58 protein-coding genes, 1 tRNA gene and 1 pseudogene are annotated in these 56453 nt (G+C 63.0%); 53 read left to right on the forward strand and 7 right to left on the reverse strand.

Annotation, left to right across the window (positions count from 1 at the left end):
• Positions 1-139 precede the first annotated feature (139 nt).
• Entirely contained in the window at positions 140-1243 is a 1104-nt protein-coding gene (locus tag UP09_RS12610) for an IS4 family transposase (protein ID WP_044535962.1), read from the reverse strand.
• 215 nt (positions 1244-1458) lie between these two features.
• Positions 1459-2244 carry an SDR family NAD(P)-dependent oxidoreductase gene (locus UP09_RS12615; RefSeq protein ID WP_044538520.1) on the reverse strand — a complete coding sequence of 262 codons (786 nt, stop codon included), beginning with the start codon at positions 2242-2244 and terminating at the stop codon, positions 1459-1461.
• Positions 2245-2381: 137 nt separating this feature from the next.
• On the opposite strand from UP09_RS12615, the gene UP09_RS12620 reads away from it, so the two are divergent.
• Together UP09_RS12620 and UP09_RS12625 are read left to right on the forward strand one after the other, a co-directional pair.
• Complete coding sequence (locus UP09_RS12620; RefSeq protein ID WP_044538521.1) at positions 2382-3077, forward strand: histidine phosphatase family protein; 696 nt, start codon at positions 2382-2384, stop codon at positions 3075-3077.
• Positions 3078-3159: 82 nt separating this feature from the next.
• Positions 3160-3927 carry an SDR family NAD(P)-dependent oxidoreductase gene (locus UP09_RS12625; RefSeq protein WP_044538522.1) on the forward strand — a complete coding sequence of 256 codons (768 nt, stop codon included), beginning with the start codon at positions 3160-3162 and terminating at the stop codon, positions 3925-3927.
• Between the two features lie 92 nt (positions 3928-4019).
• Here UP09_RS12625 and UP09_RS12630 read toward each other — a convergent pair whose 3' ends face one another.
• On the reverse strand, positions 4020-5243 hold the full coding sequence (locus tag UP09_RS12630) for a serine hydrolase domain-containing protein (RefSeq protein ID WP_044538523.1): 1224 nt from the start codon (positions 5241-5243) through the stop codon (positions 4020-4022).
• A gap of 214 nt (positions 5244-5457) precedes the next feature.
• Here UP09_RS12630 and UP09_RS12635 point away from each other — a divergent pair, with 214 nt between their 5' ends.
• The 14 genes from UP09_RS12635 (at position 5458) to UP09_RS12705 (ending at position 26248) form a co-directional block, all read left to right on the forward strand.
• A complete protein-coding gene (locus UP09_RS12635) occupies positions 5458-6078 on the forward strand; it encodes a DUF6778 family protein (protein ID WP_245301920.1) in 621 nt (206 codons plus the stop codon).
• Between the two features lie 93 nt (positions 6079-6171).
• Positions 6172-6247 (forward strand) — tRNA-Trp (locus UP09_RS12640).
• Positions 6248-6401: 154 nt separating this feature from the next.
• A complete protein-coding gene (locus tag UP09_RS12645; RefSeq protein WP_044538525.1) occupies positions 6402-8015 on the forward strand; it encodes an acyl-CoA synthetase in 1614 nt (537 codons plus the stop codon).
• Between the two features lie 308 nt (positions 8016-8323).
• Complete coding sequence (gene secE / locus UP09_RS12650; protein ID WP_044538526.1) at positions 8324-8515, forward strand: preprotein translocase subunit SecE; 192 nt, start codon at positions 8324-8326, stop codon at positions 8513-8515.
• Between the two features lie 20 nt (positions 8516-8535).
• Positions 8536-9069 (forward strand): transcription termination/antitermination protein NusG, encoded by a 534-nt coding sequence (gene nusG, locus UP09_RS12655; RefSeq protein WP_044538613.1) that lies wholly within the window; start codon positions 8536-8538, stop codon positions 9067-9069.
• A 128-nt stretch (positions 9070-9197) separates the two neighbouring features.
• Entirely contained in the window at positions 9198-9626 is a 429-nt protein-coding gene (rplK, locus tag UP09_RS12660) for a 50S ribosomal protein L11 (protein ID WP_007602986.1), read from the forward strand.
• Between the two features lie 6 nt (positions 9627-9632).
• Positions 9633-10325: a 50S ribosomal protein L1 gene (gene rplA / locus UP09_RS12665; protein WP_044538527.1), complete on the forward strand. Its 693-nt coding sequence runs from the start codon at positions 9633-9635 to the stop codon at positions 10323-10325.
• A gap of 92 nt (positions 10326-10417) precedes the next feature.
• A complete protein-coding gene (locus UP09_RS12670) occupies positions 10418-11365 on the forward strand; it encodes a 2-hydroxyacid dehydrogenase (protein WP_044538528.1) in 948 nt (315 codons plus the stop codon).
• A gap of 576 nt (positions 11366-11941) precedes the next feature.
• Positions 11942-12460, forward strand: coding sequence for a 50S ribosomal protein L10 (rplJ, locus tag UP09_RS12680; RefSeq protein ID WP_044538530.1), 519 nt, complete (start codon positions 11942-11944; stop codon positions 12458-12460).
• Positions 12461-12513: 53 nt separating this feature from the next.
• Positions 12514-12885 carry a 50S ribosomal protein L7/L12 gene (gene rplL / locus UP09_RS12685; protein WP_044538531.1) on the forward strand — a complete coding sequence of 124 codons (372 nt, stop codon included), beginning with the start codon at positions 12514-12516 and terminating at the stop codon, positions 12883-12885.
• A gap of 444 nt (positions 12886-13329) precedes the next feature.
• Positions 13330-17448: a DNA-directed RNA polymerase subunit beta gene (gene rpoB, locus UP09_RS12690; protein ID WP_044538532.1), complete on the forward strand. Its 4119-nt coding sequence runs from the start codon at positions 13330-13332 to the stop codon at positions 17446-17448.
• 131 nt (positions 17449-17579) lie between these two features.
• On the forward strand, positions 17580-21782 hold the full coding sequence (rpoC, locus tag UP09_RS12695; RefSeq protein WP_044538533.1) for a DNA-directed RNA polymerase subunit beta': 4203 nt from the start codon (positions 17580-17582) through the stop codon (positions 21780-21782).
• Positions 21783-21961: 179 nt separating this feature from the next.
• Positions 21962-24019 carry an FAD-dependent oxidoreductase gene (locus tag UP09_RS12700; protein WP_044538534.1) on the forward strand — a complete coding sequence of 686 codons (2058 nt, stop codon included), beginning with the start codon at positions 21962-21964 and terminating at the stop codon, positions 24017-24019.
• Between the two features lie 180 nt (positions 24020-24199).
• Positions 24200-26248 (forward strand): ABC transporter ATP-binding protein, encoded by a 2049-nt coding sequence (locus UP09_RS12705; RefSeq protein ID WP_044538535.1) that lies wholly within the window; start codon positions 24200-24202, stop codon positions 26246-26248.
• A 34-nt stretch (positions 26249-26282) separates the two neighbouring features.
• On the opposite strand, the gene UP09_RS12710 is transcribed toward UP09_RS12705, so the two are convergent.
• On the reverse strand, positions 26283-27491 hold the full coding sequence (locus UP09_RS12710; RefSeq protein WP_044538536.1) for an FAD-dependent oxidoreductase: 1209 nt from the start codon (positions 27489-27491) through the stop codon (positions 26283-26285).
• A gap of 541 nt (positions 27492-28032) precedes the next feature.
• Here UP09_RS12710 and UP09_RS38830 point away from each other — a divergent pair.
• Positions 28033-28548, forward strand: a pseudogene (locus UP09_RS38830) (GNAT family N-acetyltransferase); the annotation flags it as partial.
• A 171-nt stretch (positions 28549-28719) separates the two neighbouring features.
• Here the strand turns inward: UP09_RS38830 and UP09_RS12715 are convergent.
• The gene (locus UP09_RS12715) at positions 28720-29904 is read right to left on the reverse strand and encodes an FAD-dependent oxidoreductase (RefSeq protein WP_044538614.1); all 1185 of its coding nucleotides are present in this window, start codon (positions 29902-29904) and stop codon (positions 28720-28722) included.
• A 676-nt stretch (positions 29905-30580) separates the two neighbouring features.
• On the opposite strand from UP09_RS12715, the gene rpsL reads away from it, so the two are divergent.
• From rpsL to UP09_RS12890, 35 genes are all read left to right on the forward strand, one after another.
• Positions 30581-30952: a 30S ribosomal protein S12 gene (gene rpsL / locus UP09_RS12720; RefSeq protein WP_044538537.1), complete on the forward strand. Its 372-nt coding sequence runs from the start codon at positions 30581-30583 to the stop codon at positions 30950-30952.
• A 13-nt stretch (positions 30953-30965) separates the two neighbouring features.
• Entirely contained in the window at positions 30966-31436 is a 471-nt protein-coding gene (gene rpsG / locus UP09_RS12725) for a 30S ribosomal protein S7 (protein ID WP_044538538.1), read from the forward strand.
• Positions 31437-31465: 29 nt separating this feature from the next.
• On the forward strand, positions 31466-33538 hold the full coding sequence (fusA, locus tag UP09_RS12730) for an elongation factor G (RefSeq protein ID WP_044538539.1): 2073 nt from the start codon (positions 31466-31468) through the stop codon (positions 33536-33538).
• Positions 33539-33577: 39 nt separating this feature from the next.
• Positions 33578-34768, forward strand: a complete 1191-nt coding sequence (gene tuf, locus UP09_RS12735) for an elongation factor Tu (RefSeq protein WP_044538540.1) — start codon at positions 33578-33580, stop codon at positions 34766-34768.
• Positions 34769-34854: 86 nt separating this feature from the next.
• A complete protein-coding gene (rpsJ, locus tag UP09_RS12740) occupies positions 34855-35163 on the forward strand; it encodes a 30S ribosomal protein S10 (protein ID WP_002712302.1) in 309 nt (102 codons plus the stop codon).
• A 54-nt stretch (positions 35164-35217) separates the two neighbouring features.
• Positions 35218-35937 carry a 50S ribosomal protein L3 gene (rplC, locus tag UP09_RS12745; RefSeq protein WP_044538541.1) on the forward strand — a complete coding sequence of 240 codons (720 nt, stop codon included), beginning with the start codon at positions 35218-35220 and terminating at the stop codon, positions 35935-35937.
• Position 35938: 1 nt separating this feature from the next.
• On the forward strand, positions 35939-36559 hold the full coding sequence (rplD, locus tag UP09_RS12750; RefSeq protein ID WP_044538542.1) for a 50S ribosomal protein L4: 621 nt from the start codon (positions 35939-35941) through the stop codon (positions 36557-36559).
• Positions 36556-36855: a 50S ribosomal protein L23 gene (locus UP09_RS12755; RefSeq protein WP_044538543.1), complete on the forward strand. Its 300-nt coding sequence runs from the start codon at positions 36556-36558 to the stop codon at positions 36853-36855. Before rplD ends, UP09_RS12755 begins: the two co-directional genes overlap by 4 nt.
• Before the next feature lie 12 nt (positions 36856-36867).
• Positions 36868-37701, forward strand: a complete 834-nt coding sequence (gene rplB / locus UP09_RS12760; RefSeq protein ID WP_044538544.1) for a 50S ribosomal protein L2 — start codon at positions 36868-36870, stop codon at positions 37699-37701.
• A gap of 12 nt (positions 37702-37713) precedes the next feature.
• Positions 37714-37992 (forward strand): 30S ribosomal protein S19, encoded by a 279-nt coding sequence (rpsS, locus tag UP09_RS12765; protein WP_018272137.1) that lies wholly within the window; start codon positions 37714-37716, stop codon positions 37990-37992.
• Between the two features lie 10 nt (positions 37993-38002).
• Positions 38003-38389 (forward strand): 50S ribosomal protein L22, encoded by a 387-nt coding sequence (gene rplV, locus UP09_RS12770; RefSeq protein ID WP_044538545.1) that lies wholly within the window; start codon positions 38003-38005, stop codon positions 38387-38389.
• Between the two features lie 17 nt (positions 38390-38406).
• Entirely contained in the window at positions 38407-39111 is a 705-nt protein-coding gene (gene rpsC / locus UP09_RS12775) for a 30S ribosomal protein S3 (RefSeq protein ID WP_044538546.1), read from the forward strand.
• A gap of 30 nt (positions 39112-39141) precedes the next feature.
• The gene (gene rplP, locus UP09_RS12780) at positions 39142-39555 is read left to right on the forward strand and encodes a 50S ribosomal protein L16 (RefSeq protein WP_044538547.1); all 414 of its coding nucleotides are present in this window, start codon (positions 39142-39144) and stop codon (positions 39553-39555) included.
• 5 nt (positions 39556-39560) lie between these two features.
• Positions 39561-39767, forward strand: a complete 207-nt coding sequence (rpmC, locus tag UP09_RS12785; RefSeq protein WP_044538548.1) for a 50S ribosomal protein L29 — start codon at positions 39561-39563, stop codon at positions 39765-39767.
• A gap of 10 nt (positions 39768-39777) precedes the next feature.
• Positions 39778-40026, forward strand: coding sequence for a 30S ribosomal protein S17 (gene rpsQ / locus UP09_RS12790; protein WP_029081765.1), 249 nt, complete (start codon positions 39778-39780; stop codon positions 40024-40026).
• A gap of 75 nt (positions 40027-40101) precedes the next feature.
• Positions 40102-40470, forward strand: coding sequence for a 50S ribosomal protein L14 (gene rplN / locus UP09_RS12795; protein WP_011473865.1), 369 nt, complete (start codon positions 40102-40104; stop codon positions 40468-40470).
• The gene (rplX, locus tag UP09_RS12800; protein ID WP_044538549.1) at positions 40470-40784 is read left to right on the forward strand and encodes a 50S ribosomal protein L24; all 315 of its coding nucleotides are present in this window, start codon (positions 40470-40472) and stop codon (positions 40782-40784) included. The genes rplN and rplX overlap by 1 nt, the downstream gene beginning before the upstream one ends.
• Positions 40777-41334 carry a 50S ribosomal protein L5 gene (rplE, locus tag UP09_RS12805; protein WP_044538550.1) on the forward strand — a complete coding sequence of 186 codons (558 nt, stop codon included), beginning with the start codon at positions 40777-40779 and terminating at the stop codon, positions 41332-41334. The genes rplX and rplE overlap by 8 nt, the downstream gene beginning before the upstream one ends.
• A gap of 46 nt (positions 41335-41380) precedes the next feature.
• Positions 41381-41686 carry a 30S ribosomal protein S14 gene (gene rpsN, locus UP09_RS12810; RefSeq protein ID WP_044538551.1) on the forward strand — a complete coding sequence of 102 codons (306 nt, stop codon included), beginning with the start codon at positions 41381-41383 and terminating at the stop codon, positions 41684-41686.
• Between the two features lie 14 nt (positions 41687-41700).
• On the forward strand, positions 41701-42099 hold the full coding sequence (gene rpsH, locus UP09_RS12815; protein WP_044538552.1) for a 30S ribosomal protein S8: 399 nt from the start codon (positions 41701-41703) through the stop codon (positions 42097-42099).
• Between the two features lie 15 nt (positions 42100-42114).
• Complete coding sequence (rplF, locus tag UP09_RS12820) at positions 42115-42648, forward strand: 50S ribosomal protein L6 (RefSeq protein WP_044538553.1); 534 nt, start codon at positions 42115-42117, stop codon at positions 42646-42648.
• Between the two features lie 11 nt (positions 42649-42659).
• On the forward strand, positions 42660-43019 hold the full coding sequence (gene rplR / locus UP09_RS12825; RefSeq protein WP_044538554.1) for a 50S ribosomal protein L18: 360 nt from the start codon (positions 42660-42662) through the stop codon (positions 43017-43019).
• A 57-nt stretch (positions 43020-43076) separates the two neighbouring features.
• The gene (gene rpsE, locus UP09_RS12830) at positions 43077-43649 is read left to right on the forward strand and encodes a 30S ribosomal protein S5 (RefSeq protein WP_044538555.1); all 573 of its coding nucleotides are present in this window, start codon (positions 43077-43079) and stop codon (positions 43647-43649) included.
• Positions 43650-43689: 40 nt separating this feature from the next.
• Positions 43690-43884 carry a 50S ribosomal protein L30 gene (rpmD, locus tag UP09_RS12835; protein WP_044538556.1) on the forward strand — a complete coding sequence of 65 codons (195 nt, stop codon included), beginning with the start codon at positions 43690-43692 and terminating at the stop codon, positions 43882-43884.
• Positions 43885-43896: 12 nt separating this feature from the next.
• Positions 43897-44385: a 50S ribosomal protein L15 gene (gene rplO, locus UP09_RS12840; protein ID WP_044538557.1), complete on the forward strand. Its 489-nt coding sequence runs from the start codon at positions 43897-43899 to the stop codon at positions 44383-44385.
• A gap of 144 nt (positions 44386-44529) precedes the next feature.
• Positions 44530-45861: a preprotein translocase subunit SecY gene (gene secY, locus UP09_RS12845; protein ID WP_044538558.1), complete on the forward strand. Its 1332-nt coding sequence runs from the start codon at positions 44530-44532 to the stop codon at positions 45859-45861.
• Between the two features lie 12 nt (positions 45862-45873).
• Complete coding sequence (locus tag UP09_RS12850) at positions 45874-47076, forward strand: preprotein translocase subunit SecY (RefSeq protein ID WP_044538559.1); 1203 nt, start codon at positions 45874-45876, stop codon at positions 47074-47076.
• Complete coding sequence (locus UP09_RS12855; protein WP_044538560.1) at positions 47073-47936, forward strand: adenylate kinase; 864 nt, start codon at positions 47073-47075, stop codon at positions 47934-47936. The genes UP09_RS12850 and UP09_RS12855 overlap by 4 nt, the downstream gene beginning before the upstream one ends.
• A gap of 182 nt (positions 47937-48118) precedes the next feature.
• Entirely contained in the window at positions 48119-48487 is a 369-nt protein-coding gene (rpsM, locus tag UP09_RS12860) for a 30S ribosomal protein S13 (RefSeq protein ID WP_044538561.1), read from the forward strand.
• Positions 48488-48602: 115 nt separating this feature from the next.
• Complete coding sequence (gene rpsK / locus UP09_RS12865) at positions 48603-48992, forward strand: 30S ribosomal protein S11 (RefSeq protein WP_027536798.1); 390 nt, start codon at positions 48603-48605, stop codon at positions 48990-48992.
• A gap of 119 nt (positions 48993-49111) precedes the next feature.
• Positions 49112-50149, forward strand: a complete 1038-nt coding sequence (locus UP09_RS12870) for a DNA-directed RNA polymerase subunit alpha (protein ID WP_197082664.1) — start codon at positions 49112-49114, stop codon at positions 50147-50149.
• 158 nt (positions 50150-50307) lie between these two features.
• The gene (rplQ, locus tag UP09_RS12875) at positions 50308-50724 is read left to right on the forward strand and encodes a 50S ribosomal protein L17 (RefSeq protein WP_044538563.1); all 417 of its coding nucleotides are present in this window, start codon (positions 50308-50310) and stop codon (positions 50722-50724) included.
• A 132-nt stretch (positions 50725-50856) separates the two neighbouring features.
• A complete protein-coding gene (locus UP09_RS12880) occupies positions 50857-51693 on the forward strand; it encodes a c-type cytochrome (RefSeq protein ID WP_044538564.1) in 837 nt (278 codons plus the stop codon).
• A gap of 122 nt (positions 51694-51815) precedes the next feature.
• On the forward strand, positions 51816-52610 hold the full coding sequence (locus UP09_RS12885; protein WP_044538565.1) for an SDR family NAD(P)-dependent oxidoreductase: 795 nt from the start codon (positions 51816-51818) through the stop codon (positions 52608-52610).
• A gap of 8 nt (positions 52611-52618) precedes the next feature.
• Entirely contained in the window at positions 52619-52915 is a 297-nt protein-coding gene (locus UP09_RS12890) for a DUF1330 domain-containing protein (protein WP_044538566.1), read from the forward strand.
• 94 nt (positions 52916-53009) lie between these two features.
• Here UP09_RS12890 and UP09_RS12895 read toward each other — a convergent pair whose 3' ends face one another.
• Positions 53010-54023 (reverse strand): zinc-binding alcohol dehydrogenase family protein, encoded by a 1014-nt coding sequence (locus UP09_RS12895; RefSeq protein WP_044538567.1) that lies wholly within the window; start codon positions 54021-54023, stop codon positions 53010-53012.
• 119 nt (positions 54024-54142) lie between these two features.
• Here UP09_RS12895 and UP09_RS12900 point away from each other — a divergent pair, with 119 nt between their 5' ends.
• The gene (locus UP09_RS12900) at positions 54143-54520 is read left to right on the forward strand and encodes a winged helix-turn-helix transcriptional regulator (protein WP_044538568.1); all 378 of its coding nucleotides are present in this window, start codon (positions 54143-54145) and stop codon (positions 54518-54520) included.
• A 75-nt stretch (positions 54521-54595) separates the two neighbouring features.
• Here UP09_RS12900 and UP09_RS12905 read toward each other — a convergent pair whose 3' ends face one another.
• On the reverse strand, positions 54596-56206 hold the full coding sequence (locus UP09_RS12905; RefSeq protein WP_044538569.1) for an OprO/OprP family phosphate-selective porin: 1611 nt from the start codon (positions 56204-56206) through the stop codon (positions 54596-54598).
• Positions 56207-56453 lie beyond the last annotated feature (247 nt).

Genomic DNA, 56453 nt, shown 5'->3' on the forward strand with positions numbered 1-56453 from the left:
TTACGTCTGGGAGGCTCGCGCAGATGTCGTTGGAGAGCGAGGCTGGCTCTGCGCAGACGCGCGATTGTGGGCTGGGGAATGATGGCTTGGAGCAGGGAGGCGATGAGCTGACGGAGCAGGCGCCATGCTGCAGGTCTGGTTAGGCGGCTTCGGCCAAGCGGGGAGAGTCCTCGAGTTCGTCGACAAGCGGCTCGAGCAGAAGAATGATCAGCAGGTGAGCGAGGATATGGGGTCTGGCAGACCGCTCGTCAGTTCCTGGAGGTCCTTTCAAGCCAATCAGGCTCTTCAGCCGCTTGAAGCCGAGTTCGATCCGCCATCGCAGCCGGTAAAGGGCAAGCAGATCAGCGGTTGTGAAGTCCTCGGGCTTGAGCGAGGTCACCAGGATCACCCAATCCGCAGCATCAAGCGTTTGCCTGGAGAGACGATGGCCTCCCTTCTGAGCCGTCCTGCGTGCCTTGCGCCGTGCAGCCTGAGCCGCATCTGCAGGTTTCTTGACGGCAACCAAACGCACAGCAAGCGGTGCTCCACCAGACTTGCGTTTTACCCAGATCGGCCGGTCGATGATGCCGCGTGCCGCGGCCTTGCGCAGTTCGGCGACGAGATCGATCAGATTGCCTTTGCGATCCAGCCAACAAGCGCTCTTCCAGCCCGAGCGGATCACGAAGTCCGCACCGGCCTCGACCAGATACGCCATGCGCTCCGGCTGCAGATAGGCGCGGTCGGCAAGACGGATCTCGCCGGCAATCAGCGGGATCCGGTCCAGCGTCTCGCCCGCGCGTTCGTCGGTCAGCTCGAAGTGACCAAAACGTTCTTGCGGAAGATCGAACGCACTGTGGATGCGCCACACCGCATTCTTCTGCCTGCCGCCGGTTCCAGCTTTTGGGACCGTCGTGGCGTCAACGATGCGGATCAGTCGACCGCGGCTTGCCTTCGGCGCACCGCTCGCAAGTGCCCGGCCTATCAGCTGTGCAAGCCAATCCCCGGACTGACGCAGCCGGTATAACAGAGCCACGTTGGAGATATCGACAAGGCCCACCGAAGTCGCCCATGCCGCCGTCAACCGCAGACCTCTCGTGCCCAGGCAATACGCAAGGATCAGCCGCAGCAGATCGACTGCATTGCTGATCTCGCGCGGGCGAACAAACGCCTTCGTCTCCCGCGCGCCAGCCTCCAGAGCCTCAGCTCCGCCCAGCCGCGAAACAACACGCGCCCAGTCTTCGTTCACAAGCGATTCGTTTCTCATCTCTTCTTGGAATCACACGTAAATCCAACGCGCAAATCCTATTTTAGCGCCTATGGGCGAAGGCCGGGACCCATAACCACGAATGCTGATTGTTGCGCGACATCGGAACGACGAATCCCGGTCACAACACCCGCCGCGGAGTATGGGTCCCGGCCTTCGCCGGGACGACGGTGGTGTGCGGCGCCGTTACGTATAACGAGGGACGAAAGTCCCTGCTAAATCGGCTTCCCCGCATACGGCATCGACGCCGTCAGGCCGCCGTCGACCGGGATCGCCTGGCCGTTGACGTAGGAGGCGTCGTCGCTCGCCAGAAACAATCCCATCGCCGCGAGTTCATGCGGCTGGCCGGCGCGCTTCAAGGGATTGAGCTGGCCGATCTTGTCGGCGGTGCCGCGCTCCTTGGCGCGGTCGAACACCGGCTTGGTCATTCCGGTTTCGATCAGGCCCGGACAGACCGCGTTGATGCGCACGCCGGTGCCGGACAGCGAATAAGCGGTGGTCTGCACCAGGCTGATGACGCCGGCCTTGCTGGCGCCGTAAGGATGTCCGCTGGCGCCGGACTTCAAGCCGGCGACCGAGGCGGTGCAGACGATCGAACCGAAACCCTGCTTGGTCATGTGCGGGATCGAATGCTTGATGGCGAGGAACGGACCGATCAGATTGACGCGCAGCACCTCCTGCCAGTGCTCCACGGTCTGGTCGGCGATCGGCACCAGGCCGCCGCTGACGCCGGCATTGGCCCAGATCGCATCGAGCTTGCCGTATTTGGTAACAGCTTTTTCGATGAAGGCCTTCACGTCGCTCTCGGAGCCCGCGTCGGCCGTGACGGCTTCGACCGTGCCGCCGGCGTCACGCACCAGCTTTGCCGTCTCGTTGACGCCGTCGGTGCGATCGACCGCGATCAGTTTCGCGCCTTCCCTGGTGAACAGCAGCGAGGCCGCGCGGCCGATGCCGCTTCCGGCGCCAGTGATGATGACGGATTTGCCTTCGAGGCGGCCCATGAGTTTCTCCCTGGTGACGTGTGCCTTCGCGCTTGCCGCGCGACGGAATTCAAACAAGATTTCAAACGTCCGAAGCACTTGAGACGATGTGCAGCGTGACGTACAGCGACAGGGGACAGTATTGAAGGGTCTTCGCCATGTCCAATCCAGACAAGCCAAAGGTGACGGTGACGCGGTGGTGGTGGGTGCGTCACGCGCCGGTGCGCAGCGATGGCGGCAACATCTACGGCCAGGCGGACATCGAATGCGATACCGGTGACACCGAAGTGTTCGAGGCCGTCGCAAAAATCCTGCCACGCAACGCGGTGTGGTATGCGAGCAATCTGAAGCGCACGCATCAGACCGCGGACGCGATCTGGGCCGCCGGCTTTCCGAAGCCAGCTGAGATGACCAAGGACGCGGCCTTCGCCGAACAGAATCTCGGGCAATGGCAGGGCATGAACCGTGCTGCGTTTCTGGCGAACCAGCCCCCTGGCCGCGCCTGGTTTGCCGACGTCAACGAGCCCGCGCCCGGCGGCGAAAGTTTCATGGATCTCTACACCCGGGTCTGCCGCGCGATCGTGCGGATCACTGCCGCGGAAGCGGGCAAGGATATCATCGCTGTCGGCCATGGCGGCGTGATCAGGTCTGCGGTCGGCCTCGCGCTCGGCGGGCAGCCGGACCGGGGTCTGTCGTTCGACATCGACAACGTCTCGGTGACGCGGCTCGATCACATCGCGGGTCCCGGCCTGTCGACGTGGCGCTTGCCGATGGTGAACCAGCAGCCCTCGATCGCCGATCCCAGGCACGCCGCGATGCATCAGCCGGCCGGGCCGGAGGTCAAGCTCGCGTGATGCATCATGTGCGTGTTGTCGCCGTATCAGAACGCTGCTTAGTTCAACACAGAATTCAACATTTCATAACTGGGAGAGAAACATGACCTTGTTCGACATGAAGGGAAAAGTCGCCGTCATCACCGGCTCGACGCGCGGCATCGGACGCGCCGTTGCGGAACGCATGGCTGAGCACGGCGCCAAGGTGGTGATCTCCTCGCGCAAGGCCGATGTCTGCGAAGAGGTCGCGACCGACATCAACGCGACCTACGGCAAGGGAACGGCCGTGGCGATCGCGGCGAATATTTCCTCGAAGGAAAACCTGCAGAACCTCGTCGACGAGAGCAACCGCGCCTTTGGCAAGATCGACGTGCTGGTCTGCAACGCGGCGTCGAACCCGTATTACGGTCCGCTCGCTGGCATCTCCGACGACCAGTTCCGCAAAATCCTCGACAACAACATCGTCGCCAACAACTGGCTGATCTCGATGGTGGTGCCGCAGATGATCGAGCGCAAGGACGGCTCCATCATCATCGTGTCCTCGATCGGCGGCCTGAAGGGCTCGACCGTGTTAGGTGCCTACGCGATTTCGAAGGCCGCCGACATGCAGCTCGCGCGCAACCTCGCCTGCGAATACGGCAAGCACAACATCCGCGTGAACTGCATCGCGCCGGGCCTGATCAAGACCGACTTTGCCAAGGCGCTGTGGGACAATCCGGACACGCTGAAGGCCTCGACCGCCCGCTCGCCGCTTTTGCGCATCGGCATTCCCGATGAAATCGCGGGCGCGGCCGTACTGATGGGCTCGAAGGCCGGCGACTTCCTGACCGGTCAGACCCTCGTGATCGACGGCGGCGCGACGATTAGTTGATGGTTAGACGTCGTTCCGGGGCAGCCCGCAGGGCTGAACCCGGAACCTCGAGATTCCGGGTTCGATGCTTCGAATCGCCCCGGAATGACCGATCACTCCACCGCCGCGTACACGCCATTCCGGACCAGCGAACGGAAATATTCGCGCTGGCCGGGGCCCTGCATCATGAAGACCGCGATCAGGTCTTCGCTCGGGTCGATCCAGAAGAACGTGCCGGCCATGCCGCTCCAGAAGAACTGGCCGACCGAGCCGGAGAACGGCGCGATGCCCTGCTGCATCCGCACGGAGAAGCCGAGGCCAAAGCTGTGGCCGGGCGACACCAGCGTGCCCTGGATCTTGACGTCGGACCCGAGATGATCCGCCGCCATCAGCTGCAATGTCTTGCGGCCGATGATCCTGGTGCCATCGAGCGAGCCGCCGTTGAGCAGCATCTGCGAGAACCGCGCGTAATCCATCGTGGTCGAAACCAGGCCGCCGCCGCCGGATTCCATCGCCGGCTTCTCCAGCATGTTGAACAGCTGGACCTTCTCCCGGCTCCACGGATCCATCGCAAACGCCTCGGCGAGGCGGCCGGCATTTTCCTCGCCGGTGTGGAACGCGGTCTCCGCCATCTGCAGCGGGTTGAGGATGCGCTCGGCGAGGAACGCGCTGAGCGTCTTGCCGCTCACGACTTCGATGATGCGGCCGAGGACGTCGGTGGAGCGGCTGTAATTCCATTCGGCGCCGGGCTGGCAGATCAGCGGCATGCTGGCCAGCATTGTGGCGTGCTCGGCATTGGTGATCTTGCGGCTGCGCAGCCGCGACTGCTGGTAGAGCCGCTGCACCAGGCCGCTGCCGGTGTGGTCGTAAGTCAGGCCGGAGGTGTGGCGGAGCAGGTCCTGGATCGTCATCTGCCGCTTGGCGGGAACCAGTTCGAGCTCGCCATTGTATTCGACGCCGACCTTGGTCTCGGAAAATTCCGGAATGAATTTCGCGACGGGATCGTTGAGCAGGAAGTGGCCGTCCTCGAGCAGCATCATGATGCCGATGGAGACGATCGGCTTGGTCATCGAGAAGATGCGGAAGATCGAGTCGTGCGCCATCGGCGCAGGGGCAAGCGGGTTCTGCCGGCCGATCGCGTCGAACCAGCCGATCTGGCCGCGCCGCGCCACCAGCACCGTCACGCCGGGCGTGGTTCCCTTGTCGACCTCGCGCTTGAAGGTGTCGCTCATCGCCTGCAGCCGCGCACTCGACAGCCCGATCGCTTCGGGCTTGGCGAGGGGGAGGGACGGGGTTTTCGGGCTGCTTGCGTGCTTGGTGGCGGTTTGAGCGTTCATGATCTCTCCCTTTGCTCTTGTCATTGGCCGATGGGGCAGAGTGTGGCGCAGAAGTTTTGGAATGAACAGGTGCTGAGGTGCAATGCAGCACCGGCATCAATAGCGGCTCTCGGGCCGCCGGCAGGGGTAATGCAATTAAAGGTAGACAGTCGCCTTGGCGACCTCTTAATTTCATGCGGGCTGCACGATTTTGGCAAAGGGGCAGCGGCGTTCATTGGGAATTTTGCAAGGGCTGGCGCGGATTGCCGCGCTTGGGGCGATGCTCGCGTTTGCGGGCTGCGTGACCACAGAGAATTCACTGTCGCAAAACGATCTCGCGAGCTTCAAGTTGACGGCGGTGGCCGTCAGCTTTGCGCCGGGCGCGTGGATCACATGGGAGGACGGCATCCGAGCCTATGCGAACGCGAAGACGATCAGCGACGATCAGATCACGGCCGCAGCCAACACGCCGGACGGCAAGGCCTATGTGCAGGGCCTGCTGGCGCAGCGTATCAAGGCTGGCGTCGAGCAGGAGATGGCCGGCCAGCTTGCGGGCACGCGGCCGGTGCGGCTCGATATCGTGGTCAAACGTTTCGACTTGCCCTCGGCGGTGCAGCGGGTGCTGATCGGCGGACAGCGCGGCATGACCGCGGACGCGAATTTGGTCGATGCGCGGACCGGCGCGGTGATCATCGCCTATCCCAATCTGAACGCGTTCCTTTTCACCGGGCAGGGCATCACCGGCACGATCGTGCAGGCGGCGATCGACAACTCCGACAAGCAGGGCCCGGCCGACAAGGTGATCGCCCGCTACGGCGAAACCTATCGCGTCTGGCTGCTCAACAGCAAAGTCTAGTCCAGACCGCGCCGGCGGTTCGCTTCGCTCTTGCAAATCGGCCACGCCCTGTGCTTGAAACGGCGCGAACCGGTGGCGACGCCGGTTCCCTGCAGGAGTGTAGCTCAATTGGTAGAGCACCGGTCTCCAAAACCGGGGGTCGCAGGTTCGAGCCCTGCCACTCCTGCCAGATTTTATCAAACAATTTGAAGCGGTTGGCTGAGGCTTTGAGCCCCGGCTATGATCGTTTTCGCTCACTTGATGAGCCGGCAGCCGCTGTCCCGCCGGGACGGCCGGTGACCCAGGCTAAAATAACAATAACGAGCACATTCGGGAGGGACACCATGAGCGGAGATATCGCAGCGACCATCCAGCGCGCACGGGAGCACAGCATCGGCGATCTGCTGCGCCGGTCGGCAAGGCGCTATCCCGACAAGACCGCGCTGATCTGCGGCGAGGTTAAGTGGACCTTTGCGGAGATGGACGCGATCTGCAATCGGCTTGCGCACGGCCTGCTCGGGCTTGGCATCGGGAAGGGCGACCGCGTTGCCGTGCTGTCGCGCAATTCGCACGCCTTCGCGGGCCTGCGCTTCGCGGTGGCGCGGATCGGCGCCATCCTGGTGCCGATCAACTTCATGCTGAATCCGGACGAGATCAATTTCATCCTCGCCAACTCAGGCGCGAAGCTGCTCGCGGTCGGGCCGGATTTTGTCGAGACGGCGCGCGCCGCCGCGGCCAAGGGCTCGGCGGTCGAAACGCTGGTGTGGTTGCCGGGCGAGGATCCGGCCACAGCGCCTGACGGCATCAAGACCTTCGACGGGTTGCTGCACGGCGAGGCCTCGGCGCCGGACGTCTCGGTCGACAGCCGAGATCCCGCCCAGATCATCTACACCAGCGGCACGGAATCGCTGCCCAAGGGTGCGATCCTGACCCATGACGCTGTGATGTGGCAGTATGTCAGCTGCATCATCGATGGCGGCATGGCCGTTGACGACAACGTGCTGCACGCGCTGCCGCTCTATCACTGCGCGCAACTCGACGTCTTCCTGGGGCCTGCGATCTATCTTGGTGCCACCAGCCTGATCACCGGCAAGCCGGTGGCCGACAACATCCTGTCGCTGATCGCAACTCACAAGATCAACGCGTTCTTCGCACCGCCAACGATCTGGATCGCGATGCTGCGCTCGCCGGCCTTCGACCGCGCCGATCTGTCGACGCTGCGCAAGGGCTATTACGGCGCCTCGATCATGCCGGTCGAGGTGCTGTTGGAATTGCAGCGCCGGCTGCCGAACGTGAAGTTCTGGAATTTCTATGGCCAGACCGAGATCGCGCCGCTCGCGACCGTGCTGACCCCGGAGGATCAATTGCCGAAGGCCGGCTCGGCCGGCAAGCCCGCGATCAATGTCGAGACGCGGGTGGTCAATCCAGATATGACCGACGTCGAGGTCGGCGACGTCGGCGAGATCGTGCACCGCTCGCCGCATCTGTTGTCCGGCTATTACAATGATCCGGTGAAGACCGCAGCCGCCTTCGCCGGCGGCTGGTTCCACTCCGGCGATCTCGCGACTGTCGATGCCGACGGCTACATCAGCGTCGTCGACCGCGTGAAGGACATGATCAAGAGCGGCGGCGAGAATGTTGCGAGCCGCGAGGTCGAGGAGACGATCTATCGGCTGCCGTCGGTGTCTGAGGTGGCGGTGGTCGGGCTGCCCGATCCGCGCTGGATCGAGGCGGTGACCGCGATCGTCGTGGTCAAGGCCGGCGAGAGCCTCGATGCCGACGCCGTCATCAAGCACTGCGCGGCCGCGATGGCCCATTTCAAGGTGCCGAAGCGGGTCATCTTCGTCGACAGCCTGCCGAAGAACCCAAGCGGCAAGCTGCTCAAGCGCGAGCTGCGGCAGCGCTATCTCGGCGGCGCCACGCTCGACCAGGCGGTGCAGAAGAGCTTTGCCGGGTAGGGGGCCGGACGAATGGCGTGGTTTCCCGGATACCATCGGCCTAAGCCCTTGATTCGAGAGACCCTGTTCTGTCCAGTCGGAGCCGGGTGCGGCGGCGCCGACCTTGACCTTTGGCCGCCGCCGCAGTACATACCCGCCACTCGCTGCCGGCCCGCTTTGATGGTGGATATCCGGCGCGGCGCAAAATCCCCCGAACAATCGAGCTCGTTCACCGGCTCAACCTTCCAACGAGGGCTGGGTCCTAAACGTCGGCTGTCCGGATTCCTTGAAACGTTGCAAATCGTCCGGCGACGGACGCGGATCTCACGATGGCTTTCAGCCCGTTCAAATTCCTGCAGGAAGTGCGCTCGGAGACCAACAAGGTCACCTGGCCGACACGCCGCGAGACGACCATCACCACCATCATGGTGTTCGTGATGGTGGCGCTGGCCTCAATCTTCTTTTTCGCCGCGGATCAGGTCATCCGCTATTTGATCACCCTGGTACTGGGCATCCACTGATGAGCACCGGAACCCTATTGATGGACAAGCGCTGGTACATCGTTCACGCCTACTCGAACTTCGAGAAGAAGGTCGCGGAATCGATCCGTGAGCAGGCCAAGCAGCGCGGGCTCGAAGAGCTGTTCGAGCAGGTGCTGGTGCCGACCGAAAAGGTCACCGAGGTGCGCCGCGGCCGCAAGATCGATGCCGAGCGCAAGTTCTTCCCGGGCTACGTGCTGGTGAAGATGAAGCTGACCGACGAGGCGTTTCATCTGATCAAGAACACCCCGAAGGTGACCGGCTTCCTCGGCGCGGAAAACAAGCCGATGCCGATCTCGGAATCCGAGGCAATGCGCATCCTGCACCAGGTGCAGGAGGGCGTGGAACGGCCGAAGGCGTCGGTGTCGTTCGAAATCGGCGAGAATGTCCGCGTGGCCGATGGCCCGTTCGCGTCGTTCTCGGGCGTGGTGGAAGAAATCGACGAGGCGCGCTCGCGCGTGAAGGTCGCGGTGTCGATCTTCGGCCGTGCCACCCCGGTGGAACTCGAATTCGGTCAGGTCGAAAAGGTGGTCTGACCGGACGGCGTGGGGTATATGCCTCGCGTCACATAAGGCCGTGGGAGGGAGGAGGCGGTCGCCAGCCCCTTCGACCGAACCACGGAACCTGAAACCGCCGGCATTGTCCGGCCCAACAGGAGTACTCAATGGCAAAGAAAGTGACCGGATACCTGAAGCTTCAGGTCCCGGCCGGTGCGGCGAATCCTTCGCCCCCGATCGGCCCCGCGCTTGGTCAGCGCGGTCTCAACATCATGGAATTCTGCAAGGCGTTCAACGCCCAGACGCAGAAGGAAGAAAAGAACACCCCGATTCCGGTGGTGATCACGATCTACGCCGATCGTTCGTTCACCTTCGAGATGAAGACCCCTCCGATGTCCTTCTTCCTCAAGCAGGCCGCCAAGATCCAGTCCGGGTCGAAAGCCCCGGGCCGTGACAAGGCCGGCGCGGTGACCAAAGCGCAGGTGCGCGAGATCGCCGAGAAGAAGATGAAGGATCTCAATTGCGATTCAATCGAATCGGCCATGAAGATGGTCGAGGGCTCTGCCCGTTCGATGGGTCTGGAAGTGGCGGGGTAACGGGTCATGGCAATCGGAAAACGTTTGAGCAAGGCCCGCGAGGGTGTCGACCGCGAGAAGCTCTATCCGCTCGTGGATGCCATCAAGATGGTCAAGGAGCGCGCCAAGTCGAAGTTCGACGAGACGATCGAGATCGCGATCAACCTCGGCGTCGACCCCCGTCACGCCGACCAGATGGTCCGCGGCGTGGTCAACCTCCCGAACGGAACCGGCCGCACGCTGCGCGTCGGCGTGTTCGCGCGTGGCGCCAAGGCTGATGAAGCCAGGGCTGCGGGTGCCGACGTCGTCGGTGCCGAAGACCTGGTCGAGAAGGTGCAGGGCGGCGTGATCGATTTCGACCGCTGTATCGCCACCCCCGACATGATGCCGCTGGTCGGCCGCCTCGGTAAGGTGCTCGGCCCGCGCGGCATGATGCCGAACCCGAAGATCGGCACCGTGACCATGGACGTCACCACCGCCGTGAAGGGCGCCAAGGGCGGCTCGGTCGAGTTTCGCGTCGAAAAAGCGGGAATCGTCCAGGCCGGCATCGGCAAGGCCTCGTTCTCCGAAGAGAAGCTGGTGCAGAACGTCAAGGCGCTCGCGGATGCGGTCTCCAAGGCGAAGCCGGCGGGTTCCAAGGGCACCTACATCCAGCGCGTGGCGGTCTCCTCCACCATGGGCCCCGGCGTGAAGGTCGAGCCGGGCACGCTGCTCGGCTAAGGTCTGTCGCGGTGATGAGATAAAGGGGCGGGATCGGGCAACCGGTTCCGCCCTTTGTTTTGGCGTGAAGCCTCTCGCAGGAAACAACAAGAATGCCCGACAAGGTCCTGATCTATTCACGCTTTCCCAAGGCCCAGCTCACCCGCTTCGGCGAGCGCTATGAACTCCTGAATGCCGCCGGCAAAACCGAGATGTTCTCGGCGGGCGAGCTTGCGGACGTCCGGGCGATGATCACCGCTGGTGGGACGCCGCTTGGTGGCGAGGCGATGGACCTGCTGCCGACGCTGGGGGCGATCGTCTGCTACGGCACAGGGTATGAAGGGATCGATCTCGCCGCTGCCGCAAAGCGTGGCATCGCCGTCGGTCACAGCCCCGGCGCCAATGCCGCTTCGGTCGCCGACATCGCTGTGATGCTGATGCTGGCGGCGGTTCGCCGGCTGCCGGTCGCCGATAGCTATATCCGCAGCGGCGATTGGGCCGGGAGGAAGCCGTCGCCGATGATGCGGCCGCAGGCCGGGATGCGCGGCCGCAAGGTCGGCGTCTACGGGATGGGGGAGATCGGCCGCAAGATCGCCGCCCGCGTCGCAGCCTTCGAGACCGAGGTCGGCTATTTCAGCCGCTCGAAGCACGACGTGCCCTATCATTATCTCCCGAGCCTGGAAGCGCTCGCCGACTGGTGCAGCGTGCTTGTTGTGGCGGTCCGAGCCGGCGCCGAGACCAACCATGCGGTCAACGCCGACATCCTGCGCCGGCTCGGCAGCGACGGCTTCGTCGTCAACATCTCGCGCGGTTCCGTCATCGACGAAAAGGCGCTGGTCGCAGCCCTGACAGATCAAGCCATCGCTGGCGCGGGCCTCGATGTGTTCGCCAAGGAGCCGCACGCCCCCGATGCGCTGACCGCGCTTCCGAACGTGGTGCTGTCGCCGCATCTCGGCGGCCACACCCTCGAATCGCACGTGGCGATGCAGGATTGCGTGCTGGCCAATCTCGAGGCATTCTTCGCCGGCAAGCCGCTGCCTTACGAGATCAGGGGCTCCTGAATCGGGCTTATTTGCCCCCTGGAGCGGGTTCCCGGGGATAGTCTGAATTGGTCTGAAATTTGCTCTTGGCAAGTCGAGTAGGACTCGCTAGATAGCGCCTTCCGGGCGTGCTGGCCGTTGCTGGCATGTCCGTGCTCGCATTCCGAAAACCCGATACGATAGGAGATCATTCCTTTCTGCATGCCCGCAAGGATGCTCGAAAGGAAGGAAACCCGTCGCTTCAAACGGAATGAGAGCAGGGGTCTTCGGCTGAGCCGAATGGCCTCGATCCTGTCCGAGACTGCAGGCGCCCGCGAGAACATCACGTTTTCAACGGCTTAATCGCATGGCCTGCATAGACGGGTGAAGACCGGATTTTCGCATTCACGCAGCGATCGCATCGCGGCTGGATGCTGATTTGGTTCGAACCTCGACAACCCAGAGCCGCAAGGTTTTGGGAGGGCAGGCTTCTAGATGTCGTCTTGCCCGGCATGTCCCGGGGACTTCGGTCCCTGAGATCAGGTTTTGGGCGGGACGATGGGTGCAACCCGGCGGTCCTGCCTTCGCGGAAAGGCCGCCAACCGGAAAGAGCTTGCTGTGGAACGAGCGGCAAAAAAAGAGGCGGTCGAACAGCTCAACGAGGCCTTCAAGGCCACGAGCGTTGCGGTCGTCGCTCACTATTCCGGCCTCACCGTGGCCCAGATGCAGAAGCTGCGCATGCAGATGAAGCAGGCGGGTGCGTCGGTGAAGGTCTCGAAGAACCGTCTTGCCAAAATTGCTCTTGAGGGCACTGACGTCGCTGCCATCGGCTCCCTGCTGAAGGGGCCGACTGTGATCGCTACTTCAAATGATCCGGTCGCGGCGCCAAAGGTTGCCGTCGAATTCGCCAAGGCGAACGAAAAGTTCGTCATCCTTGGCGGCTCGATGGGTAAAACCGTCCTGAATGTCGACAGCGTGAAGGCGCTTGCCTCACTGCCGTCGCTCGACGAACTGCGCGGCAAGATCGTGGGCCTCCTCGTGGCGCCGGCGACCAAGCTCGCTCAGCTGTCCAACGCGCCCGCGGCCAAGCTCGCACGCGTCATTCAGGCTTATGCCTCAAAGAGCGAAGCGGCCTGACCCTTCGCTAATCTCAAACCTGGTTCGAACCATACGTTTAAGGAAACAGATCAATGGCTGACTTGCAGAAAATCGTCGACGACCTCTCGGGCCTCACCGTGCTCGAAGCCGCCGAACTCGCGAAGCTCCTCGAAGAAAAGTGGGGCGTCTCCGCCGCTGCCGCCGTTGCGGTAGCCGGCCCGGCTGCTGCCGCGGCTGCTCCCGCTGAAGAGAAGACCGAGTTCACGGTCATGCTCACCGCCGCCGGCGACAAGAAGATCGAAGTCATCAAGGAAGTCCGCGCCATCACGGGCCTCGGCCTGAAGGAAGCCAAGGACCTCGTCGAAGGCGCGCCCAAGGCCGTCAAGGAAGGCGTCAACAAGGACGAAGCCGAGAAGGTCAAGGCCCAGCTCGAGAAGGCTGGCGCGAAGGTTGAACTCAAGTAATGCGCGATCCGGGAGCGTCGCAGGGCGCTCCCGGACCATGCAAATGGCGTGCGACGGGTTGTCGCGTCTTGCGCCGGACACAAAAAAGTGTGGGGATTTCGTGGACTTAACCCTCGAATCTCCTTTATTGCCTTCCCATATCGGGATGGCAGCGGAAAAACACGGTCGGTGGCGGGAACGGCAGGGTTCTCGGCGTGCGCCGTTGGGAGACAGTCAAATTTCGGGCTTTTTCAGTCCGTGAAGCGGAAGGTTTAGACGGGCGGGTGCAGGCATGCGCCCCGCGCGTCGTTTTGCGTTTTGGAGGCTGCAGGACCGTGTTGGGGATTTAATTCCTGAGCCCGGGCTTCGTTCCCTTCGAGACGGTTCGAAAATTCAACCCGGGGCCGATGGCAGTCGAGTCCCGGAAGGTTCGCCAGACAAAGGCGACGAAAATGAGAGGCCACGATGGCGCAGCAGACATTCACCGGTCGCAAACGCGTACGCAAGTTTTTCGGTCACATCAAGGAAGTCGCCGAGATGCCGAACCTCATCGAGGTTCAGAAGGCGTCCTATGACCAGTTCCTGATGGTTGACGAGCCGGTTGGCGGGCGCCTCGACGAGGGCCTGCAGGCGGTGTTCCGCTCGGTGTTTCCGATCTCGGATTTCTCCGGCACCTCGATGCTCGAATTCGTCCGCTACGAATTCGAGCCGCCGAAATATGACGTCGACGAGTGCCGCCAACGCGGCATGACCTTCGCGGCACCCCTCAAGGTGACGCTGCGCCTGATCGTGTTCGATATCGATGAGGAAACCGGCGCCAAGTCGGTCAAGGACATTAAGGAGCAGGACGTCTACATGGGCGACATTCCGCTCATGACGATGAACGGCACTTTCGTGGTCAACGGCACCGAGCGCGTCATCGTCTCGCAGATGCACCGTTCGCCCGGCGTGTTCTTCGACCACGACAAGGGCAAGACCCATTCGTCCGGCAAGCTGCTGTTTGCCGCGCGCGTGATTCCGTATCGCGGTTCGTGGCTCGACATCGAGTTCGACGCCAAGGACATCGTGTTCGCGCGCATCGACCGCCGCCGCAAGATCCCCGTGACCTCGCTGATGTACGCGCTCGGTCTCGACGGCGAGCAGATCCTGTCGACCTTCTACAAGAAGATCGCTTACAAGCGGACCAAGGAAGGCTGGCGCGTCCCGTTCGACGCCAACCGCTTCCGCGGCTACAGCACCATCAACGATCTGATCGACGCCGACACCGGCAAGGTCGTGCTCGAGGCCGGCAAGAAGCTGACCGTGCGCAGCGCGCGCCAGATGCAGGAGAAGGGCCTCAAGGCGCTGCGTCTGTCGGACGAAGAGCTGGTCGGCAATTATCTCGCCGAGGACCTCGTCAATCCGAAGACCGGCGAGATCTATGCCGAAGCCGGCGAGGAAATCACCGAGAAGTCGCTCAAGGCGCTGAACGAGCAGGGCTACAAGGAACTGCCGCTGCTCGACATCGACCACGTCAATGTCGGCGCCTACATCCGCAACACGCTGCATGCCGACAAGAACATGACGCGTGAGGACGCGCTGTTCGACATCTACCGCGTGATGCGTCCGGGCGAGCCGCCGACGCTGGATTCGGCGCAGGCCATGTTCCAGTCGCTGTTCTTCGATTCCGAGCGCTACGACCTGTCCGCGGTCGGCCGCGTCAAGATGAACATGCGCCTCGAGCTCGATGCGCCCGACACCCATCGCACGCTGCGCAAGGAAGACATCCTGGCCGTCATCAAGACGCTGGTCGACCTGCGCGACGGCAAGGGCGAGATCGACGACATCGACCACCTCGGCAACCGCCGGGTGCGCTCGGTCGGCGAGCTCATGGAGAACCAGTACCGCATCGGTCTGCTCCGCATGGAGCGTGCGATCAAGGAGCGCATGTCGAGCGTCGATATCGACACCGTCATGCCGCAGGACCTGATCAACGCCAAGCCGGCGGCCGCCGCGGTGCGCGAGTTCTTCGGCTCCTCGCAGCTCTCGCAGTTCATGGACCAGACCAACCCGCTGTCGGAGATCACCCACAAGCGCCGTCTTTCGGCGCTTGGCCCGGGTGGTCTGACCCGCGAGCGCGCCGGCTTCGAGGTGCGCGACGTGCATCCGACGCATTACGGCCGTATCTGCCCGATCGAGACGCCGGAAGGCCCGAACATCGGTCTGATCAACTCACTGGCGACGTTTGCGCGCGTCAACAAGTACGGCTTCGTCGAGACGCCCTATCGCAAGATCAAGGACGGCCGCGTCACCGAGGAGGTCGTGTATCTCTCGGCGATGGAAGAGGGCCGTTATCGCGTGGCGCAGGCCAACGTGCCGCTCGACGCCAAGGGCCGCTTCACCGAGGACCTGATCATCTGCCGTCACGCTGGCGAAGTGCTCCCCATTACGCCGGACAAGGTCGACTACATGGACGTGTCGCCGAAGCAGCTCGTTTCGGTGGCCGCGGCGCTGATCCCGTTCCTCGAGAACGACGACGCCAACCGCGCGCTGATGGGCTCGAACATGCAGCGCCAGGCGGTGCCGCTGGTTCGTGCCGAGGCGCCGTTCGTCGGCACCGGCATGGAAGGCGTGGTGGCCCGTGACTCGGGTGCGGCGATCGCCGCGCGCCGCTCGGGCGTGATCGACCAGATCGACGCCACCCGCATCGTGATCCGCGCCACCGAAGATCTCGATCCGACCAAGTCGGGCGTCGATATCTACCGGCTGATGAAGTACCAGCGCTCCAACCAGTCGACCTGCATCAACCAGCGTCCGCTGGTGAAGGTCGGCGACATCGTCAAGAAGGGCGACATCATCGCCGACGGTCCGTCGACCGATCTCGGCGAGCTCGCGCTCGGCCGCAACGTGCTGGTCGCGTTCATGCCGTGGAATGGCTACAACTTCGAAGACTCGATCCTGCTCTCCGAGCGGATCGTGAAGGACGACGTCTTCACCTCGATTCACATCGAGGAGTTCGAGGTGATGGCCCGCGACACCAAGCTCGGTCCTGAGGAAATCACCCGCGACATTCCGAACGTTTCGGAAGAAGCGCTGAAGAACCTCGACGAAGCCGGTATCGTCTACATCGGTGCGGAAGTGCGCGCCGGCGACATCCTGGTCGGCAAGATCACGCCGAAGGGCGAAAGCCCGATGACGCCGGAAGAGAAGCTGCTCCGCGCTATCTTCGGCGAGAAGGCTTCCGACGTCCGCGACACCTCGCTGCGCGTGCCTCCGGGCGTGCAGGGCACCATCGTGGAAGTTCGCGTTTTCAACCGGCACGGCGTCGACAAGGACGAGCGTGCGCTGGCGATCGAGCGGGAAGAGATCGAGCGTCTGGCCAAGGACCGCGACGACGAGCAGGCGATTCTGGACCGCAACGTCTACAACCGCCTCGCCGAACTGCTGGAGAACCGCCAGGGCATTTCCGGCCCGAAGGGCTTCAAGAAGGATACCAAGATCACCCGCGCGGTGCTCGACGAGTATCCGAAGTCGCAGTGGTGGCTGTTTGCCTCGCCGAACGACAAGCTGATGGCCGAGATCGAGGCCATGCGGAAGCAGTACGACGAGTCGAAGAAGGGCCTCGAGCAGCGCTTCCTCGACAAGGTCGAGAAGCTGCAGCGCGGTGACGAATTGCCGCCCGGCGTGATGAAGATGGTCAAGGTCTTCGTCGCGGTGAAGCGCAAGATCCAGCCCGGCGACAAGATGGCCGGCCGTCACGGCAACAAGGGCGTGGTGTCGAAGATCGTTCCGATCGAAGACATGCCGTTCCTTGAGGACGGTACGCATGCCGACATCGTGCTCAATCCGCTCGGTGTGCCCTCGCGCATGAACGTCGGTCAGATTCTGGAGACGCATCTGGGCTGGGCCTGCGCCGGCCTCGGCAAGCGCATCGGCCAGACCATCGACGCCTACTATCAGAGGCAGGATCTCAAGCCGTTGCGCGAGACCCTGAAGAAGATCTATGGCGAGGATGAAACCATCAAGTCGCTGAACGACAATGAGCTGCTCGAGCTCGGACACAATCTGCGCCACGGCGTGCCGATTGCCACCCCGGTGTTCGACGGCGCCAAGGAAGCCGATATCGAGGAGATGCTGAAGCTTGCGGGCTTCGACGCCTCCGGCCAGTCGACCGTCTATGACGGTCGTACCGGCGATCAGTTCGATCGCAAGGTGACGATGGGCTACATCTACATGCTCAAGCTGCACCATCTCGTGGACGACAAGATCCACGCGCGTTCGATCGGTCCGTACTCGCTCGTCACCCAGCAGCCGCTGGGCGGCAAGGCGCAGTTCGGCGGCCAGCGTTTCGGCGAAATGGAGGTCTGGGCACTCGAGGCCTACGGTGCCGCCTACACGCTGCAGGAAATGCTGACGGTGAAGTCGGACGACGTCGCCGGCCGTACCAAGGTGTACGAGGCGATCGTGCGCGGCGACGACACGTTCGAGGCCGGTATCCCGGAATCGTTCAACGTGCTGGTCAAGGAAATGCGCTCGCTCGGCCTCAACGTCGACCTGCACAATTCCAAGGTGGCACCGGGGTCGACGTCGGAAGCGGCCGAGTAACGCTTAAGAATTTCATGTCCGGCGCTCAAATGCGCCGGGCATTCGTGCTCCGTTCGGACGCTGAGCGGGCGCGGGCTGAATAGAAGTTTCGAATTTGCTGCCGGTGACGATCGGCACGCGAGGAGAAGACCATGAACCAAGAAATTATGAATCTCTTCAATCCGACGACGCCGGCTCAGGTCTTCGACCAGATCCGGATTTCGATCGCGTCTCCGGAGAAGATTCTGTCCTGGTCCTACGGCGAGATCAAGAAGCCGGAGACCATCAACTACCGTACCTTCAAGCCGGAGCGTGACGGCCTGTTCTGCGCCCGCATCTTCGGGCCGATCAAGGATTACGAGTGCTTGTGCGGCAAGTACAAGCGGATGAAGTACAAGGGCATCATCTGCGAAAAGTGCTCGGTCGAGGTGACGCTGTCGCGCGTCCGGCGCGAGCGCATGGGCCATATCGAACTGGCAGCACCGGTTGCGCATATCTGGTTCCTGAAGTCGCTGCCGAGCCGCATCGGCCAGCTGCTCGACATGACGCTGAAGGATCTCGAGCGGATCCTGTACTTCGAATATTACGTCGTGCTGGAGCCGGGTCTGACCGCGCTCAAGGACCGTCAGTTGCTGTCGGAAGACGAATACCTGAAGGCGCAGGACGAATACGGCCAGGACAGCTTCACCGCCATGATCGGCGCCGAAGCGATCCGTGAACTGCTGAAGGGGTTGGAGCTCGAAAAGCTCGATGCGCAGCTGCGCGCTGACATGGCGGAGACCGACTCCGAAATCAAGCACAAGAAGCTCGCCAAGCGCCTGAAGATCGTCGAGGCCTTCCGCTACTCCGGCAACAAGCCGGAGTGGATGATCATGACGGTCGTGCCGGTGATCCCGCCGGATCTGCGCCCGCTGGTGCCGCTCGACGGCGGCCGCTTTGCGACCTCCGACCTCAACGACCTCTACCGCCGCGTCATCAACCGCAACAACCGCCTGAAGCGGCTGATGGAGCTGCGTGCGCCCGACATCATCATCCGCAACGAAAAGCGCATGCTGCAGGAGGCCGTCGACGCGCTGTTCGACAACGGCCGCCGCGGCCGTGTCATCACCGGCGCCAACAAGCGACCGTTGAAGTCGCTCGCCGACATGCTGAAGGGCAAGCAGGGCCGGTTCCGTCAGAACCTGCTCGGCAAGCGCGTCGACTATTCGGGCCGTTCGGTGATCGTGGTCGGTCCCGAGCTGCGCCTGCATCAGTGCGGCCTGCCGAAGAAGATGGCGCTCGAGCTGTTCAAGCCGTTCATCTATTCGCGGCTCGACGCCAAGGGCCTGTCCACCACGGTGAAGCAGGCCAAGAAGCTGGTCGAGAAGGAGCGTCCGGAGGTCTGGGATATCCTCGATGAGGTGATCCGCGAGCATCCGGTGCTGCTGAACCGCGCGCCGACGCTGCATCGCTTGGGCATCCAGGCGTTCGAGCCGGTGCTGATCGAGGGCAAGGCGATCCAGCTGCATCCGCTGGTCTGCGCCGCCTTCAACGCCGACTTCGACGGCGACCAGATGGCCGTGCACGTTCCGCTGTCGCTCGAAGCGCAGCTGGAAGCACGCGTCCTGATGATGTCGACCAACAACATCCTGCACCCTGCGAACGGCCAGCCGATCATCGTGCCGTCGCAGGACATCGTGCTCGGTCTCTACTACGTCTCGATCATGCGCGAAGGCCTGCCCGGCGAGGGCAAGACCTTCGGCGACATGGCCCAGCTCGAGCACGCGTTGCACTCGAAGGTCATCCACCTCCACACCAAGATCAAGTACCGGTGGGACGGCATCGGCGAGGACGGCAAGCAGTCGCGTCGCTGGATCGAGACCACCGCCGGCCGCGTCATGCTGGGCACCCTGCTGCCGAGGAGCCCGAGGGTCCCGTACGAGATCATCAACAAGCTGATGACCAAGCGCGAGATCTCCGGCGTCATCGACCAGGTCTATCGTCACTGCGGCCAGAAGGAGACGGTGATCTTCTGCGACCGCATCATGGCGCTCGGCTTCTACAACGCGTTCAAGGCCGGCATCTCGTTCGGCAAGGACGACATGGTCGTGCCGCACAGCAAGTGGAAGATCGTCGAAAACACCCGTACGCTGGCGAAGGATTTCGAGCAGCAGTACAATGACGGTCTGATCACCCACGGCGAGAAGTACAACAAGGTCGTCGACGCCTGGTCGAAGGCGACGGAAGAAATCGCCAAGGCGATGATGAAGGAAATTTCCGCCACCAAGCGGACGGCAAGCGGAGCGGAAGCCGAAGTCAACTCGATCTACATGATGGCGCACTCCGGTGCGCGTGGTTCGCCGGCGCAGATGCGCCAGCTCGCCGGCATGCGCGGCCTGATGGCCAAGCCGTCGGGCGAGATCATCGAGACACCGATCATTTCCAACTTCAAGGAAGGTCTGTCGGTGCTCGAGTACTTCAACTCGACCCACGGCGCCCGCAAGGGCCTCGCGGATACCGCGTTGAAGACCGCGAACTCGGGTTACCTGACCCGCCGTCTGGTCGACGTCGCGCAGGACTGCATCATCACGCAGTCCGATTGCGGCACCAAGCTCGGCATCAAGATGCGCGCCATCATCGATGCCGGCACCGTGGTTGCCTCGCTCAGCTCGCGCATCCTGGGCCGCACGGCCTGCGATGACGTGCGCGATCCCCTCACCAACAACGTTGTCGTCAAGCGCGACACGTTGATGGAGGAGAGCCACGTCGACGCGATCCAGCAGGCCGGCATCCAGGAAGTGAAGATCCGCTCGGCGCTGACCTGTGAGCTCGTCAACGGCATCTGCGGCATGTGCTACGGCCGCGATCTCGCGCGCGGTACTCCGGTCAACCACGGTGAGGCCGTCGGCGTCATCGCGGCGCAGTCGATCGGTGAACCCGGCACGCAGCTGACGATGCGCACGTTCCACATCGGCGGCGCGGCGCAGCTCAACGAGCAGTCATTCGTCGAATCGAACTTCGACGGCAAGATCGTGATCAGGAACAAGGCGATCTTGCGTAACAGCGAAGGCCAGCTGGTCGCGATGGTGCGCAACATGGTGGTTGCGATCGTTGACGCCGACGGCACCGAGCGTGCGACGCATCGTATTCAGTACGGTTCGCGCATGCACGTCGACGAGGGCGACACGGTCAAGCGCGGCCAGCGCATCGCGGAGTGGGATCCCTATTCCCGCCCGGTGCTCACCGAGGTCGAGGGTACGATCGGGTTCGAGGATCTGGTCGAGGGCCAGTCGATCTCGGAAACGCTCGACGAGTCCACCGGTATCGCCAAGCGCGTCGTCATCGACTGGCGCTCGACGCGCGGCGGTGCGGACCTGCGTCCGGCCATCGTGGTCAAGGGCAAGGACGGCAAGGTGCTGAAGCTCGCGCGCGGCGGCGACGCCCGTTACATGCTGTCGGTCGACGGCATTCTGTCGGTCGACACCGGCGCGAAGGTGAAGGGTGGCGACATCCTGGCGCGTATCTCGACCGAGAGCGCCAAGACACGCGACATCACCGGCGGTCTGCCGCGGGTGGCTGAGTTGTTCGAGGCTCGCAAGCCGAAGGACGCGGCGATCATCGCGGAAATCGCGGGCACGATCCGCTTTGGCCGTGACTACAAGAACAAGCGCCGCATCTCGATCGAGCCGATGGACAAGACCGAGGAGCCGCGCGAGTACCTGATCCCGAAGGGCAAGCACATCCACTTGCAGGACGGCGATATCGTCGAAAAGGGCGACTTCATCGTCGAAGGCAATCCGGCACCGCACGACATTCTGGCGATCAAGGGCATCGAGGAACTCGCTGCCTATCTGGTCAACGAAATCCAGGAGGTCTACCGGTTGCAGGGCGTGCTCATCAACGACAAGCACATCGAGGTGATTGTTCGTCAGATGCTGCAGAAGGTCGAGGTCACCGATCAGGGCGACACCGACATGATCTCGGGCGAGCAGGTCGACAAGATCGAGTTCGACGCGCTCAACGTCAAGGCAAAGGAAGAAGGCAAGAAGATCGCCACGGGAACGCCGGTTCTGCTCGGCATCACCAAGGCGAGCCTGCAGACCCGCTCCTTCTTCTCGGCGGCGTCGTTCCAGGAGACCACGCGCGTGCTCACCGAAGCGGCCGTCAACGGCAAGGTGGACCCGCTCGAAGGCCTCAAGGAGAACGTCATCGTCGGCCGTCTGATCCCGGCCGGCACCGGCGCCTCGATGGCGCGGCTCCGCGAAGTTGCGGTGAAGCGCGACAAGCTGATCATCGACGAGCGCGAGAAGCAGCAGGCGGCGATCGTGCCGACGGCACCGGAAGCGGAGCCGCTGGCCCTGCCGCCGGCGGAATAGGCGCCCGTGAGACTACGGTATTGACGAAAAGGCCGGCTTCGCGCCGGCCTTTTTGCTGCTTTCTTTGCCTGCTGCGGTGCAGGGACGCGCTTTGTTCATCTTTCCTTCAGGGTGAAAAGCGCTTTTGCTAGGGTGACTTAGACCGGCTGCTTGGCAGTTCCGGAGACGACGGAATTCAAATGCTTGACTTGGCTATCGTAGGCGGCGGCCCGGGGGGGCTGATGAGCGCTTGGTATTTGAAGCGCAAGCTCGGCGACCTCTGCCGCATCACCATTTTCGAAGCGTCGGGCCGGCTCGGCGGCAAGGTTCTCACGCGCAAATTCGAAACCGCGCCCGCGATGTACGAGGCCGGCGTCGCAGAGATCTACGACTACTCGATGACCGGGCCCGACCCGCTGCGCGAGCTGATCCAGCATTTCGGGCTGCAGACGATTCCGATGGATGCCGAGCAGGTGCAGCTCGACGGCGAACTGCTCGCCGATGTCCCGGGCATGCGCCGCAAATACGGGCCCAAGACCGCTTCTGCGATCGAGTCGTTCCGCAAGCGCTGCGCCGATCTGGTTTCGCCGATCGAATATTATGAGGGCGTCGGCGCCCACGACAACGAGCACCCCTGGGCCTACAAGACAGCCGAGCAGGTGCTCGACGAAGAGGTCGATGATCCCATCGCCAAGCGCTTCTTCAAGGTGATGGCGCGCTCCGATATCGCGACCGAGAGCCACAACACCAACGGCCTCAACGCCCTGAAGAACTACGTGATGGACGTCGACGGCTATATCGGCCTGTACTCGATCCAGAACGGCAATGAACAGTTGATCGAGTGCCTGCGCTCGGAAGTCGACGCCGACATCCAGCTCAACCATCGCGTCCTCAAGGTCGGCAAGGTGGCCAGTGGCCGCTACCAGCTCAACATGATGAACGGCAAGGGGCCGGAGACGCGCGACTTCGATCTCGTGCTGGTCTGCCTGCCGCATTCCTGGCTCGCCACCGTGCGCTGGGACGGCGAGGCGCTGCGCCAGTCGATGGTCAAGCACGTCGCCTATTTCGACCGGCCGGCGCACTATCTGCGCGTCTCGATCCTGTTCGACGAGCCGTTCTGGGGCGAGAAGATCCCGGGCGCCTGGTTCATGTCGGAAGCGTTCGGTGGCTGCTGCGTCTACAATGAAGGCGCGCGCCACGATGTCGGCAAGCACGGCGTGCTGAACTGGCTGATCGCGGGCTCCGACGCGCTGGCGTTCGCCAACCTCAGCGACCAGGAGCTGTTCGAGGCCGCGCTGAAGTCGCTGCCGGCCTCGCTCGGCAACGCGCGCGAGCATTTCCTGGAAGGCAAGATCCATCGCTGGCTGTCGTCGGTCAACGCGCTGCCGGGCGGCCTGCCGGCGCGCGACGTCATGACCAATCATCGCCCCGAGCCCAAGCAGCATCCGGGCATCGTGGTGGTCGGCGACTATCTGTTCGACTCGACGCTGAACGGACTGCTCGACTCCTCCGACGCGGCGACCGACATCATCCTCACCGAGTGGATGCGGCTGCGCCGCGCCCGCTCGCAGGAAGCGGCGAGGGTGTCCGACAAGATCGACCGCGGTTACTTCGAGAATTACCGCGGGCAGGGTCCGTACAGCGAAGCCTGGCACAACTTCACCGACCCGGCCTATCTGATGGACCTGATCAAGACGGTCTGGGGCAGGGCGAAGGGCTACAAGCTGCTGGTCGCCGGCTCCGCCAGCGGCGAACTCGTCGGCGCGCTGCGCGAACGCGGCGTCGATGCCTGGGGCATCGAGAACAACCGCACGATCCACAGCAAGACGCCGAAGGCGCTCAAGAAGTACAATAAGCTCGGCTCGGTCGTCGACATGCCGTTCAAGGCCAATGAATTCGACTTCGTGTTCGAGACCTCACTGTGCCATCTCGGCGAAAAGCAGGTCGCGCGTGCGGTGCGCGAGTTCAACCGCGTGGTCAAGACCGGCCTGGTGTTCGGTTCGGTGACCTCGGACATGGCGCCGGCGCTGATCGATCGCTACGACCTGCTGCGCGGCGTGAAGAAGCTCGGCACCTGGTGGGAATGGTCGGAGTTGTTCTTCGGCAACGGATTCGATCTGTCGATGCACCGCCGCGACTGCACCGACGCGCTGTGGGCTCTGACGCTTGCAGCAGGCAAGGGGCCGGGTCAGTGGTACGCCGACTCCGACAGCCTGCGCTATTCCTTCTTCGACAAGGTCGAAGCCGACGACGACTAGAGCCGTTTTCGTTCCGACGGAATCGGAAACGATTCGGTCCTCACTTGGCTTGGTGCGGCGCGTCCGCCGCGCCAAACGCTTTGCCGAATTGATCCTGATCGCATAGGATCGCGGCCGCAGCGCTTGTCGCCTGCGATTTCGATTTGCGGTCATGCCGGCCGTGGAGCATCGGTTGGTTTCATGGCGCCAAAGCCTCCCGCATCTGACGATCTGAAACCGGCCGTTGCCGATGATCCCGAGCTGAAGAAGAAGGTCGCGGCGGCGTCCGGCGCGCCTGTGTCGGCTGCTTCGGCGAAGGCGTCCGCTGCGCCGGCGGACGACGACGATGATGAGGATGACGACGAGCTTGAGCTCGACGACGATGAAGACGACGAGGACCTCGTCGTCTTCACGGCCAAGGAAGCCGCCGGCGCGCTCTCCACGATCTTCGCTTTCGTCAAGCCGTTTCTGGCCAGCTACAGGAGGCTGTTTGTCTTCGTCGGCTTCGGCCTGGTGGTCGAGACGTTGTTCAACGTCATCATGCCGCTCAGCCTGAAATTCCTGATCGACGACGCGCTCGGCGAGGAAGACTTCCAGGCGCTCTACAAGATCCTCGGCGTGCTCGCGGTCGCGGGCATCGTCACCTCGATCATCGCGGTCTGGTATGAGCGCTGGGATGCGCGGCTTGCCGCCGGCATCATCTCCGACGTCCGGACGCGGTTGTTCGACCATCTCCAGAACCTGCCGTCGTCCTATTTCGCCCGTACCAAGCGCGGCGAAATCCTGTCGCGCTTCTCGATCGATCTCGCGGCGTTCGAGGGCTCGGTCAAGAGCTTCGCCAACAGCGCGGCGTTGCCGGTCCTGGAGTTGGTCGCGGGCATCATCCTGATGCTGTTCCTGAACTGGCAGCTCGCGGTGGTCGCGTTGCTGGTGTTTCCGATCACGCTGATCGGCCCACGCATCCTGACCCCGAAGGCCGTGCACGCCAACTACGAACAGAAGCTCCAGGAGTCGGCGCTGTTGGGGATGGTGCAGGAGAACGTGGCGGCGCAGGCGGTGGTGAAGGCGTTCAACCTGCAGCGCCGCGCGCTCGGCTGGTTCACCATGCGCAATCGCGATGTGCGGGCGAGGGCGGCCTCCGCCATGTTCCTGTCGACCATGGTGGAACGTACCGTCACCATTTCGGTGCTGTTGCTGCACCTCGTGGTGCTGGCGATCGGAGCGTATCTGGCGACCAAGGGGCAGATCACCGTCGGCACCTTCGTGACCTTCGAGAGCGCGTTCTGGGAGGTGTCGTACAACATCGCCCATATCATGCATTTCATCCCGGTCTCGATCCAGTCGGCGGCGGCGGTGCGGCATATCCAGGAGATGCTCGACGAGCCGACCCGCGGCGCCGACCGTCCCGGCGCGCCCGATCTGCCGCGCATCACCCACGACATCACCTTCGAGCACGTCACTTTCCAGTACGAGAACGCGCAGACCCCGGTGCTCGACAATCTCAGCCTCAAGCTCAATGCCGGCAAGAGCATCGCGATCGTGGGCCCCAGCGGCTCCGGCAAGAGCACGCTGCTCAACCTGATCCTGCGCCTCTACGTGCCCGACGAGGGCCGCGTCACCATCGACGGCGTCGACATCCGCCGCGTGACGCGGGAATCGCTGCGGTCGAGCATGGCGGTGGTCTTCCAGGAGAACATGCTCTTCAACATGTCGATCCGCGAGAACATCCGGCTCGGCAAGGAAGGCGCGACCGACGCCGATGTCGTGGACGCAGCCAAAAAAGCGGAGATCCACCGCTTCATCATGAGCCTGCCGCAGAAATACGACACGTCGGTCGGCGAACGCGGCGACACGCTGTCAGGCGGCCAGCGCCAGCGCATCGCGATCGCGCGCGCGATCATCCGCAATCCGTCGGTGCTGCTGCTGGACGAGGCGACCTCGGCGCTCGACCAGACCACGGAAGCCGCGATCAATCGCACGCTGCTAAAGGTCTCCAAGGACCGCACCATGATCTGGTCGACGCACCGCCTGACCTCGGTGGTCGAGATGGACGAGATCATCGTGATCTCGGGCGGCAGGGCGATCGAGCGCGGCTCGCACGCCGAACTGCTCGCCGTGAACGGCGTCTATCGCAAGCTCTGGGACGATCAGGGGCAGGCGCTGCACAGCGCGGCCGATCCGGCCGACGACGATGAAGACGAAGATGATGACGACGATGACGATGACGATGAGGGGGATGACGAAGAATAATTCCTCGTATTCGCTTTGCTGTCGATCGCTCGGCTCAGGCGAGCCGCCCGCGCTGCGATTGTCCGCTGATCACGCGATGTTCGGGGGGCGCGGCCCGTGCGGGCAGCCGCTTGCGGATCGCATAGCGGACGCCCTGCGCGGAGCGAACCGCGAAACGGCCCCAGCGCGCGGCCCGCCATGCAAGTCCACGATCGATCGAGAGCGATCGGAGATGATAGGCCTTGGCGAGCGATTGCGCCTCGCACGCGACCTTGGCGGGGTCCTCGTAGAATTGCCTGATCTTGTCGACATCCATGCCGTCGGTCGCAAGCCAGGCCGGTATATGGACGTTGCAGAGGCGCTCGACGTCGGTGAACACTTTGGTCGTACCGGTGCCTGCAGCCGGACAGGACGTCGAGAAGGCGTCGCCGGCCAGGACGACACCTGGCTGAAGATAATCTTCCGTCGCGCAGAGGTCAGCGGGCCTGATCCGAACCGTGCCGCCGACGCTGAAGTCGCCCATCATGCGATGCAGGCCCGGCATCATCGCGATCAGGACCGCTTCGGGAGCCTGCCGGAAGTCGCGCAGCCATGGATCGGTCATGTCGCGGTAGACCATCAGGTTGGCGCGCATCCGGTCGCCGATCGGGAAGATCGAGAGATAAGCCATCCGTGCAGCCGGCCGTCCAGGCCAGTAGGTCAACGCCGGAAATTCGAAGCAGGCGCGGCCGACCGGCGCGACGTCGAACCCCAGCGTGATCGAATGACACGCGCTGATGACGCGACGTTCCATGCCGAGCATCTGGCGAAGGCCGATGTTCAATCCGTTGGCGAGCACGACGAGGCGCGCCGAGAGCACTTCGTCGTTCGCGAGCGTGACCTGCTGGCGCTCGTCGCTGGTGGCGACCGCGTAGGCCTTGCCGTGGATGATCTCGACACTTGAAGGGATCTGCGCCCGCACGGCGTTGACCAGCGTGTCATACATGATGCCGTGCTGGTCGCTCGGTTTCTTCGCGACCACAAGTCCAAAGCGCGCTTCCCAGACCTCGCCGTCGAGCGTGGCGGAGCGCAGCGTTTGTTCGGCGAGTCCGGTCCTGCGCAACAGCTCGAGCTGATCGCCGCCCAGCTTCTCGCAACGCAGCTCGGGCGGATAGCTGGCATGCGGATCGATCAGGCAGGCCGACACGCCCGCGCGCCCCAGCATGGCGGCGGCAGTCGCTCCGGCAAGACCACCGCCCACGATCGCAACGTCGGTATATCGCATGGGTCACCGCATTGGGTTTTTGCGCCCCGATGTGAAGCGGCAATCATGGGCCGGAATGGCAAAGAAACGCTGAAGCGCCGATCACGATCTGGTCAACCCGGTTGCGTTTAATTGAATGACAATCTCCGACGCGCACGATGTTGCATCGAAGCGGTCGGGCGGGCCAATTGCGATGATCTCGGTAACGATTGATTCACCAAGCCTGGACCTCGGCGTGCAGTGGGACGATCTTGTCCTGCGGGCGTCTCCGAACGTTTTCATGCATCCTGCGGCGCTGCAGGCGGCCAACGACACCAATTTCGCCCGGACCGAGATGCTGCTGGCATGGCATGTAAGCGCCGGCCCGCGCCGGCTCGTCGGCGTTTGGGCGATGCAACGGCGCAGGCCGGTTCCGTACTGGCCAGAGGTGCTGGAGACGCTGCCCTACAACTATGCCTTCCTGTCCAATCCGGTCGTCGATCCCGCCCATGTCGACGAGGTGATTCCGGCGCTGCTGGCCGCGATCGAGACGAGCCCGCGGCTGCCGAAAACGATGAACCTGATGTCGTTCGATGCGGACACGCCGAGCCACGCGGCAGTGCTCAACACGCTGTCCGCGCGCGGCATCGCCCCGCTGGTGTTGTCGACGGGTGCGAGGCCGTTCGTGACCAGGGAGTTCGGCGTCAAGCGGTCCGGCTCGACGCGCAAGAAGCTGCGCCAGGACTGGAACAGACTGTCGGCGCTGGGCGTCGTCGACATCATTAACGACAGATCTCCGGCTGCGGTGCGCGTGGCGTTCGAGACGTTCCTGGCGATGGAGCAGGGGAGCTGGAAAGGCACGCGAGGCACCGCGTTGCTGTCGCACGATCATGATGCTGTGTTTGCGCGGACGCTCGTGCAAAACCTCGCAGCCCGCCAGTGCGCTTCGGTTGCGCTGTTGCGCGCCGGCGGAGAGGCGATCGCGGCGCAGGTCCTGATGTACTGCGGAACGACGGCCTACACCTGGAAGACGGCGTTCGATGCCAGGTTCGGCAAATATTCGCCCGGTGCGCTGCTGGTCGACAAGATCACCGACCAATTGCTCACGGACAGCGATATTTCGGCGATCAACTCCTGCGCCGCCGAAGATAGTTTCATGGGGCAGCTATGGGCCGGTCGCCGTCCCATGGTGGACATGATGATCGACGTTCGCGCCGGTCATTCGCTCGGTTACCGGATGGAAGCCAGCCGACAGCTCGGCTACCAGCTGCTACGGCGTCTGCGCCATCGCATGCGTCACCGCCGCCTGGCGCCGCCCGCTGCGCAGCCGGCGAAGGCGGCCTTCGCCGAAATAGACCAGAAAGCGCGCCCAGCGCTGGGCTTGCCAGTAAGCTCCGCTATCGATCGACACCGAGCGGAAGTTGAACGCCTTGGCGTTTGACCAGGCGTCGCAGGCGATCTTGAGCGGATCGTCGTAGTACGCTGCGATTTTTTCTGCGCCCATGCCGTCGGTCGCAAGCCAGGCCGGGACGTGGACGTTGCAGAGTTGAGCCACGTCGGTGAACACCTTGTCGGTCCCGGTGCCGGTGACGGGGCAGGTGGTCGCGAAGGCGTCGCCGACCAGCACGATGCCCGGCTGCTGATAGCCGGTGCTGACATAGAGGTCGGCGGGCCTGATCTTGATGTCGCCGGCAACATCGAAGTCGCCGGTGATGCGGCGCAGCCGCGGCAGCGCCGCGTTCAGCGTCTCGACTGGATTGTGCCGCATCGCGCGCAGCCAGGGATCGTCGGCCTGGCGGTAGGTAAAGAGGTTGGCGCGGATCCGGCTTCCGACCGGAAACAGCGTGATATAGGGGATCCGGTCGCTCGGCCGTTCCGAGAAATAGGTCATGGCCGGGAACGGGAAGGCCGGGCGCCCCACCGGTACGAAATCGAATCCGATCGAGATCGAGTGGCAGACGCTGGTGATCTGGCGCTCGATGCCGAGCATCCGGCGCAGCCCGACGTTCAATCCGTTGGCGAGCACCACCAGTCGCGCCGAGATCGTCTCGCCACTGGCGAGCACCAGCGTCTGCCGCTCGGCGCTGGTCGTGACCTCGACGACCTTGTCGCAGATGAATTCTGCCGGTCCCGATATCTCGGATCGGATCGCGCTGATCAGCGCGTCATACATGATGCCGAATTGCTGGCTCGGCGCCTTGTCGAGCAGCCGGCCGAATCGCGCAATCCAGTTCTCGCCGTCCGACGTGCTCGACCGCAGCACGGATTCGGCAAGGCCGGTCCTCGCGAATCGCTCGAGCTGCACGGCTCCGCCGAGCTTCTCGACCCGGAAATCGAACGGATAGACTTGGTGCGGGTCGATCAGGACGCTCGGGACTCCGGCGCGTCCGAGCATCGCGGCGGCGGTCGAGCCTGCAAGACCTCCGCCGATGATCGCGATGTCGGTGTACCGCATGAAGGGCTTCTGGCTCATAGAACCCGCTTTTTGCGCCGCAAATGGCAAATAAAGGCTTAGTTTTGGGCTTGGCCTTGAATGCAAAGCTGAAGAGAGTTGTTTCTAATCTTATTTTACCCGGATACAATATGTCTCCGAATCCGCGTGGCGAGGAGGGTGGATGTCACAAATCGTCGCGGATTGAGCGTCGGCGAAATGCAAAATCCGCAGGCGCCAGAGGCGTTTCTTTGCTTGTCGTTTTGCTTGACTTCACTATCTCTCGCTTATACAACCCGGCCACTTAACGACAGGCGGTGAGCAACGCCAGCGTCGGAACGGAACACCCGGAAGGCTTTTTTCAGGCCGGGACGGGCACCAACCTCGACGAATGCCGCTCAAACGCTGTCGATGATAGCTAGGCAATGCCAGGACGATTTAGTTCTCTTGAGGGAATCCTCTTGAGAGTGAATTCGGATGCATGACCTCGGTGGCGGACTGACCAGCCAGTGCTGATCGGTCCGGGATCGCGGTCCTCTGTGGCGTCGATGCGCTTTCCGCCCAGTGATGGGTGGTTGGCGCGATTTCGCTTTGCGTGGATGTTTGATCCGCGTCGGGCGAGCCGTACGGGACGGTTGTTCCCGAGAAGAATTTGCGGAGCCACTCAAGGTTTCGCGCGAATTAAAAGGGTGAAGGCTGCATGCCGACGATCAACCAGCTGATCGCAAGTCCACGTGAAGTGCAGAAGTCGCGCAAGAAAGTGCCGGCGCTGCAGCAGTCGCCGCAGAAGCGCGGCGTTTGCACGCGCGTCTACACCACGACCCCGAAGAAGCCGAACTCGGCGCTTCGTAAGGTCGCCAAGGTGCGCCTGACGAACGGCTTCGAGGTGATCGGCTACATCCCGGGTGAAGGCCATAACCTGCAAGAGCACTCGGTGGTCATGATCCGCGGCGGTCGCGTCAAGGACTTGCCCGGCGTGCGCTACCACATCCTCCGCGGCGTGCTGGATACCCAGGGCGTCAAGAACCGTAAGCAGCGCCGTTCGAAGTACGGCGCCAAGCGTCCGAAGTAAGCGGGAAGATCAGATGTCTCGTCGCCATTCTGCTGAAAAGCGTGAAGTGAACCCGGATCCGAAGTTCGGGAACATTGTCATTACGAAATTCATGAATTCGATCATGTACGACGGCAAGAAGTCTGCCGCCGAAAGCATCGTCTATGGCGCGCTCGCCATGATCGAGAGCAAGACCAAGCAAGGTCCGCTGCCGGTGTTCGAGCAGGCGCTGGAAAACGTGATGCCGACCATCGAAGTGCGCTCGCGCCGCGTCGGTGGTGCCACCTACCAGGTGCCGGTTGAAGTGCGCACGGTCCGCCGTCAGGCGCTGGGCATTCGCTGGATCATCACGGCTGCGCGTGATCGTAACGAGAAGACCATGACGGAGCGGCTCTCGGCGGAGCTGCTCGATGCATCGAACAACCGGGGCAACGCCGTCAAGAAGCGTGAAGACGTGCATCGGATGGCGGAAGCCAACCGTGCCTTCTCGCACTATCGCTGGTAACGGCGACTAACGGATCCAAGGAACAGCCCATGCCCCGCGTTCATGCCATAGAGAACTACCGTAACTTCGGTATCATGGCGCATATCGATGCCGGCAAGACCACGACCACCGAGCGCATCCTCTATTACACCGGCAAGAGCCACAAGATCGGCGAAGTGCACGAAGGTGCCGCGACGATGGATTGGATGGAGCAGGAGCAGGAGCGTGGCATCACGATCACCTCGGCTGCGACCACCGCGTTCTGGAACGGCAAGCGCCTGAACATCATCGACACCCCCGGCCACGTCGACTTCACCATCGAAGTCGAGCGTTCGCTGCGCGTGCTCGACGGCGCCGTGTGCGTGCTCGATTCGAACCAGGGCGTTGAGCCGCAGACCGAAACCGTCTGGCGCCAGGGCGACAAGTACCGCGTTCCGCGCATCGTCTTCGCCAACAAGATGGATAAGACCGGCGCCGACTTCTACAAATGCATGCAGGATATCGTCGATCGCCTCGGCGCCAAGCCGATTGCGATCCAGCTTCCGATCGGCTCCGAGAATAATTTCAAGGGCCTGGTCGATCTCGTCCGCATGAAGGCCGTGATCTGGGAAGAAGAGAAGCTCGACGCCAAGTTCTCAGACGTCGATATTCCCGAGGACCTGATCGAGAAGGCGAAGGAATATCGCGAGAAGCTGCTGGAAGCCGCCGTCGAACTCGACGATGAGGTTCTCGCCGCTTACCTCGACGGCAACGAGCCCGATGAGGCGACGTTGAAGCGCATGATCCGCAAGGCCGTGCTGACCGGCGCGTTCTTCCCGGTGCTGTGCGGCTCGGCGTTCAAGAACAAGGGCGTCCAGCCGCTGCTCGACGCGGTGGTGGATTATCTGCCGTCGCCGGTCGACGTGCCCGCTATCAAGGGCCTCGATGAAGACGGCAACGAAATCGTTCGTCTTCCGAACGACAGCGAGCCGCTGGCTCTGTTGGCGTTCAAGATCATGGACGATCCGTTCGTCGGCACCATCACCTTCTGCCGTATTTATTCCGGCACGCTCATGTCGGGCACCGGCGTCATCAATTCGACGCGCGACCGCAAGGAGCGCATCGGCCGCATGCTGCTGATGCATGCGAACAACCGCGAAGACATCAAGGAAGCCTATGCCGGCGACATCGTGGCGCTGGCGGGCCTGAAGGAAGCGCGCACCGGTGACACGCTGTGCGATCCCGACAAGCCGGTGATCCTCGAAAAGATGGAATTCCCAGAGCCGGTGATCGAAATCGCGATCGAGCCGAAGTCGAAGGCCGACCAGGAAAAGCTTGGCGTCGCGCTTGCAAAACTTGCCGCGGAAGATCCGTCGTTCCGGGTGTCGACCGACCAGGAATCCGGCCAGACCATTCTCAAGGGCATGGGCGAACTCCATCTCGACATCAAGGTCGACATCCTGCGCCGTACCTACAAGGTCGACGCCAACATCGGTGCGCCGCAGGTGGCGTTCCGTGAGCGCGTCACCAAGAAGGCCGAAGTCAAGTACACGCACAAGAAGCAGACCGGTGGTACCGGTCAGTTCGCTGAAGTATCGATCGTGGTCGAGCCGAACGAGCCAGGTGCGGGTTACGTGTTCGAGTCCAAGGTTGTTGGTGGCTCGGTGCCGAAGGAATACATCCCCGGCGTCGAAAAGGGCCTCAACAGCGTCATGGGCTCCGGTGTCGTCGCCGGCTTCCCGGTGGTCGACGTCAAGGTGACGCTGGTCGACGGCAAGTATCACGACGTTGACTCGTCGGCGCTGGCCTTCGAGATCGCATCGCGCGCGGCATTCCGCGAAGCGCTGCAGAAGGGCAAGTCTGTTCTGCTCGAGCCGATCATGAAGGTCGAAGTGGTGACCCCGGAAGACTACACCGGTTCGGTCATCGGCGACCTGAATTCGCGGCGCGGCCAGATCCAGGGTCAAGACATGCGCGGCAATGCCAACGTGATCAACGCGATGGTGCCGCTCATGAACATGTTCGGTTACGTGAACAACCTGCGCTCGATGAGCCAGGGTCGCGCGACCTTCACCATGCAGTTCGATCACTACGCCGAAGCTCCGGCGAACGTGTCGGCTGAAGTCCAGAAGAAGTTTGCCTGATTGTCGTTGATGGCAGTCAACGATTGAACGGAGAGTCAAATGGCCAAAGCTAAATTCGAGCGTAACAAGCCCCACTGCAACATCGGCACCATCGGTCACGTCGACCATGGCAAGACCTCGCTGACCGCAGCGATCACCAAGGTGCTCGCAGAAACCGGCGGCGCGACGTTCACCGCCTACGACCAGATCGACAAGGCGCCGGAAGAGAAGGCGCGCGGCATCACGATCTCGACCGCTCACGTCGAGTACGAGACCGCCAACCGTCACTATGCTCACGTCGACTGCCCCGGCCATGCCGACTACGTGAAGAACATGATCACCGGCGCTGCCCAGATGGACGGTGGCATCCTGGTGGTGTCGGCCGCCGACGGCCCGATGCCGCAGACCCGCGAGCACATCCTGCTCGCCCGCCAGGTCGGCGTTCCCGCGCTCGTCGTGTTCCTGAACAAGTGCGACATGGTCGACGATCCGGAACTGCTCGAGCTCGTCGAGATGGAAGTCCGCGAATTGCTGTCGAAGTACGACTTCCCGGGCGACACCATTCCGATCATCAAGGGTTCGGCTCTCGCCGCCCTCGAGGACAAGGACAAGACGCTCGGCCACGATTCGATCATCGCATTGATGAAGGCCGTCGACGAAAGCATTCCGCAGCCGGCGCGTCCGATCGACCAACCGTTCCTGATGCCGGTCGAAGACGTGTTCTCGATCTCGGGTCGCGGCACCGTTGTGACCGGCCGTGTCGAGCGCGGTATCGTCAAGGTCGGCGAGGAAATCGAAATCGTCGGTCTGCGCGATACCCAGAAGACCATCGTCACCGGCGTCGAAATGTTCCGCAAGCTGCTCGATCAGGGCCAGGCCGGCGACAACATCGGTGCGCTGCTGCGCGGTACCAAGCGCGAGGAAGTCGAGCGTGGCCAGGTGCTGTGCAAGCCGGGTTCGGTCAAGCCGCACACCAAGTTCAAGGCTGAGGCCTACATCCTGACCAAGGAAGAGGGCGGTCGTCACACCCCGTTCTTCACCAACTACCGGCCCCAGTTCTACTTCCGCACCACCGACGTGACCGGCGTCGTGCATCTGCCCGAAGGCACCGAGATGGTGATGCCGGGCGACAACATCGCGATGGAAGTGCACCTGATCGTGCCGATCGCGATGGAAGAGAAGCTGCGCTTCGCTATCCGCGAAGGCGGCCGCACGGTCGGTTCGGGCGTCGTTTCTTCCATTATTGAGTAAGCGAATATTGCGAGTAGCGGGCGGCTTTGAGCCGTTCGCTATTCGCCACTACTCGCCACAAGCGACGACAGAAAGAGACAACGGCAATGAACGGCCAGAATATCCGCATCCGACTCAAGGCGTTCGACCATCGAATCCTCGATACGTCGACCCGCGAGATCGTGAACACGGCGAAACGTACTGGTGCCCAGGTTCGCGGACCCATTCCGCTACCGACCCGCATCGAGAAGTTCACCGTCAACCGTTCACCGCACGTTGACAAGAAGAGCCGCGAGCAATTCGAGATGCGCACCCACAAGCGCCTCCTCGACATTGTCGACCCGACCCCACAGACCGTCGATGCGCTGATGAAGCTCGACCTGGCCGCCGGTGTCGACGTCGAGATCAAGCTCTAAGGTTTTTGGATTTTTACGTTCGCAACTGCGGACAGAAAGACAGGAAGCACGCCGATGCGCTCCGGAGTGATCGCACAAAAGGTCGGGATGACGCGGGTCTTTACAGAGGCCGGCGAGCATATCCCTGTGACCGTGCTGAAGTTGGGCAACTGCCAGGTGCTGGGCCACCGCACGACCGAGAAGAACGGCTATGTCGCCCTTCAGCTTGGCTCGGGTGCCCGCAAGACAGTTTACCTGCCCAAGGCCGAACGCGGCCAGTTCGCGGTCGCCAAGGTCGAGCCGAAGCGCAAGGTCGCTGAGTTCCGCGTGTCGGAAGACGCGCTGATCCCCGTCGGCGCCGAGATCCAGGCCGACCATTTCGTCGTCGGGCAGTTCGTCGACGTGACCGGTACCTCGGTCGGTAAGGGTTTTGCCGGCGGCATGAAGCGCTGGAATTTCGGCGGTCTGCGCGCCACCCACGGTGTGTCGGTCTCGCATCGTTCGATCGGTTCGACCGGCGGTCGTCAGGACCCCGGCAAGACCTTCAAGAACAAGAAGATGCCCGGTCACATGGGCGTCGATCGCATCACCACGCTCAATCTGCGCGTGGTGCAGACCGACGTTGAGCGCGGCCTGATCCTGGTCGAAGGCGCCGTTCCCGGCTCCAAGGGCGGATGGATCTCGGTGCGCGATGCGGTGAAGAAGCCGCTGCCGAAGGAAGCTCCGAAGCCCGGCAAGTTCAAGGTTGTCGGCGGCGAGGCTGTTGAGGCCGTGGCCGAGAAGGAGGGTGTGTGAGATGGAACTGAAAGTCACCACCCTTGAAGGCAAGGAAGCTGGTTCGGTCCAGCTGTCGGACGAGATTTTCGGTCTCGAGCCGCGCAAGGATATCATCCAGCGTTGCGTGCAGTGGCAGCTGAACAAGCGGCAGGCCGGCACCCACAAGGCAAAGGGTCGCGCCGAGATCTGGCGCACCGGCAAGAAGATGTACAAGCAGAAGGGCACCGGTGGTGCTCGTCACGGCTCGGCCCGCGTGCCGCAGTTCCGCGGCGGTGGCCGTGCGTTCGGTCCGGTGGTTCGCTCGCATGAGACCGGCCTGCCGAAGAAGGTTCGCGTGCTGGCGCTCAAGCATGCGCTGTCCGCCAAGGCGAAGGACGGCGGCCTGATCGTAATCGACAATGCGCAGCTCGAGGCTGCCAAGACCAAGGCCCTGATCGGGCACTTCTCTGGTCTCGGCCTGACCAATGCGCTGATCATCGACGGCGCCGAGCTGCACAACGGTTTCGCAATCGCGGCCCGCAACATTCCGAACATCGACGTGCTGCCGATCCAGGGCATCAACGTTTACGACATTCTCCGCCGCCACAAGCTCGTGCTGACCAAGGCTGCGGTTGATGCGCTGGAGGCGCGCTTCAAATGAAGAATATCGACCCGCGCCATTACGACGTGATCGTCGCCCCTGTCGTGACCGAAAAGGCGACGCTCGCCTCCGAGCACAACAAGGTGCTGTTCAAGGTCTCCGGCAAGGCCACCAAGCCGCAGATCAAGGAAGCGATCGAGAAGCTGTTCGACGTCAAGGTGAAGAGCGTCAACACGCTCGTTCGCAAGGGCAAGACCAAGGTGTTCCGCGGCAATCTCGGCTCGCAGTCGGACACCAAGCGCGCGATCGTGACCCTTGAAGAGGGCCACCGCATCGACGTGACGACCGGACTATAAGGCGCAACCACGATGGCATTGAAAACCTACAATCCCACGACGCCGGGCCAGCGCCAGCTGGTCATGGTCGATCGTTCGGCGCTCTACAAGGGCAAGCCGGTGAAGGCGCTGACCGAGGGCAAGCTCGGCAATGGCGGCCGTAACAACACCGGACGGATCACCGTGCGTTTCCGCGGCGGCGGCCACAAGAAGGCCTACCGCATCGTCGACTTCCGCCGCGACAAGGTGGACGTGCCGGCGGTCGTGGAGCGGCTGGAGTATGATCCGAACCGCACCGCGTTCATCGCGCTGATCAAGTATCAGGACGGCGAGCTGGCCTATATCCTGGCGCCGCAGCGGCTGGCTGCGGGCGACACGGTCGTCGCCGGCAACTATGTCGACGTCAAGCCCGGCAATGTCATGCCGCTCGGCAACATGCCGGTCGGCACGATCATTCACAACATCGAGCTGAAGATCGGCAAGGGCGGGCAGCTCGCACGTTCGGCCGGTACCTACGCCCAGATCGTCGGCCGCGACCAGGACTACGTGATCGTCCGCCTGAATTCGGGCGAGCAGCGTCTCGTGCACGGCCGTTGCCGCGGCACGATCGGCGCGGTTTCGAATCCCGATCACATGAACATCTCGATCGGCAAGGCCGGTCGTACCCGCTGGCTCGGCTGGCGCCCGCATAACCGCGGCGTCGTCATGAACCCGATCGACCATCCGCACGGCGGTGGTGAAGGTCGGACCTCGGGCGGTCGCCACCCGGTTACTCCGTGGGGCAAGCCGACCAAGGGCAAGAAGACCCGCACCAACAAGTCGACCACCAAATTCATTCTCCTCAGCCGCCACAAGCGGAAGAAGTAAGGAACGCCGGACATGGTTCGTTCAGTCTGGAAAGGCCCGTTCGTCGAAGGCTCTCTGCTCAAGAAGGCAGATGCCGCGCGTGCGTCCGGCCGTCATGACGTCATCAAGATCTGGAGCCGTCGCTCGACCATCCTGCCGCAGTTCGTCGGCCTGACGTTCGGCGTCTACAACGGCCAGAAGCACGTGCCGGTCGCGATCAACGAGGAAATGGTGGGTCACAAGTTCGGCGAGTTCTCGCCGACCCGTACCTTCCACGGCCACTCGGGCGACAAGAAAGCCAAGAAGGCTTGAGGATAGAGCGATGAGCAAACCTAAGCGCGAACGTGTCCTCGCGGACAATGAGGCCAAGGCCGTCGCCCGCATGCTGCGCGTCAGCCCGCAGAAGCTCAACCTAGTGGCGCAGCTGATCCGCGGCCGCAAGGCTTCGGCTGCGCTCGCCGACCTGCAGTTCTCGCGCAAGCGGATCGCGGTCGATGTCAAGAAGTGCCTGGAATCGGCGATCGCGAATGCCGAGAACAACCATGACCTCGAAGTCGACGACCTGGTCGTCGCCGAGGCGCATGTCGGCAACGGCATCGTGATGAAGCGTTTTGCACCGCGCGGCCGTGGCCGTTCGGGCCGTGTGTACAAACCATTCGCGCACCTGACCATCGTGGTTCGTCAGGTCGCGGCCGAGGCAAGCGCTTAAGAGCGCAGGAGAAGACGATGGGTCAAAAGATCAATCCAATCGGGCTGCGTCTCGGCATCAACCGGACCTGGGACTCCCGTTGGTTCGCCGGCAAGCAGGAATACGGCAAGCTGCTGCACGAAGACGTCAAGATCCGCGAGATCCTGCACAAGGAGCTCAAGCAGGCGGCCGTGGCGCGCATCGTGATCGAGCGCCCGCACAAGAAGTGCCGCGTGACGATCCACTCGGCGCGTCCGGGCGTGGTGATCGGCAAGAAGGGCGCCGACATCGACAAGCTGCGCAAGAAGGTCGCCGACATCACCTCGTCGGACGTCGTGATCAACATCGTCGAAATCCGCAAGCCGGAGCTCGACGCGACCTTGGTCGCCGAATCGATCGCCCAGCAGCTCGAGCGCCGCGTCGCGTTCCGCCGCGCCATGAAGCGCGCCGTGCAGTCGGCGATGCGCCTCGGTGCCGAAGGCATCCGTATCAACTGCTCGGGCCGTCTCGGTGGCGCCGAAATCGCGCGCATGGAGTGGTACCGCGAAGGTCGCGTGCCGCTGCACACGCTGCGCGCCGACATCGACTACGGCGTTGCGACCGCGTTCACGACCTTCGGCACCTGCGGCGTCAAGGTCTGGATCTTCAAGGGCGAGATCCTCGAACACGATCCGATGGCCCAGGACAAGAAGATGGCCGAAGGCGACAACACCCCGCGTTCGTCGCGCCGCGACGCCGCTTAAGGCAAAGCAGGAATTTGAGGGCCTAAAGCCATGATGCAACCTAAGAAAACGAAGTTCCGGAAGGCGCATAAGGGCCGTATCCACGGCGTTGCGACCTCTGGCGCGACGTTGGCGTTTGGCCAGTTCGGCCTGAAGGCGATGGAGCCTGAGCGCGTCACCGCCCGTCAGATCGAAGCCGCCCGCCGCGCGCTGACCCGTCACATGAAGCGTGCCGGTCGCGTCTGGATCCGCGTGTTCCCCGACGTGCCGGTGTCGAAGAAGCCCGCCGAAGTCCGCATGGGCTCCGGCAAGGGCGCGCCGGAACTGTGGGTGGCCCGGGTCAAGCCCGGCCGCGTGATGTTCGAGATCGACGGCGTAACCGTGCAGACCGCGAAGGAAGCGCTGACGCTCGCCGCCGCCAAGCTGCCGATCAAGACGCGCTTCGTCGCGCGCATTGCGGAGTAATCGCCATGGCCGAGACAAAAGTTGAAGATATTCGCGCGATGAGCGAAGACCAGCGCGAGGACGCCGTCCTCAACCTGAAGAAGGAGCGCTTCAACCTGCGTTTCCAGCGCGCCACCGGGCAGCTGGAGAACACCTCGCGGATGCGTGAAGCCCGCCGCGATATCGCCCGTATCAAGACCATCGCCGCGCAGCTGCGCGCGAAGAAGAAGTAAGGGACCAGCTATGCCGAAACGTACTCTGCAGGGCGTGGTCGTGAGCGACAAGCAAGCCAAGACGATTGTGGTGCGCGTTGACCGCCGCTTCACCCACCCGATCTACAAGAAGACGATCCGCCGTTCCAAGAACTACCATGCGCATGACGAGAACGATCAGTTCAAGCCGGGCGACATGGTCTGGATCGAGGAATCGAAGCCGATCTCGAAGTTGAAGCGCTGGACCGTGGTCCGGGGCGAACACAAGAAAACGGCCTGATAGCTTCGACTTAGCCGAAGTCTTTCAGGAAAATTTTGAGCGCGCTGAAGCGCAGAAAGAGGACGAGGTGCATCAATGATTCAGATGCAGACCAACCTCGACGTGGCCGATAATTCTGGCGCACGCCGTGTCATGTGCATCAAGGTTCTTGGAGGTTCCAAGCGCCGCTATGCCACCGTGGGCGATGTTATCGTTGTGTCGATCAAGGAAGCCATTCCGCGTGGCAAGGTGAAGAAGGGCGACGTGATGAAGGCCGTCGTGGTGCGCGTCCGCAAGGACATTCGCCGCGCCGACGGTTCGGTCATCCGTTTCGACCGCAACGCCGCCGTGCTGATCAACAACCAGTCGGAGCCGGTCGGCACCCGTATCTTCGGGCCGGTGCCGCGCGAGCTTCGCGCCAAGAACCACATGAAGATCATCTCGCTTGCGCCGGAGGTGCTGTGATGGCTGCCAAGATCCGCAAGGGTGACAAGGTCATCGTGCTGACCGGCCGCGACAAGGGCCGCACCGGCGAGGTGTTCGAGGTGCGTCCGGACGAGCACAAGGCTCTCGTGCGCGGCGTCAACATGGTGAAGCGTCACCAGAAGCAGAGCCAGTCCCAGGAAGGCGGCATCATCTCCAAGGAGATGCCGATCCACCTGTCCAACATTGCGTATGTCGGCAAGGACGGAAAGCCGACCCGCGTTGGGTTCAAGATTCAGGCCGATGGCAAGAAGGTTCGCGTTGCCAAGAGCTCGGGAGCAGAGATCGATGGCTGATACAGCTTATGTGCCGCGCCTGCGCGCGGAGTATGACAAGAATATCCGCGGCTTGATGACCGAGAAGTTCGGTTATGCCAACGTGATGCAGGTTCCGCGCCTGGACAAGGTCGTGCTGAACATGGGCGTCGGCGATTCCGTCAACGACCGCAAGAAGGCCGAGACCGCCGCTACCGAGCTGGGCCTGATCGCCGGCCAGAAGGCGATCGTGACCTATTCGCGGGTCGCCATCGCGACCTTCAAGCTGCGTGAGAACCAGCCGATCGGCTGCAAGGTCACGCTGCGCAAGTCCCATATGTACGAGTTCATCGACCGCCTGGTGAACGTGGCGCTGCCCCGCGTCCGCGATTTCCGCGGCCTGAACCCGAAGAGCTTCGACGGCCGCGGCAACTATTCGCTCGGCATCAAGGAGCACATCATTTTCCCCGAGATCGACTTCGACAAGGTCTCGGAAGCCCGCGGTATGGACATCACCGTCTGCACCACGGCTTCGTCCGACGACGAGGCGCGCGCCTTGTTGACCGCTTTCAATTTCCCGTTCCGGCAGTGAGTAGCTGAGCCAAAGCCACTCAAACGCGGATACCCAGGAGCCAAGCATGGCAAAGAAGAGTTCGATCGAGAAGAACAACCGGCGCAAGCGGATGGCGAAGAACGCCGCCCCGCGCCGCGAGAAGCTGAAGGCGATCGTCGCCGACAAGACCAAGCCGATGGAGGAGCGCTTCGCGGCGACGCTGAAGCTCGCCGAGATGCCGCGCAACTCGTCGCCGACGCGCATCCGTCTCCGCTGCGAGCTGACCGGGCGTCCGCGCTCGATCTATCGCAAGAACAAGCTCTCGCGCATCGCGCTCCGTGAACTCGGCTCCAAGGGCCTGGTTCCCGGGCTCGTGAAGTCGAGCTGGTAAGGAGGGTCGGAACCATGTCTACGCACGATCCGATCAGCGATTTGATCACCCGTATCCGCAATGCGCAGATGCGTTCGAAGTCCAAGGTCTCGACCCCGGGCTCGCGGATGCGCGCCAGCGTGCTCGAGGTGCTGAAGTCCGAGGGGTACATCCGCGGCTACGCCAGCGTCGAGCATGCCTCGGGCCGCAGCGAGCTCGAGATCGAGCTGAAGTATTTCGACGGCGAGCCCGTCATTCGCGAGATCGAGCGGGTGTCGAAGCCCGGCCGCCGCGTTTACGCCTCGGTGAAGAACCTGCCGCGGGTGAACAACGGTCTCGGCATTTCGGTGTTGTCGACGCCGAAGGGAATCATGGCTGACCACGAAGCGCGTGAAGCGAACGTGGGCGGCGAAGTTCTCTTCACGGTGTTCTGAGGAAGGATTTTTACGATGTCACGTATCGGCAAGAGGCCGGTGGCGATCCCGTCCGGAGTGACGGCGAGCGTCGAAGGCCAGACGGTGAAGGTGAAGGGGCCGAAGGGCCAGCTTCAGTTCGTCGTGCATGACGACGTCGAGGTGAAGTTCGAGAACGGCGAGGTCAAGGTCGCCCCGCGCGTCAAGACCAACCGTGCGCAGGCGATGTACGGCACCGCGCGCGCGCAGGTGGCGAGCCTCGTCGAGGGCGTCACCAAGGGCTTCGAGAAGAAGCTCGAGATCACCGGCGTCGGTTACCGCGCCGCGCTGCAGGGCAAGAACCTGCAGCTCGCGCTCGGCTACAGCCACGACGTGGTCTATGCGATCCCGGAAGGCATCACCATCGTGGTGCCGAAGCCGACCGAGATCACGATCACCGGCAACGATTCGCAGCGCGTCGGCCAGGTGGCCGCCGAGATCCGCGCCTATCGTCCGCCGGAGCCGTACAAGGGCAAGGGCGTGAAGTACGCCAACGAATTCATCTTCCGCAAGGAAGGCAAGAAGAAGTAACGGAGCCGGTCATGTCACTCAAGGTTACAAATGCCCGGCGCAAGCAGCGCGTGCGTATTTCGCTGCGCCGTTCCGCCAACGGCCGTCCGCGGCTGTCGGTGTTCCGCTCGTCCAAGCACATCTACGCCCAGGTCATCGACGACCTGAAGGGCGAGACGCTGGCTTCGGCCTCGTCGCTCGAAAAGTCGTTGCGCGACGCCGGCAAGACCGGTGCCGACATCGATGCGGCGAAGGCGGTCGGCAAGCTGCTGGCCGAGCGCGCCGCGCAGAAGGGCGTCAAGGAAGTCGTGTTCGATCGCGGAGCCTACATCTATCACGGACGCGTCAAGGCGCTCGCGGATGCGGCCCGCGAGGGTGGGCTCAGCTTCTAACCGAATTGAACGATTACAAGGAAAGAGGCTTGGGCCTCCTAGAGATTGGAAAACACCATGGCAGGTGAACGCGAACGCGGTGGCGGCCAAAGGGGCGGCCGGGAAGAGCGCGACAGCGAGTTCGTCGACAAGCTCGTCCACATCAATCGTGTGGCGAAGGTCGTTAAGGGCGGCAAGCGCTTTGGTTTCGCGGCGCTGGTCGTGATCGGCGATCAGAAGGGCCGGGTCGGTTTTGGCCACGGCAAGGCGCGCGAAGTGCCCGAGGCGATCCGCAAGGCGACTGAAGCGGCGAAGCGCAACCTGACGCGGGTTGCCCTGCGCGAAGGCCGCACGCTGCATCATGACATCGCCGGCCGTCACGGCGCCGGCCGCGTCTATCTGCGTGCAGCTCCCGCCGGTACCGGCATCATCGCCGGCGGTCCGATGCGTGCGGTGTTCGAGACGCTCGGTATCCAGGACGTGGTGGCGAAGTCGATCGGTTCGTCGAATCCCTACAACATGGTTCGCGCGACCTTCGATGCGCTGAAGCATCAGGATTCGCCGCGCTCGGTAGCCGCCCGCCGTAACATCAAGGTCTCCACCCTGCAGTCGCGCCGCGTCGGCGGCGACGCCGAAGTGGTGGCGGAATAAGCAAACAGGCGCGTTCTCGGCGCTTTCTGGAGTTATTGTCATGGCTAAGGCCGCAAAGATGATCAAGGTCGAGCAGATCGGCAGCGCAATCCGCCGCCATCACTCGCAGCGCGAGACGCTGATCGGCCTCAAGCTCAACAAGATCGGCCGGGTAACCGAGCTGCAGGACACCCCTGCAATTCGCGGCATGATCGCGAAGGTTCAACATCTCGTCCGCGTCGTCGACGAGAAATAAGGAGACAGGGCGATGAAGCTCAGCGATATCGCCGACAATGCCGGCTCGCGCAAAAAGCGTATGCGCGTCGGCCGTGGCATCGGTTCGGGCAAGGGCAAGCAGGCAGGCCGCGGCGGCAAGGGCCAGACCGCGCGTTCGGGCGTCCGCATCAAGGGTTTCGAAGGCGGCCAGATGCCGTTGCATCGCCGCCTGCCGAAGCGCGGCTTCAACAACATCTTCCGGCTCGACTTCGCCGAGATCAATCTCGACCGTCTGCAGGACGCAATCGACAGCAAGCTGGTCGACGTGTCCGCCACCGTGAACGTCGAATCGCTGGTCAAGGCCGGCGTGCTGCGCCGCGCCAAGGATGGCCTGCGGCTGCTCGGCCGCGGCGAGATCAAGGCCAAGCTGACGATCGAGGCGCATGGCGCCTCCAAGTCGGCCATTGCCGCGGTCGAAAAGGCCGGCGGCTCGGTCAAGATCCTGGCCCCCGCCAAGAAGGAAGACGGCGAGGCCGCGTAACATCTGCGTCATTGCCCGCCGCGCGCGGGCAATCCGCGGATCGAACGATGGACTTATCGAGGCCGAGCACCAGATAATGTCCGGCGTCTGCCGGTTGCCCCGTTAAGGGGAATCGGCGAAGGGGGCTCCGGGAGAAAGCCGAACATGGTCTCAGCAGCCGAACAACTTGCAGCGAACCTCAATTTCGGAGCGCTGGCGAAGGCCGACGAACTGAAGAAGCGCATCTGGTTCACGCTGGGTGCGCTGCTTGTTTATCGGCTGGGCACCTACATCCCGCTGCCGGGCATCGATCCCAATATCTGGGAGCAGGTGTTCCGCACGCAGGCCGGCGGCATCCTCGGCATGTTCAACATGTTCGCCGGCGGCGGCATCCACCGCATGGCGATCTTCGCACTGAACATCATGCCGTACATCTCGGCATCGATCATCATCCAGCTACTCACGACGGTTTCGCCGCAGCTCGAGGCGCTGAAGAAGGAAGGCGAGTCGGGCCGCAAGACGCTGAACCAGTACACGCGTTACCTGACGGTGATCCTGGCCGCGTTCCAGTCCTACGGCATCGCGGTTGGCCTTGAAGGCGCCGGCAATGTCGTGGCCGATCCCGGCCTGTTCTTCCGGCTCTCGACCGCGATCACGCTGACCGGCGGCACCATGTTCCTGATGTGGCTCGGCGAGCAGATCACCTCGCGCGGCATCGGCAACGGCATTTCGCTGATCATCCTGTCCGGCATCGTCGCCGAGCTGCCCTCGGCGCTCGCCAACATGCTCGAACTCGGCCGCCAGGGCGCGATGTCGACCGGCCTGATCCTGATCGTCATCGTGATGGCGGTCGCCGTGATCGCCTTCATCGTGTTCATGGAGCGGGCCCAGCGCCGGCTTCTGATCCAGTATCCGAAGCGTCAGGTCGGCAACAAGATGTTCGAGGGTCAGTCCTCGCATCTGCCGCTCAAGCTCAACACCTCGGGCGTGATTCCGCCGATCTTCGCCTCGTCGCTGCTGCTGCTGCCGACCACGGTCGCGAACTTCAATGCCGGCAAGGGCCCGGAGTGGTTCCAGTGGATCACCACCCAGCTCGCCCACGGCCGTCCGCTGTTCCTGCTGATGTATCTGGCGTTGATCGTGTTCTTCGCGTTCTTCTACACCGCGATCGTGTTCAACCCGACCGAGACCGCCGACAATCTGAAGAAGCATGGCGGTTTCATCCCCGGTATCCGTCCCGGCGAGCGCACCGCCGAATACATCGACTACGTGCTGTCGCGCATCACGGTGCTGGGCGCGATCTACCTGGCGATCGTCTGTCTGATTCCGGAAATTCTGATTTCCTACGCCTCGGTGCCGTTCTACTTTGGCGGCACCTCGCTTTTGATCGTCGTCAGCGTGACGATGGACACGGTGTCGCAGGTTCAGGGCTATCTGCTCGCTCATCAGTATGAGGGGCTGATCAGGAAGTCGAAGTTGAGAGGCCGCCGTAGATAGAGGCCTCCGCCGATGACCCAGGAGCTCGCGCGCCGCATCGCTATCACGATCGGCGCGTTGCTCATTTTCAGGCTCGGCTGCTATATCCCTCTCGGAGGTATCTCGACCCGGACGGGCCTGCTCTCCTCGTTTCCAGCCTCCCGCGTCTCGATCTTCGCGCTCTCCATCATCCCGTATCTAACCGCCGCGATCATCATCCAGCTCGTCTCGGTGGTATGGGGCAGGGTGAGTGCGCTCGAGCGATCGGGCGAGGCCGGCCGCCGCAGGATTATCGGCTACACATTGATCCTGACGCTGCTGCTTGCAGCGTTCCAGGCTTTCGGCGTCGCATCCGCGTTGCAGGGCATACGGGGCTTCGTTGTCGAGCCGGGCAATTGGTTCCTGGCATCGGCCACCGCAACAATGGTGGGTGGTGTGTTCTTCCTGGTCTGGCTCAGCGAGCAGATCACGCGCCACGGGGTCGGGAACGGCCTTGCGCTCATCTTAAGCGTTGGCATCGTCATTTCATTCCCGGCAGACGTCGCAACGGCCTTCGAGTTGCTGAGACAGGGGGCTGTCTCCAGCAACCTCGTGCTGTTCAACACCGTGCTCTGGATTGCACTTGTCGCGGTGATGGTCCTCGTCGAAACGGCGCGGCGGAACGTGCCCGTGCAATACGCCGCTCGGCAGGTCGGAAAGCGGCTGCTTGCTCCGCGTTCCTCGGCACTATCGATCAAGCTCAACAACGCCGGGTTCCTGATCCCAACGATCGTGGCGCCCTGGATCTTCTATCTGCCGCTGGTTGCCGCGAGCTTTCTGTTCGGTCAGACGCCGTGGCTGGCTGCGGCTGGCGCGCACATCCGGTTCGGCCAGCCAGTGCACGTCATTCTCGGATCTATCGCGGTCTTCGTGCTCATCTTCATCTATACGGCCCGTGTGCTGGATCCCGAGCAGGCCGCCGAAACCCTGAAGGGGCAGGGCGGCGTGGTCGAAGGCATCATGCCGGGCGAGGCGACCGCCGACCATCTCGATCGCATCGCCTCGTTGACGACCGTCGTCGGAGCCGTCTACCTCGTTGCGGTATCGCTGATTCCGGAGGGCCTTCTGGCAATCGGAATAGCGCTACCCTATAAAATCGGTGGTGGTTCGGTGCTGATTGTGGTTTGCACTATTCTTGACCTAAAAAAGCAGGTGCGCGATCGATCGCTCACCAATCGCGGGGGCGAACGCATATGAGACTGATTCTTCTCGGACCGCCGGGCTCGGGCAAGGGAACGCAGGCACAGCGGCTGGTGCACAAGCACGGCATCGTTCAACTTTCGACCGGCGAAATGCTGCGCGCCGCGGTCGCCGCCGGCACCCCGATCGGCTTGCAGGCCAAGGAGATCATGGCCAATGGCGGTCTGGTGCCCGACGAGGTGGTGGTGGGAATCATCGCCGACCGCATCGACGAGCCCGACGCCAAGAAGGGTTTTATTCTCGACGGATTTCCGCGCACCGTTCCGCAGGCGGCAGCCCTTGATGAGCTCCTGAGGAAGAAGCACCTGAAGCTCGATGCCGTCGTCGAGCTGCGGGTCAACGAGAGCGCGTTGCTGGCGCGTGTCGAGAAGCGCGCCGAGGAGACCCGGGCGCGCGGTGAGGAGGTCCGGCTCGACGATACGCCGGAAGTGCTGACCAAGCGCCTCGCGCAGTACCGGTCGCTGACCGAGCCGCTGATTCACTACTATTCCGAGCGGCGGAAGCTCCTGACGGTCGATGGCATGATGGCCATCGAGCACGTCACCCGCGAGATCAACCGAATCCTGGGGGCGATCGGCGCGCTGGAGCCGAAGGACGAGGAACCGGCCAAGGCAGCAAAAAAACCCGCCGGGAAAGCGTCCAAAAAAACGTCCAAGGCCGTCGAAAAGGCCCCCAAGACAGCCAAAAAGGCCGCCAAACCGGCCCGAAAGGCCGCCAAGGGGGCTGCCAAGGCCAAGGTTGCGAAGAAATCGGTCAAAAAGGCTGCCAAGGCCGCAAAGACCGCAAGTGCCCGGAAGGGTGCAAAAGCCGCCAAAAAGCCTGCAAAAAAGCTCACGAAAAAGCGAGCTAAACGCTAGCAGAGGTTGACGAAACCGACATGAATCCTTTAATAAGCCCCGCATCCAAGTCGGATAGTTCAGACGATGCCGGGCCCCAAGGAATCTGAGGGGACGGGCGTCGTGTTCGCGTTTGCGGACCCTGCCCGAGATAGCAAGAACTTAAAGTCCGGTTCGAGAGACCGGCGACAGGAGAGAAGTCCGTGGCCCGTATCGCCGGCGTGAACATTCCCACCAACAAGCGCGTGCTGATCGCGCTTCAGTACATCCATGGCATCGGCCAGAAGAACGCGGCCGAGATCGTGGAGAAGGTCAAGATTCCGCTGGACCGTCGCGTCAACCAGTTGACCGACCAGGAAGTCCTGCAGATCCGTGAAGTCATCGACCGCGACTATCTGGTCGAGGGCGATCTCCGTCGTGAGGTCGGCATCAACATCAAGCGGCTAATGGACCTTGGCTGCTATCGCGGCCTGCGTCATCGCCGTGGTCTGCCGGTGCGCGGCCAGCGCACCCACACCAATGCGCGTACGCGCAAGGGCCCGGCCAAGGCGATCGCCGGCAAGAAGAAGTAAGTTTTGCGAATTGTGGATGGGGGGTAGCGAATCAATATTCGCTACTCGCCATTCGCGTTTTGAGGTGTAGCCGCTGGCACTACGGCGGCGTTTGAGATCACAGGAAAGGTTTGAAATGGGCAAGGACGCCACCCGCATACGTCGTCGCGAACGCAAGAACATCGCATCCGGCATCGCGCACGTGAATTCATCGTTCAACAACACGACCATCACCATCACTGACGCGCAGGGCAACACCATCGCCTGGTCGTCGGCCGGAACGATGGGCTTCAAGGGCTCGCGCAAGTCGACCCCCTATGCTGCACAGGTCGCGGCCGAGGACGTTTCCAAGAAGGCGCAGGAACACGGCATGCGCACGCTGGAGGTCGAAGTGGCCGGCCCGGGTTCGGGCCGCGAATCGGCGCTTCGCGCGCTGCAGGCTGCGGGCTTCACCGTCACCTCGATCCGCGACGTGACCACGATCCCGCACAATGGCTGCCGTCCGCGCAAGCGCCGGCGCGTTTGATTAAAGTCGCGGGCGGCCGCGACGTTAACTTGGCCGCTCGCGATTGTTTTTGGAATTGACCGCGCGGACTATTCCGCGACCTCCAACGCCAGCTACGGCCATTCGACCGGCCCGAACGACTGGCAAAGGGTGAACCAGTGACGATCCAGAAAAATTGGCAAGAACTCATTCGACCGAACAAGCTGCAGGTGACGCCGGGCTCGGACGCGAGCCGGTTCGCCACCGTCGTCGCCGAGCCGCTCGAGCGCGGCTTCGGCCAGACCCTCGGCAACGCGCTGCGCCGCATCCTGTTGTCCTCGCTGCAGGGCGCGGCGGTGCAGTCGGTGCATATCGACGGCGTGCTGCACGAGTTCTCCTCGATCGCTGGCGTTCGTGAGGACGTCACCGACATCGTGCTCAACATCAAGGACATCGCGATCAAGATGCAGGGCGAAGGCCCCAAGCGCATGGTCGTGAAGAAGCAGGGCCCGGGTGCCGTCACCGCCGGCGACATCCAGACCGTCGGCGATGTCGTGGTGCTCAATCCGGATCTGCAGATCTGCACGCTCGATGACGGCGCCGAGATTCGCATGGAATTCACCGTTGCGACCGGCAAGGGCTACGTCGCCGCCGAGCGCAACCGTCCCGAGGACGCGCCGATCGGCCTGATCCCGGTCGACAGCCTGTTCTCGCCGGTCCGCAAGGTCTCCTACAAGGTCGAGAACACCCGCGAGGGCCAGATCCTCGACTACGACAAGCTGACCATGACGATCGAGACCAACGGCGCGATCACACCGGAGGATTCCGTGGCCTACGCCGCGCGCATCCTGCAGGATCAGCTCAACGTGTTCGTCAACTTCGAGGAGCCGCGCAAGGAAGTCGCGCAGGAGATCATCCCCGATCTCGCCTTCAACCCGGCGTTCCTCAAGAAGGTCGACGAGCTCGAGCTGTCGGTGCGTTCGGCAAACTGCCTGAAGAACGACAACATTGTCTACATCGGCGATCTCGTGCAGAAGTCGGAAGCGGAAATGCTCCGTACCCCGAACTTCGGCCGCAAGTCGCTGAACGAGATCAAGGAAGTGCTGGCCCAGATGGGTCTGCACCTCGGCATGGAAGTGCCGGGCTGGCCGCCGGAGAACATCGACGAGCTCGCCAAGCGCTTCGAGGATCACTACTGATTGTCATTCCGGGGCGATGCGCAGCATCGAACCCGGAATCTCGAGATTCCGGATCGCCGCTTCGCGACGTCCGGAATGACCAGGGCGAACGCAGGCAGCCCACCTGAGCAACATGTCCGACGAACCGTCGCGACGAATGGAATCCAAGGAATAGCAAAATGCGTCACGGCAAGGTTCATCGGAAGCTCAACCGCACTGCCGAGCATCGCCGCGCGATGTTCGCCAATATGTGCGCCGCGCTGATCAAGCACGAGCAGATCGTCACCACGCTGCCGAAGGCCAAGGAGCTGCGGCCGATCGTCGAGAAGCTCGTCACCCTCGGCAAGAAGGGCGGTCTCTCGATGCGTCGCCAGGCCATCTCCGAGATGCGCGACAAGGATCAGGTCAGGAAGCTGTTCGACACCCTGGCCCCCCGCTACAAGGACCGCCAGGGCGGCTACACCCGCATCATCAAGGCAGGCTTCCGCTACGGCGACAACGCTCCGATGGCCGTGATCGAGTTCGTCGACCGCGACGTCGATGCCAAGGGCAAGGATTCCGGTCCGGTGCAGGAAAAGGAAGCCGAGGCGGCGTAAGCCTTTGCAGCGTAAGCCTTGGCAGAGTGAATTTCAGAAGCGGCGCCATCGAGCGCCGCTTTTTTTTTGAGCTGCGACTGCGCCATCGAGCGCTGCGGATATTTGATGATTTGAATTGGCCGGGGGGCTTCAATGAGGATTGTCTTTGCGATCACGCTGGCGCTGTCGATCTCGCCGGCAACAGGCGAAACCCTGATCGAGCGCGGCGCCTATCTCGCCAACAGCGTGATGGCCTGCCATGGTTGTCACACCCCACGCGGACCTCAGGGCTTTGATTTCTCGCGCGCGTTGTCAGGCGGACAGACGTTCGATGAGCCGGCCTTCAAGGTGACGGGCGCCAACATCACGCCTGACAAGGAGACCGGGATCGGCAACTGGACCGATGCCGAGCTGAAGCGATTTTTCGTGAGCGGCACCCGGCCGAACGGGACGGCGGTCGCGCCGATCATGCCGACCGAGTTCTACACGGTGCTCACGGCACGGGATCTCGATGCACTGGTGGCGTATCTGCGATCGGTACCGCCAGTTCACCGCGAAATCCCGGCGCCGGAATATCGGACGGCCGCACAACCGGAAACGCCGCCCTACGCCGGCGTTCAGATGACCGACGCCGCGATGACCGACCAGATTTCGCGCGGCCGTTATCTCCTGACCATTGCCCATTGCCTCGAATGTCATACGCCGGAAAGCCCGTCTGCCGCCCACGATTTCGCGGCGTCGAGCGGCAAAGGAGGCCGAAGAATCCAGGGGCCGTGGGGCGAAGTGGTCTCCGCCAATATCACCGCGCATCCGGTGTCCGGTCTCGGCCAATGGAGTGACGATGAGATCAAGCGCGCCGTAACCCAGGGCATCGCGCGCGATGGACGCAAGCTCAAGCCGCCGATGGCCTATGCGGCCTACGCCACCATGACGGCGCAGGACCTGGATGCCATCGTTGCGTTTCTCAGGACGCTGCCGCCGCTGGAATAGTTGGGCCTCACGCGAGGCCGGACTGACGGCCCCTGATTCGTGCATCTGCCCTGCCTATGCCCCGGTTGCAGCGGCGCGATCGCGAACAGATATCTCCTCCAGCACTAACAGGAGACCTCCCCATGAAAATCGACCTTTCCGGAAAGACTGCGCTGGTAACGGGCTCGACCGCGGGCATCGGCAATGCCATCGCAAAGGGCCTGGCTGCGACCGGGGCGGAGGTCGTGATCAACAGCCGCGGCCAGGCCAAGGTCGATTCGGCTGTTGCGGCGATCGCCAGGGCGGTGCCCGGCAGCAAAGTGCGCGGCATTGCCGCCGACGTCTCCACCGCCGCCGGCTGCAAGGCGCTGCTGGCGGCGCTGCCGCAGGTCGACATCCTCGTCAACAATGCCGGCATCTTCGAGCCGAAAGACTTCTTCGACATTCCCGACGAGGACTGGAGCCGCTTCTTCGAGGTCAATGTGATGTCGGGCGTACGGCTGTCGCGCGGCTACATGCAGGGCATGCTGAAACGCAATTGGGGCCGCATCGTCTTCATCTCCTCGGAGTCCGGGCTCAACATCCCGACCGAGATGATGCATTACGGCATGACCAAGACCGCGCAGCTTGCGATCGCGCGCGGGCTCGCGCAATTGACCCGTGGCACCGCTGTGACCGTGAATTCCGTGCTGCCGGGCCCGACCATGTCGGAGGGCGTGGAAACCTTCGTCAAGGATCTCGCCAGGCAGAACGGCCAGTCGGTCGAAGAGGCGGCCGCCAACTTCGTCAAGCAGCACCGGCCGACCTCGCTGCTGCAGCGTTTCGCCAGCACCGAGGAGATCGCCAATCTCGTGGTCTATGTCTGCTCGAAAGAAGCATCCGCAACCAACGGCGCCGCGCTCCGCGCCGAAGGCGGCATCGTCAACACGATTGCATGAGGTGCGCGATGTCGGCCTATGTGATTTCTGAAGTGGACGTCAAGGACGCCGCAGGTTTTGAGGCCTATCGTACCATCGCTGCGAAAGCGATCGCGCAATATGGCGGGCGCTATCTCGTGCGCGGCGGTGCCGCTGACATCGCCGAAGGCGGGCCGCCGCCGAACAACATCATCGTTGTCGAATTCCCGTCGATGGCACGCCTGCGCGAATGGTACGCGTCGCCGGAATATGCCGAGGCGCTCAAGCATCGGCGGACCGCGTTGGACCGCCGATTGATTTTTGTCGAGGGCGTACCGGCGATTTGAGATCGTAGGATGGGTAGAGCGTAGCGAAACCCATCACCTCATTTCGTCGCAAGCCAAGGATGGGTTTCGCTACGCTCTACCCATCCTACGGAATCTACCAACCCTCCAGCACGATCTTGCCGCGCGACTTGCCGCTCTCGAGCAGCGCGTGCGCGCGCTTCAAATTGGCGGCGTTGATGGTGCCGAAGGTCTGGTCGAGCGTGGTGCGCAGCACGCCCTTGTCGATGAGGTCGGCGACATCGTTGAGCAGATGATTCTGTGCGATCATGTCAGGCGTCTGGAACGACGAGCGCGTGAACATCGATTCCCAGTGCACCGACACCGCCTTGCCCTTGAATGCGGCGACGTTGAACTCCGCCGGATCGTCGATCAGTCCGAACTTGCCCTGCGGTGCGATGAAATCGGCGATGCTCTTGTAGTGCTGCTCGGTGAAGGTGAGGCTGGCGACGAGGCCGACCGGCGGCAGCTTTAATTTTTCGATCTGCTCCTTCATCGGCTGCGAATGATCGATCACAGCATGCGCACCGAGATCGAGGCACCATTTCTGCGACTCCGGCCGCGTCGCGGTCGCAACCACGGTGAGGCCGGTGAGGCGGCGCGCAAGCTGGATCAGGATCGAGCCGACGCCGCCGGCGCCGCCGGTGATCAGCAGCGTGCGCGGATCGAGGCTCTTGCCCGGCACCGCGCCGAGCCGGTCGAACAGCAATTCCCAGGCGGTGATCGAGGTCAGCGGCAGCGCGGCTGCCTGCGCGAACGACAGCGATGACGGCTTCTTCCCGACGATGCGCTCATCGACCAGATGAAATTCCGAATTGGTGCCTTGGCGCTGGATCGAGCCGGCATAAAACACCTCGTCGCCCGGCTTGAACAGGCTGACATCGGGACCGACCGCGTCGACGACGCCGGCGGCGTCGAAGCCGAGGATCTTGGTGTCGCCCTCCGGCGGAGCCACGCGCTTTCGAACCTTGTAGTCGACCGGATTGGCCGAGATGGCTTTCACCGCGACTCTGATGTCGCGGCCCTTCGGCTCAGGTTTGGCGATCTCGAAATCAACGAGCGACTCCGCGGCCTCGATCGGCAGCGATTTTTGGTATCCGACGGCCTTCATGCCTTGTCTCCTGGGTGGCGGCGATTGCCTGCCATCTAACTTGCGCGCTGGCTTCAATTTGGCAAGTACTGTACGTTTGGGGAACTAGTCCCCATTTTGATACTATTGGGAAAAAGGCGATGAAACGGAAGAATTTTGCGCGCCGGCCGGGCTGCGCGGTCGAGGCAGCGCTCGACCTGATCGACGGCAAATGGAAGGGCGTGATCCTGTTTCATCTGCAGGGCGGCACCCAGCGCTTCGGCGAGTTGCGGCGGCGGATGCCGGGCATCACCCAGCGCATGCTGACCAAGCAGCTGCGCGCGCTGGAGGACGACAATCTCGTGATCCGCAAGGTCTATGCCGAGGTGCCGCCGCGGGTCGAATACACGCTGTCCGAGCTCGGCGAGAGCCTGCGCCCGGTGATCGATATCCTGAAAGCCTGGGGCGAGAGCCATCAGGAGCGGCTGTCCTGCGCGCCGACGCCGGACGCGGTGCGGAAGCCGAAGCAGGCGGCCTGAGCCGCGCCGCGATCGAAACCGTGACCGGGAGCAGGGTGCCGCTCCCGGCCTTATTATGACTGGCCACCGGCCGCGTCAGAACGCGACCTGGGTCCGCATCGCCACCGCGTCGAACCTGGAGCCAGTATCCGCGGTCGAGATCGACGATGCCTGCTTGGAGATGTCGCCATGCAGATAGTTCAACATGAAGCGGACGTTGCCGTTGACGTACCAGTTCAGCGCGGCGGTGTAGATGGTCTGCCGTCCGCCCGCGATACCGGCCGCCGTGGCGAGCTGATCGTTGAGGTTCATCTGGCTCACGCGTCCGGCGATTTCCCAGGCGCCCCAGCCGCCGCCGGCCAGCGAGAACGGATCCGCCGGCTTGATGCCGCTGTAGGAGGCCGTCGCCGGATTGTAGGCGTGCGTCTCGCCGGTCAGCACGTAGCCGACCTGCGCATAACCGCCGTCGAATTTCAGGCTCGACGCGCCGAACGGCGGCAGGCCGGTATTCGCAGTGCGGTCGACATTGAACCAATAGTACTCGCCCTGCGCGATGAACGAGCCATAGGTCGCCGCCGCTTCAACGCCGTAGACCTGCGCCCCCGAGACGTTGGCGATCGCACCCGTCGAAATCAGCGTCGTCGGATCGATGCGTAGCTCGGGCCGGTCGCTCAGCGTAAGCGTCTGCGCCTGCGTCACCAGGTTGCGCGGCGGCTGGATCAACCACTCCGCATCGGCGCCGATATGCACGGAGTAGTTCTTGCCGCTGATCGGGTTGCCGGCGATACGGACGACTCCGCCATATTGCTCCGACGTTCCGGGCGGCGAGACGTTGGACGCGGAGTGGATCGCGCCCGTGGTCGGTCCGGTCACATAGCCGCCGGCCCAGAGCTGATCGTTCCACCAGCGGGTGCCGAAGGCCGCGCGGAAGTCACCGGCTGCGACGTTTTGTGCGATGATGCCAGCCGAGGCACGCTCCATGAACAGAATGTCGTTGGAACTGGTGGATTCGTCCATCGTCCAGGCCAGGTCCATGATGCCGCCTTCGATCGCCATCTTGCCGCCGAACGGCTTGAAGCCGGTGTAGCTTAGATAGGCGTTTTCGACGCCCGATGTCGCGCCGCCGGGAAGGAATCCGACGGCGGTGGCGCCGGCGGCACCGGTGCCGCCGAAGCCGTCGGCCGTGCCGCCGAAATCGTAGATCAGCGCATAATTCCAGTCGCCGAAGAACTTGCCGACGACACCGATGCGCGCGCGGCGGAGATTCTCGCCGTCGTCGAGCTTCTGCGGCGACGTCCCGGCCGTGTCGGGACGATAATTGTAGCCGCCGACATCCCAGTGCACGCGGCTCGTGATTGCGATGCAATTCTGCTCGTCGGCGGTGCAGATCGTCGGCCGGTTGTTCGGCATCGTCACCACGACCCCGAACGGCGCGACCGGACCCTTGACTGGAAGGGCGGCGTTGGCGTTCGCAACGGTCGCGACCTTTGCGTCCGCTGCCTTCGCGTGGGCGTTGGCGGTGGCCGCGGTCGCGGCGTTCGCGTTGGTCTGCTGCTGCAGCTTGTCGAGCTTCTGCTCCAGCATGTGCAGCTGCTGCTTGAGCAGCGCGATCTCCGCGTCACTGCCGGCCGATTCCGAATGAGCCGGCGAGGCGGCCAGAGCCCCTGCCAAGCCTATGACGATTGCACCAACCCTTGTCGCGCCCATGTTATGCTCCCCTGTTGCGTTGGAATTCCCCACTCACTGAAACCTTAGTCGTAGAAGTGCATCGTGACTGACGCACGACAGCGCACGAAGCGATGACGGTTCCGCTTGTTGTACACACGCAACAGGCGAGGCCGCGCAGTGAGATGACATCGATCATATAAGCTTGGCGGTGGCCTGCAATCCGTCTGTGACGAGTTTTGCACCGGGTGGCCGGGGTACGAGATATTGAGCGGGATACCCTTCAATT

The sequence above is a fragment of the Bradyrhizobium sp. LTSP885 genome, assembly GCF_000938305.1.
Taxonomy (GTDB): Bacteria; Pseudomonadota; Alphaproteobacteria; order Rhizobiales; family Xanthobacteraceae; genus Bradyrhizobium.

Bases quoted from the DNA above. Each gene is read 5' to 3' on its own strand.
- UP09_RS12700 (WP_044538534.1), top strand. From the start codon at position 21,962: ATGCTTGACTTGGCTATCGTAGGCGGCGGCCCGGGGGGGCTGATGAGC.
- nusG (WP_044538613.1), top strand. From the start codon at position 8,536: ATGGACAAGCGCTGGTACATCGTTCACGCCTACTCGAACTTCGAGAAG.
- rpsH (WP_044538552.1), top strand. From the start codon at position 41,701: ATGTCTACGCACGATCCGATCAGCGATTTGATCACCCGTATCCGCAAT.
- rpoC (WP_044538533.1), top strand. From the start codon at position 17,580: ATGAACCAAGAAATTATGAATCTCTTCAATCCGACGACGCCGGCTCAG.
- UP09_RS12895 (WP_044538567.1), bottom strand. From the start codon at position 54,023: ATGAAGGCCGTCGGATACCAAAAATCGCTGCCGATCGAGGCCGCGGAG.
- rpoB (WP_044538532.1), top strand. From the start codon at position 13,330: ATGGCGCAGCAGACATTCACCGGTCGCAAACGCGTACGCAAGTTTTTC.
- rpsL (WP_044538537.1), top strand. From the start codon at position 30,581: ATGCCGACGATCAACCAGCTGATCGCAAGTCCACGTGAAGTGCAGAAG.
- UP09_RS12755 (WP_044538543.1), top strand. From the start codon at position 36,556: ATGAAGAATATCGACCCGCGCCATTACGACGTGATCGTCGCCCCTGTC.
- rplL (WP_044538531.1), top strand. From the start codon at position 12,514: ATGGCTGACTTGCAGAAAATCGTCGACGACCTCTCGGGCCTCACCGTG.
- rplP (WP_044538547.1), top strand. From the start codon at position 39,142: ATGATGCAACCTAAGAAAACGAAGTTCCGGAAGGCGCATAAGGGCCGT.
- rpsS (WP_018272137.1), top strand. From the start codon at position 37,714: ATGGTTCGTTCAGTCTGGAAAGGCCCGTTCGTCGAAGGCTCTCTGCTC.
- UP09_RS12890 (WP_044538566.1), top strand. From the start codon at position 52,619: ATGTCGGCCTATGTGATTTCTGAAGTGGACGTCAAGGACGCCGCAGGT.
- UP09_RS12885 (WP_044538565.1), top strand. From the start codon at position 51,816: ATGAAAATCGACCTTTCCGGAAAGACTGCGCTGGTAACGGGCTCGACC.
- UP09_RS12900 (WP_044538568.1), top strand. From the start codon at position 54,143: ATGAAACGGAAGAATTTTGCGCGCCGGCCGGGCTGCGCGGTCGAGGCA.
- UP09_RS12715 (WP_044538614.1), bottom strand. From the start codon at position 29,904: ATGCGGTACACCGACATCGCGATCATCGGCGGAGGTCTTGCAGGCTCG.
- rplV (WP_044538545.1), top strand. From the start codon at position 38,003: ATGAGCAAACCTAAGCGCGAACGTGTCCTCGCGGACAATGAGGCCAAG.
- rplA (WP_044538527.1), top strand. From the start codon at position 9,633: ATGGCAATCGGAAAACGTTTGAGCAAGGCCCGCGAGGGTGTCGACCGC.
- UP09_RS12610 (WP_044535962.1), bottom strand. From the start codon at position 1,243: ATGAGAAACGAATCGCTTGTGAACGAAGACTGGGCGCGTGTTGTTTCG.
- rpmD (WP_044538556.1), top strand. From the start codon at position 43,690: ATGGCTAAGGCCGCAAAGATGATCAAGGTCGAGCAGATCGGCAGCGCA.
- UP09_RS12620 (WP_044538521.1), top strand. From the start codon at position 2,382: ATGTCCAATCCAGACAAGCCAAAGGTGACGGTGACGCGGTGGTGGTGG.
- UP09_RS12880 (WP_044538564.1), top strand. From the start codon at position 50,857: ATGAGGATTGTCTTTGCGATCACGCTGGCGCTGTCGATCTCGCCGGCA.
- rpsC (WP_044538546.1), top strand. From the start codon at position 38,407: ATGGGTCAAAAGATCAATCCAATCGGGCTGCGTCTCGGCATCAACCGG.
- rpsJ (WP_002712302.1), top strand. From the start codon at position 34,855: ATGAACGGCCAGAATATCCGCATCCGACTCAAGGCGTTCGACCATCGA.
- tuf (WP_044538540.1), top strand. From the start codon at position 33,578: ATGGCCAAAGCTAAATTCGAGCGTAACAAGCCCCACTGCAACATCGGC.
- UP09_RS12645 (WP_044538525.1), top strand. From the start codon at position 6,402: ATGAGCGGAGATATCGCAGCGACCATCCAGCGCGCACGGGAGCACAGC.
- rplD (WP_044538542.1), top strand. From the start codon at position 35,939: ATGGAACTGAAAGTCACCACCCTTGAAGGCAAGGAAGCTGGTTCGGTC.
- UP09_RS12625 (WP_044538522.1), top strand. From the start codon at position 3,160: ATGACCTTGTTCGACATGAAGGGAAAAGTCGCCGTCATCACCGGCTCG.
- rplQ (WP_044538563.1), top strand. From the start codon at position 50,308: ATGCGTCACGGCAAGGTTCATCGGAAGCTCAACCGCACTGCCGAGCAT.
- rpsQ (WP_029081765.1), top strand. From the start codon at position 39,778: ATGCCGAAACGTACTCTGCAGGGCGTGGTCGTGAGCGACAAGCAAGCC.
- UP09_RS12705 (WP_044538535.1), top strand. From the start codon at position 24,200: ATGGCGCCAAAGCCTCCCGCATCTGACGATCTGAAACCGGCCGTTGCC.
- rplN (WP_011473865.1), top strand. From the start codon at position 40,102: ATGATTCAGATGCAGACCAACCTCGACGTGGCCGATAATTCTGGCGCA.
- rplK (WP_007602986.1), top strand. From the start codon at position 9,198: ATGGCAAAGAAAGTGACCGGATACCTGAAGCTTCAGGTCCCGGCCGGT.
- rplX (WP_044538549.1), top strand. From the start codon at position 40,470: ATGGCTGCCAAGATCCGCAAGGGTGACAAGGTCATCGTGCTGACCGGC.
- UP09_RS12905 (WP_044538569.1), bottom strand. From the start codon at position 56,206: ATGGGCGCGACAAGGGTTGGTGCAATCGTCATAGGCTTGGCAGGGGCT.
- UP09_RS12630 (WP_044538523.1), bottom strand. From the start codon at position 5,243: ATGAACGCTCAAACCGCCACCAAGCACGCAAGCAGCCCGAAAACCCCG.
- rpsN (WP_044538551.1), top strand. From the start codon at position 41,381: ATGGCAAAGAAGAGTTCGATCGAGAAGAACAACCGGCGCAAGCGGATG.
- rpmC (WP_044538548.1), top strand. From the start codon at position 39,561: ATGGCCGAGACAAAAGTTGAAGATATTCGCGCGATGAGCGAAGACCAG.
- UP09_RS12710 (WP_044538536.1), bottom strand. From the start codon at position 27,491: ATGCGATATACCGACGTTGCGATCGTGGGCGGTGGTCTTGCCGGAGCG.
- rpsG (WP_044538538.1), top strand. From the start codon at position 30,966: ATGTCTCGTCGCCATTCTGCTGAAAAGCGTGAAGTGAACCCGGATCCG.
- UP09_RS12615 (WP_044538520.1), bottom strand. From the start codon at position 2,244: ATGGGCCGCCTCGAAGGCAAATCCGTCATCATCACTGGCGCCGGAAGC.
- rpsK (WP_027536798.1), top strand. From the start codon at position 48,603: ATGGGCAAGGACGCCACCCGCATACGTCGTCGCGAACGCAAGAACATC.
- rplC (WP_044538541.1), top strand. From the start codon at position 35,218: ATGCGCTCCGGAGTGATCGCACAAAAGGTCGGGATGACGCGGGTCTTT.
- rplB (WP_044538544.1), top strand. From the start codon at position 36,868: ATGGCATTGAAAACCTACAATCCCACGACGCCGGGCCAGCGCCAGCTG.
- rpsE (WP_044538555.1), top strand. From the start codon at position 43,077: ATGGCAGGTGAACGCGAACGCGGTGGCGGCCAAAGGGGCGGCCGGGAA.
- secY (WP_044538558.1), top strand. From the start codon at position 44,530: ATGGTCTCAGCAGCCGAACAACTTGCAGCGAACCTCAATTTCGGAGCG.
- UP09_RS12855 (WP_044538560.1), top strand. From the start codon at position 47,073: ATGAGACTGATTCTTCTCGGACCGCCGGGCTCGGGCAAGGGAACGCAG.
- rplF (WP_044538553.1), top strand. From the start codon at position 42,115: ATGTCACGTATCGGCAAGAGGCCGGTGGCGATCCCGTCCGGAGTGACG.
- UP09_RS12670 (WP_044538528.1), top strand. From the start codon at position 10,418: ATGCCCGACAAGGTCCTGATCTATTCACGCTTTCCCAAGGCCCAGCTC.
- rplR (WP_044538554.1), top strand. From the start codon at position 42,660: ATGTCACTCAAGGTTACAAATGCCCGGCGCAAGCAGCGCGTGCGTATT.
- fusA (WP_044538539.1), top strand. From the start codon at position 31,466: ATGCCCCGCGTTCATGCCATAGAGAACTACCGTAACTTCGGTATCATG.
- rplE (WP_044538550.1), top strand. From the start codon at position 40,777: ATGGCTGATACAGCTTATGTGCCGCGCCTGCGCGCGGAGTATGACAAG.
- UP09_RS12850 (WP_044538559.1), top strand. From the start codon at position 45,874: ATGACCCAGGAGCTCGCGCGCCGCATCGCTATCACGATCGGCGCGTTG.
- secE (WP_044538526.1), top strand. From the start codon at position 8,324: ATGGCTTTCAGCCCGTTCAAATTCCTGCAGGAAGTGCGCTCGGAGACC.
- rplO (WP_044538557.1), top strand. From the start codon at position 43,897: ATGAAGCTCAGCGATATCGCCGACAATGCCGGCTCGCGCAAAAAGCGT.